We start from the raw sequence: 57,671 nt of genomic DNA, 5'->3' as shown, positions 1-57,671 counted from the left end.
ACCAATATATCTAGAATATTATCCTTATTAAAATCATGAACAACAATACCGTTTATTACAGAAAATTGAGCTTCGGCAGGAAGTTTTTTAATAGTAAATACGCCATTATTATTTTCTAAAATTACACTTGCAAATTCTTTAGCCTGCAATACATTTCCAGAACTTAAATTATCACCAACTATTTCTTTTATATCTGCCTTTGCAAATTCAGAATAACTTTTAAACTTTTTAGCAATTGTTGGCATTTGTTCAGAGGTGCATTGTAGTCCTCTTATTGGTACTTCTCTATTTTTATACTTTTTAGCTAAAAAAATGTCATTAGTCCCATTTTTATCAAAATCATTAGCGTAAACTAAAAAAGGATTTTTTGGGCTAGCCTTAAATTTATAATTTAGACCTAAGTTTCCTACAATAAAGTCTACATCTCCATCTTTATCATAATCTGAAGGAACAATTTTATTCCACCAACCATTTGTGTTTTCTAGGTTATAAGATTTGGTGACATTTGTAAATACTCCGTTGGTTATTTTAAAAATAGTAATAGGCATCCATTCTCCAACTAAGATAAGTTCATTAGTATTGTCGCCATCAATATCATTCCAAGTACCAGAAGTTACCATGCCAATTTTAGAGATTGTTGGTGCTACACTAGATGTTACATTTATAAATTTTCCGTTTTCATTTTTTAGCAAATAGCTATTGGGGGTAGAGGGGTAACTTTTAGGAATTAATCTACCACCAACAAATAAATCTAAATCGCCATCTTTATCATAGTCTAATGGAATTACAACAGAACCACTTTTATGTAATTTAGGGAGGCTTTTAGACTTAGAGAAAATACCTTCTCCGTTGTTAAGATATAGTCTGTCTTGTAACAGAGAATCATTTATAGCAAACTCATACCCACCGCTTACTACATATAAATCTTGATCATTATCACCATCTGCATCAAAGAAAACCGCGCCAACATCTTCTTTTTCTTTGTCTATTAAAAAAGAGTTTTGGTGTAACTTTTTAAAAGCTCCTTTTTTAGTTTGCGTATATATAGCTCCAGCTTGTCCGGAAGCGCCACCAATGTAAAAATCTTCTAGGCCATCATTATTAATATCAGTAACAGATAAACACGGACCGTTCTGCGATAATTTATGAGGCAATAATATTTGATCTTTAAAATCATTATACTCATTTTCTTTATGAATATAGGGTGGTGTTAGTAGATTTTTTGTTTTTTCTGATACTAGGGTAGTAGTAGAACCTATTTTTTTAGATGAAACTTTAGCATCTGTGTAATTAATACTTATTAGTTGATTGGTATTTATGTTTGAAATTACCTGATTTTTATTGTCATTCCATCTTACGTGGATACTATCTATTATTTTCTTTTTTCCAAGGCCAAAGTGTACTATAGGCTCTACAGAAGATAAATAACCACGTACAGTTTTAAATTCTTGAAATTGTATTTTATTATTATAGTATAAAGTTATTTTAGCACCCAAACCATTACTATTTTTTTTTGGGCCTTTTAGTTTTAGCTTTATAAAATTGTTATCTAATTTTTCTGCGTTGTTTTTATATATAAATGCTGGCTGATTGATGTTGTTTACAATGATGTCTAGATCTCCATCATTGTCTAAATCTGCAACGGCGGCACCATTAGAAAAGCTACTTTGATGTACACCCCATTCTTTAGTTTTTTTGGTGAATGTTAAATCTCCATTGTTTTTATAAATATAATTTGGAATTTTGTTTTCTTTAAATAGGTTAGTTATATGCCGTGCATTTTGTTCATTAGTATTTTTTCGTGCTTGTTGGCTTTGCATAAATTGCCTAAACGCTTTATTGGCGTCTTTATCCCATATATCCCTTTTAAAGCCATTCGTAATATAAAGATCTCTATAACCATCATTATCAAAATCGCTACCTAGGCAGGCCCAACTCCAATCTGTTTTAGCTACTCCTGATAGCTGTGAAATATCACTAAAAATACCATTGCCTCTATTAAGATGTAAATGGTTATGCATGTATTGGTAGTGAAACCCATTTGTGGTCATGTCATTAAAAAGCTTTGTATTCATAGAGGCCATGGTTGTTTTAGACCTCTCATAATCTTCAGGAGACATTTCTAATTGTATTATATCTTCAAAACCGTCATTATTAAAATCGACAACATCAACTCCCATGGCATAAAATGGAATATGGTTAAAATGAGAGGTTAATTTTTCTTTAAATTGTTTATTTCCTTGATTTATATATAAATAATCTTTCTCTAAATAATCGTTAGAAACAAAAATATCAGTATTTCCGTCACTATTAATGTCTGTAGTAGCTAAGCCTAACCCATACCCAAAATTATTTTTTATACCAGCGTTAATACTAACTTCTACATAGGTGCCATTTACATTTTCATATAATTTATCACGAAATAAATCTTCTTCTTTTTGTTTTCCTTGGAGGACTTGCTGATAGCCTAGAAAAAATTTATTTGGTCTGTTAGTTACATAAAGGTCTAAATCGTTATCCTTATCAAAATCAAAAAAAGAAGCCATTATGGAATACCCATTATCATTTATGCCATATTTTTTTGCCTCTTCTTTAAATGTAGTATCTCCTTGGTTTATGTAGAGTAGGTTTTCTCTATCCTCATCGGTATCATTGTAACCACCACGGCAAACATATATATCTTGTAAATTATCTCCATTTATATCGACCATTACAACACCATTATGCCACCCTTTATTATTACTAACTTTTGCACTTATAGAAATGTCTTCAAATTTAAAATCTCCTTTGTTTAAATAAAGTTTATTTGGCACTTCATTGCCTACAAAATAAATATCAGAAAGGCCATCATTATTAATATCTCCAACAGCAATTCCAGCACCATTATATACATAATTAAATATGGCAAAAAAGTTTTTAAAGTTTTCTTCTATATGGTTATTAAAAGTAACACCACTTTGTTCTGGAGATATAAGATAGAATAAGTTGTTTTCAAAAACTTCAGTTTTAGTTTCTATAGAGTTTTTAGTTCTTTTTTTACAGTTGAAGAATATAGTATTACAACTTATTAAAAGAGCAATTAAAAGTGAGTGTTTTTTCATTACAGTAATAAGTTATACAAGTAATTTAATAAAAAAGGTCTATTTGAAAATTCAAATAGACCTTATAATTTTTTAATATGTTTTATATTTAATCTATTCTGTATAAAGATACATCATCTATAAAAACCTGTACCCCATTAGCAGCTTCATTTGGCCTAAGAACGTGCCAGTAATTTCTGTTAAGATTTTCATCGCCAACGGTAGAGAATTCTAACGTATATTCTGTCCATTCTGTTGTTAATGTTTCATTAGCAGTATGTACATTAGACCAGTTTGGTGTTACCGATCTAAAATCTAAAGGAATACCATCTACAGATGCTTTTGCCCATATGCTTAATCTATACTCGCCCTCTTCTACAGCTTCATGACCTGTAGTATTAAGAATCCAGCCTGTTCCTGTACCGTCCATAGTTATTTGTAAACTATTATTTCCACTATGTTTGTCGGTATCTATAACAGCATATACTTCTGGGTTATTTGCAGTGCCATCCCAGTTACCCCAGCCAGTACCAGGAAAGCCACCTGGTCCATCAGATTCAAAACCAGGGTTTTTATCTTTTAATAGGTTAACTACATTATTTTCTATTGCCAAATCTACTATTGGCCCTAAAAGTTCTCCGCTAGCAGCAAAATCTCCACCCTCGTAATTTAGTGTAATTGTTTGGTTATCTACAGCAGGAGTTTCTAATATAATTTCATAAGTTATAGTATCATCTGACTTTACATTAACAGAAGAAATGTTTACTGCGGTATCATCTACCATAACTGTAAATTTTTCTGCATCTGTAGGCTGTAAATCTGCATCGTATGATAAAAATATTTTAGAACCTAACTCTGCTAATCTATTACTAGTAGAACCAATTACTTGTACATCTACAATTTTAATAAAATCTTCTTTTACGATTAAAGCTTTATCTTCTGGTGCGGAACGAAAAATTGCTAAAGCAACCGGATAATCTCCAGTAGTAGGGTATATTACCTTTGGGTTTTCTTCGGTACTAGTTTCTGGAATACCACCTGGGAAAGACCAAAAATATTGGTCTTTTTCTTGAGCATCTTCCCATTTAGATTCGGTGTATTCTGAAAGGTTAGTAAATGAGATTTCGGAACCCATTAATGCAGCATTTTTATCAGCACTAAACTCTGGTTTTATATGGTTATATACATCTACCTTAAACGAATTTTTTGTAATGGAACCATCTTCATGCGTTACCTCTAGTGTGGTTACATAGCCGACTGGGGTTCCTTCGTTAATTTCTGATGCTTCATCATAAGTAATTTCTATAATTTCCTCATCTGAAGTTTCTATATTACCTCCTTCAAAAGTCCAAATTCTTTTACTTACATTAAGGGAAGAATCTTGATATTTTATAGTTTCTCCTTCTGTAATTAAAGTGGTACTGGCTGTTGGTTTAAAGCTTATTTCTTTAATACCATCTTTAATATTAGATTCTGGCGTACAACTTATTGCTATTCCTAAAGGAATGGTTATAGCAAAAAGATACTTGCTGAATTTATTATTTATATAATTTTTCATTTTTTTGCGATTTTTTAGGTGAATTAATACCCTTCGTTTTGTTTTAAATTAGGATTTATTTCTAGTTCTGAACTAGGTATAGGCCATCTAATTTCAAAATCTTGATAATTTGGGCCTGGGTTTCCTGCTGTGCTCCAACCACCCTGATCAATAGCTAAAATAGTCTCCTTGTATTTTCCAAACCTAATAAGATCATTACGTCTCCAACCTTCAAAGCAAAGTTCTTTTCTACGTTCAGATAAAATTTCATCAGCATTTTGTTCTTGTGTTCCAAGAACCATATCTGGTACTGCAGTAGGAATATTTCTTACCCTTGATCTTATTCTATTTACGGTTTGATCTATGTCTATTTGTGTAAGTTTTCCTTGCCCATTTAAAGCTTCTGCATACATTAATAAAACATCCGAATATCTAATATAAGGATTGTCAAAAGGAGTATCATTAGCGTAAGCGTTTGGTTTTTCGGCATGTGTTTTCCAACCTCTCCAAGAAACTTTATTTGTTCCCCAATCATTAGGGTCAACTTCAACAGCTTCTTCTCTTGTCATGTTATTTGCATTGTGTACAGCTATATTATTTCTTAGTCTTAAATCATCTCTATCGTAAGAACTTTCAAATTCTTGGTTTATATAGCATGTACCCCATCCGCCACCATTAGATACGGCTCCATTTGGACCATAAAAAGTACTTAAATTTCCTCCTTCTTGTTGTCCTGGACCTTCCATAGGAAAAGCATAAACAATTTCATTGCTCTGCTCATAATCAAGTTTAAAAACATTAGCATAATTGTCTAACAAATTGTAAACTCCGCTTGCCATTACTTCTTCAAGCTCTTTTTCTGCAAGGGCAAATTTATCTGTTTGGTTTAAAGGAAAACCTGTCATTTGTAAATATACTTTTCCTAGTAAAGATTGTGCAGCTCCTTTTGTAGCTTTTGCACCACCTTGTTCTTCTGGTAAAATAGCTGAAGCAGCTTTTAAATCTGCAACAATAAAGTCATAAACTTCTTCTGGTGAAGATTGTGGTAAAATAGCATCTTCTACCGTTACAGTTTCATTTTTATGCAGTGGTATATTTTCAAAAGGAACTACTAAACCAAAATAAGCTGCAGCTCTACAAAATTTTGCTTCTGCAATCATTAATTCTTTTGCATCGTTACTTATTTGGTCTTCTGTCATAGCGCCAATTCTGTCAATAACACTATTAGCTATATTTACTGCGGTATATAACTCTTGCCATACATCAAGAACAGTATTGTTTGAAGGTGTTACTTGTTGTAAGAACATAAGTTTTCTGTCACCAGCCCAACCAGGAACAACTACTTCATCTGTAGCAATAGTTCCCCAATGAATTTGCCATGCAGCGTTAGTACCACCACCGCCAGAAGCTAAAGTATGTTGAATGGCACCATACGCTCCATTTAAATAAACTTGAGCACCTGCCTCAGTAGTTAATAAACCATCGGGAGTGATTTCAGAAGGTGGATTTTCCTCCACAAAACTTTCTGAACAAGATGATGCGGCTATAAGTGCCATCATCAAGAATACTATATTTTTTACTTTTTTCATTTTTCTAATTTTTTACGTTTTTAACTTAATAAGCTATCCTCTTTGTTAAAATCCAACATTAAGACCTAGGTTAAAAGTTCTTTCTCTAGGGTAAGCATCAGAATCTAATCCTGGAGTTAATTGGTTGTTTCCAACATTTACATCTGGATCAAAACCAGTATAATTAGTAAATAAGAATACATTATCAACAGACCCATAAAGTCTAACTTTTTTAATGCCAATTTTATCTACAACGTCTGAAGGTATTGTATACCCAATGGTAATATTTGATATTCTAAAGTAAGAACCGTCTTCTACATAAACAGATTTAGCGGCACTACCAAAACCACCATCTCCATATCCCCAAATACCAGGAATATCTGAATCATAGTTTTCAGGAGTCCATCTATCAGCGGCTACTGCATATTTGTTGCTGTATGGTACTGCTAAAGAATTACCTCTTACCCTATTTTTATTGTAGATATCATTACCGTAAACCCATTGCGTTACTATTCCTAAGTCGAAATTTTTGTATCTAAAGTTATTAGTGAAACCACCAAAATGCTTTGGAGCTGATCTTCCTAGAATAACTTGATCCTCATCATTTGCGGTTCCGTCTGCCTCATCTGGTATACCATCACCATTTGTATCTACAGTTAATTGATCTTTAAACTTAGGTAATCCTGGTCTGTAATTATTTACACCACCAGTTTTAACTACACCATCTTTAAGGGTATAAAAAATGTCAAAATAGGCATCTCCACTATCCGCAGAATCTTGTCTTAATTTAGCAGCTGCTTCAGTATTACTTAAACCATCAAATTCTACAAAATCACTATAATTATAAACACCGTCTTGTTCTATTCCGTAGTAAGTACCTAAAGATTCGCCTACTCTTACGATATAATCATTATTAACTTGGTTGTTACCAATTGCTCTTATTAAGAATTGATCTGCCCCTCCTAGATCTAGGATTTTGTTTTTATTGAAACTAATATTGAAGCTAGTGTTCCAACTAAAGTTTTCAGTATCAACATTCACTGTACTTAGTGCAAATTCATATCCTTTGTTTTCTAATGATCCAGTGTTTTTGAAAATAATATCAAACCCTGTACTATTAGGTATTGGAGTTCTTAATAATAAATCTGATGTTTGTTTGTTGTAATAATCGAATTCAAAATTTACTCTATTATTAAATAAACCTAAGTTAAAACCAGCATCTAATTGCGTTGTAGTTTCCCATGTTAAAGCAGGGTTAGGAATACGATTTACAGATACACCAGTTGCTAAATTTCCATCATAAAAATAATTTGCCAGTTCTCCAAAACCAAAAGATTGATAGGATGGAATATTTGCATTACCGGTTTCACCATAACTAACTTTAAATTTTAAGTTAGAAATTGTTTTTTGGTCTTTTAAAAAGTTTTCATTAGATGCTTTCCAAGCAAAACCTGCCGATGGGAAAAAGCCCCATTTTTCTCCTGGAGCAAACTTAGAAGATTCATCCCAACGTGCACTTGCATTAAAAACAAACCTATCATCAAAATCATATTGAATTCTTGAGATAGCAGATCTAATAGATGACTCCGATCTAAGTGTTCTGTTGTTTAAAGTCTCTGTAGCAGATTGTAATAAATCTACATTAAAACCAGGTAAGTTAAAACCAGTTGCACTAGATGTTAATTGTTCAAAATACCCTTCTTGTTGCTCATATACTGCTACAACATTTAAAGAGTGCTTGTTCCAATTATTGTTGTATGTGAAGTTTTGAGTTGTAGTAAGACCAGCAAATTCTGATTGGCCTACAAAAGCTCTACCATTTGCACTTTTACCCCATCCAAAGTTTTCGTTGAAGTAAGATTTATTCTTAGTCTTATTGTAATTACCAGAAATAGAGGTTCTAAAGGTTAGGTTTTTAGCTATTTCATAACTAAGATATGCACTACCTGTATAACCAAGCGTATTACCTGTATTTGTGTCACCTTCTAACCTTCTTACTGGGTTAGTAATATCCCCTGATCTTAAAGTAAGTAATAAACCGTTTTCATCGTATTCTGCATCATCATAACGTGTTAATCCTTGAACCGGGCTAAATAATAAAGCACTTGTTACAATACCACTTTGTCCATTGGAATCAGACCCAGCTGCAGAAACAATACCAGACCTATTACTTATACTAATGTTAGATGTAACCCCTGCTTTTACTTTTTTTCCTAAATTTTGAGTAACATTTAAGTTAATATTATACCTCTCAAAATCTGTATTTTTAACAATACCTTCTTTATCTAAATAGGATATAGAAGCCGAGTAAGAACTATTTTCTGATCCACCTCTTATTCCAAAATTGTAATTTTTAGTAATGGCAGTTCGCATAATTTCATCTTGCCAATCTGTTAAAATTACTCTTGAATCATTTAAATCAATAGGATTACCAAAACCATCTCTATAAGCACCAACAAATTGATCTGTAGGGTTGTTCTCATCCCAAGGAGTATATTCTAATCTATAATCAACAAACTCTTGAGCTGTCATTAAATCAATTCTATTTGCAAGAGTAGAGACAGAAGTATACATGTTAAAATCCATGTCGGTTCTACCTTTTCTACCTTTTTTGGTTGTTATTATAACTACACCATTTGCACCTCTAGAACCATATAAAGCTGTAGCAGAAGCATCTTTTAAGACTTCTATAGATTCTATATTTGCCGGATCTATTGTTGATAGGGGACTTGTATTAGAGTTTCCTAACCCAAGTGCAGTGGAACGAGAGTTACCTTCCAAAGCAAAACCATCTACAACATAAAGAGGATCTGTAGATGCGTTAACAGATGTACCTCCACGAACAAGGACTCTAAAACCAGCATCTGGTCCACCTTGTGAGGTTACTACTTGTACACCAGCCGCTTTTGCTGCTAAAGCTCCTTCAAAAGAAACGGTTTTAACTTTTTGCATATCTTCTGCCTTAATAGAAACAACAGATCCAGTTAAATCTTTTCTTTTTACAGAGCCATAACCGTATACTATTACTTCTTCTAGTGCGGCTACATCTTCTGCTAGGCGTACATTTAAAGTAGTATTATTACCTACTTTAAGCTCTTTTGTAGTATACCCAACGTAGCTAAAAACAAGAATATCTGATGATGATGCTTGAATACTATAGTTTCCATCAAAATCTGCAATTGCGCCTACATTTGTTCCTTTTACTACAATACTAACTCCAGGTAAAGGCGTGCCATCTGCACTGATGGTACCCGAAATCTTTTGTGTTTGAGCTTGTGAAATGCCAAAGCTTAGAAACCCTAAAAGGGTCATTAAGCAAAGCTTGGATTTCCAACTAAATTCAAAATGAAATTTCATAATATTTATTTAATTTAAGTTAGTTATAAGAACCTTAAAGTTCTGTTAAACAAATATGAAGGCATTAAGATTATTTTAAGGTTTCAGATGTACCAATTCGCAGAACAAATGTTCCGTTTTGTTTTTTTATTAAATTCAATAATAATGGATAATTTTATTTTAATTGTCTTATTTGTAGTACTTTAAGGGCGTTTTTGTAATAGTGCTATTTGGTTAAATAAGATGCTCTAATAATCATTTTTTAAACTTTTGAGAAAAAAACATTAATTGTAATTAAAGATTATAATCTGAAGTATGGATAATCCCTTTTTTCCAAAAATATTTTTAAAATCGTTTAATTTTCATATCATTACACAGTTATAATCTTCTCATTATGTCCCTAATTGAAAAAATTAAAAGCTTACAAGAAATTAATAGTTTATCTAAACATGAACAATTGGTACATGGTATTATAGAATCTATAGATTCTGGAATATTAGTTATTGGCGATAAGTTGCCATCTATTAATGTAATGGTAGGAGAGTTAGGGTATGCACGTAAAACTATTGTAAAAGCTTATGAGGAATTAAAAGAAAGAGGATTAATAGAATCTAAAAAATTAAAAGGGTATTTTATTATTAGTAATGAGACTAAGGTTACTTTAAAAATAGCTTTACTATTATTTTCTTTACAGCGTTTTCAAGAAGAATTTTATAATGCATTTAGGAAAGAATTAGGGAAAAGATACCAAATAGATGTCTTTTTTCATCATAATAATATATCTGTTTTTGAAGGTGTGTTAAGTACCATACGAGGAAAATATGGAATGTATGTAATTGCTCCAATACCTAATAATACACTAGTCCCGCATATAAAAACTATAGATCCCAAAAAATTATTAATAATAGATAGGTATATAAATCTTGGTAATGCATACTCTTATATTTCTCAAGAGTTTAAAGAGTCTACCTATAATAAGTTGGTAGATTTGCTACCTCAAATCTCTACGTATAAAAAGTTTATTTTATTTTATAAAGATGATGCAGATTATCCATTAGGTATTTTACAAGCATTTAATAAGTTTTGTCTAGACTATAATATTTCTGGAAAAGTAGAAGCTAAATATAAGCCTAGCTCAATTAAAAAAGGGAGTCTTTACTTTTTTATTAGTGATACGTTTTTATGGGAAGTTTTAAGAGATGCCAAAAACAATGAATATATGATTGGGAAAGATGTTGGTGTGCTCTCTCATAATGACCACGTTGTTAAAGAAATTGTTTTTGGAGGTATTACCACAATCTCTACAGATTTTAAAGAAATGGCTAAAGAAGCAGCCAATCATATTAAATTGCAAAAAACTACAAAAATAATTATGCCCTCTAATTTAATAAAGAGAAATTCTTTATAGAGCTAGGAAAACCCTGCTGTTACTACAATTGCAATAAACGTTAATTTTACATTTTTAGCATATAAATTTTAACATATATTTAATTTTAATATAGTTTTATTTTTATATGTGCAATTTTAATTTATATTTGCATAGTAGCATAGACTATCATAGTACTATTTTAAAGATTGATTTGCTGCACAACTAAACTAACTTATATTAAATAATCTATTAACAATTAATTCTTATGAACAGAAAAACACGCAAACAAATTATGGGTTTGGCAATGATGTTTCTCAGTTACATCACAATTGCGCAGACTGCACAAGTTTCGGGTACTGTATCGGACGTAGATGGTCCTTTGCCAGGTGTTAACATTGTAGTTAAAGGAACTACAAATGGTGTTACCACAGATTTTGATGGTAATTACACTATTGCAGATGTAGCCGAAGATGGAGTTCTAGTTTTTAGTTATATTGGGTATGCTACTCAAGAAATAACTCTAAACGGACAAACAACGTTAAATGTATCTTTAGAAGCAGATGCGCAGGCGTTAAATGAAGTAGTAATCGTAGGTTACGGTACTTCTAACAAAAGAGAACTAACAGGTTCTGTATCTACAATTAAAAAAGATGCTATTGTTAATGTAGTAGCAAGTAACCCAACTACTGCATTACAAGGAAAGTTAGCAGGTATTCAGGTAGAGAGCTTTGGAGGACAACCAGGTGGTAAAGCAAATGTATTTATTAGGGGGGTAAACTCTTTAAGTAATGCGGATCCTTTATTTATTGTAGATGGTCTTTTTGTGGATAATATGAATAATATTAATCCTAATGATATTCAAGATATTTCTGTATTAAAAGATGCAGCGGCTTCTGCTATTTATGGGGCTAGAGCAGCTAATGGTGTGGTATTGATTAAGACAAATCATGGTAGAAAAAATCAAGGAATAAAGGTAGAGCTAAATTTAAAAACAGGATTTGATACTGCAAGTAAAAAATTAGATTTTATTAATGGTCAACAATATACAGATTACTTAAATCAAAGATTTGAGAATGATGGTTCATCTACAAGAGTAACTTGGAATGGTGTAGATACGGATTGGCAAGATGAAAATATTAGTAATGCTATTATTAAAGATTATGGATTTAGCATTTCTGGAGGAGGAGAGCACTCAAGTCACTATGTTTCTGGAAATTATTTTTATCAAGATGGACTTTTAGTAGGTTCAGGGTTTGAACGTATTAACTTTAGGACTAATAATAAGTTTGATTATGGTAAGTTTCATGTAACACAATCTCTTGGTTTAACACAAGGGCAATTACAGGAAAATAGATGGTATGGTTTTGACGGGACAACAGCACCAACAGTAGCTTTAAGAAATGCAGCTAATGAAGGTGGTTTTGAGGCTCCAGATATTTCTCTTAATGTACAAGGCCCAGGAGGTACAAATCAGTATGCAAGAGCGCTTTTAGAAGACAATTTAACGACTACAAGAAACGTGTATGCTAGTGTAAAGTTTGATTATGATATTACAGATAGTTTTAAAGCTGGAATAAATTTTGGATTTGATTATTTAAATACACATATTTTTGAATTTACACCTACATTCTTTTTAAGTCCATCGGCAGAATCAGGAAGAAATATAAATCCTTTAAATGATTTAACAGATTTTAGACAAGAAGATATTAATTTATTAGTTGAGCCAACATTATCTTATAATAAGGAATTTGGAGAGCATAAAATAGGTGCAGTATTAGGATATACTTATTTTTTAGAAAGTCAAAATAGTGCAGGCCTTTATGGTCAAGGAACAGATTCTAACTCTATTCGTGTAGTTGGTGGTTTGGCGGCAGATTCGCAAACCATATTATTAGGGTCTGATAATAAAGCAGGTTTAGAATCTATTTTTGGACGATTAAATTATAATTATGGAGGTAAATATATCTTTTCTGCAACAGTAAGGAGAGATGCTTCTTCAAGATTTGCTAAAGAAAATCAGTCAGGTATTTTTCCATCTTTTTCAGGAGCATGGAATCTTAGTAGTGAACCATTTTGGGGAGAAGATAGTGTAGTTAATTATTTTAAATTACGTGCTTCTTATGGTGAATTAGGTTCCTATCCAGATGTGTTTTATCCAACACAGGCGGTGTTTCTTAGTAATCAATCTAATGCATTATTTGGAAACGAAACAGCAAACGGTTTAGCAAGAACAACATTGGCAGATCCTGATTTGGTTTGGGAAACAACGAAGACTATTGATGTAGGATTAGATATGTCTCTTTTTGATGGAAAAGTGAATTTTTCTGCGGATTATTATTCTAAAGATATTAGCGATGTATTAGTGCAAATTGCAGTGCCATCAACAACAGGTGTAAACCTTCCCGTAACAAGAAATGCTGGTGATTTAATTAATAACGGTTTAGAATTTGTTTTAGATTATAAGAAAAGAGAAGGAGATTTTACATATACGATAGGAGCAAATATTTCTTTTAATTTAAAGAGTGAAGCGGGTAACATACCAAGCCCAATATTAGGACCTCAGATAGATGAAAATCTAAATGTAGTAAACCGAACAATATCAGGTGAGCCAATTGGCGCATTCTATGGCTATATTGTAGAAGATAAAGTAGACCCAGTTACAGGAGATTTTGTAAGAGTAGATACAGATGGCGTTGATGGTATCACTGCTGCAGATCAGACAGTAATAGGGGATCCAACTCCGGATTTCACATACGGGCTTAATTTTAATGGGGCATATAAGAATTTTGACTTTGCATTAGGTTTTAATGGTGTACAGGGTAATGAGATTTATAATCTAGTAAAAGAGTTTAATATTTTTACTCCAGATGGTGGTAGATTAACAGATGTTCTTAACGCATGGACACCTACCAATACAGATACCAATATCCCAAAAGCTACTGTAGCAGATGGTGCAAATAATAAAGCGCCTTCATCTTTCTTTGTTGAAGATGGTTCTTATTTTAGATTAAAAACTTTAGAAGTTGGTTACAACTTTAAGGAAGGAATTTTAGGAGGAGATTTCATTAAAGATTTACGATTATCCCTTAATGTACAGAATGTATTTGTTCTTACAGATTATAGTGGTTATGATCCAGATGTATCTTCAACAGATGGTGGTAGAGCTAGTTTAAATTCAGGAGTTCCTGGAGTAAGAACCCCAGTAAATCCATTACTTTCTAGAGGTATAGACGCAAGAGCATACCCAAATGCAAGAACATTTACATTTGGTGTTAAAGCAACTTTTTAGTAATAAAAAAATATCAATTATGAAAAAAATATTAAATAAAAGACTATCTAAAAACGTTTTATCGTTTGCTGTAGTTTTTGCAATGGTTGTAGGCTGTTCTGATGATCTTTTAGAACAAACAAATAATAATGCAACTTCAAGTGCAAATTTTGGAACTTCTCCTACGCAAGTGAAAAAAGCTGTAAATGCAGCTTTTCACCCATTAACAACAGCATTTTCTTTTGGACGTGTTGTTCAATTAGGTGCGCATTTTAGATCAGACGAAACACTAACCATTGATAATGGAGGTAATACAGTAACAAATAGTTTACAAGGTGCGCCAGGTGCAAGATGGGCAGCTCAGGCTTGGCAAGAGTTTTATTTAACTATTGGTAGATCTAATACAGTAATTTTAGGTACATCAGAAGAAGGAATTCCTGATGACACTGTCAGAAATAATCTTGTTGGACAAGCATATTTCCTTAGAGCCTTTAGTTATTGGAATTTAGTATTATTATATGGTAATGTTCCTATAGTACTAGAAGAGCCAGATTTAAATGATGCATTTCCTTTTCAGTCAACACCAGCAGAAATTTGGCCAATAATAATTGCAGACTTAGAGAAAGCCGAAGAAATGTTGCCTGAATCTTGGTCAGGGGACGATTTAGGAAGACCAACTTCTGGAGCTGCAACAGCTTTAAAGGGAAAAAGTTATTTATATCTAAAAGATTGGGCTAATGCAGAGATTGCATTTAAAGAAGTTGTGAATAGTGGTACATATGCATTATTACCTACAGCACAATTTGAAGATAATTTTACAGAAACAAATGAGAATAACTCCGAGTCAATTTTTGAATTCCAATTTAAAGGAGTAGAAACTTTTTTATGGGGGCAAGATATTCCAGGTACAGGAACACAAGGGCATTTTGTTATAGAATATGCACCGCCTTCTGTAACGCCAGACACAGGATTTATTGTTCCAACATGGATTAAAGATTTATATGAGGCAAATGGAGATGTTGTTAGGCGTAATGCAACAATTGTGTATGATTATCCTGATGCAACGGGGTATGGAGGAATAGATTTTTTAACAGATTTTGCACCAGACATTCAGGTAGCAAATGATTTAGGAGTAGAACCAATTTTTGGAAAAAAATATGCAAGGTTTGAAATGACTAGAGCTGCTGCAGCTGCCGATAACTTAGGAGCGGCAAATGGAACTAATTTTAGAATTATAAGATATGCAGATGTTTTATTAATGTTAGCAGAAGCGTTAAATGAACAAACAGGTAAAACAGGAGAAGCAGAAGGTTATATAAATCAAGTTAGGGAAAGAGCGCAAATAGCACCTCATAACGGATTATCTCAGGAAGAAATGAGAACTGCAATTATAGATGAAAGACAAATGGAGTTGTTTATTGAAGGACACCGTTTCTTTGATTTAATTCGTTGGAATTTAGCGGAAACATATTTAGGTCAAAATTCGGTTCACCCAATCCATCCAAAATCTTTAGTCAACGGAAATGGTTTTTTTCAACCAGGTCAAGATGAGTTATTTTGGATTCCTACGGTAGAATTAAATTCTAACCCTAATTTAAAGCAAAACCCTGGGTACTAATACAATATTATAGTTTTGGTTTGTTGAGTTGATATAGCCAAGTAGGAATAACTAACTACTTGGCTTTATTGTCACAAACAATAAATTATTAAATAAAGAGAAGACACTGTTTATTTTTTAAAGTTAAAATAGCTACTTAATAATAGAATAGAATGATTATAACTACTAGTCATATAGAAGATTTGCGTATTAAAGGATTACAAAAATCTATGAACGGAACCTTAACTAAGGTGCAAGATGAAGAAGGTGTACTTATATACGATTTAGAAGTAAACTGTGATACAGAAGTATTTCCTAAACCAATATCTGTAGAATGGAAAATTCCAGGAGTTAATGTAAAAGGCGTTTGGAAGCCAACAACAGATTTTAATAAAAGAATTCAGGCAGATTGGGAACTAGACCATATGGAATCTAGAATTTCTATAGATGCTCCAATTATTAATTTATTTGGTAATGATGATAGTAATGTACTAACATTTGCATGTTCTAACGCAATTAATAAGTTAGAAATGAATGCACGATTAAGAGAAGAAGACAATTGTTTTTATTGTCATATTACTTTTTTTATGGAGCAACATTATGCATTAAAAAATTTTAAAACTCAAATACGATTAGATTCTAGAGCTATCCATTTTTCAGAAACTATAAGAGATGTTTCTAAATGGTGGGAAACTTTTGAAAACCTAAAACCAACACATGTGCCAGCAATAGCAAAAATGCCATTGTATTCTACATGGTACCAGTTTCATCAAGATTTAGATTGTAATTTATTATTAGAGGAATGCAAGCTAGCCTATGATTTAGGCTATAAAGCTGTAATTATTGATGATGGTTGGCAAACAAACGATAACAATAGAGGATACGATTATACTGGAGATTGGAAACCAGACCGTATTCCTAATATGAAAAAATATATAAGTGATATTCATAAAACAGGAATGAAAGCTGCTTTATGGTATTCGGTTCCTTTTTGCGGGAAAAAATCGGAAGCTTATAAAAAATTTAAAGGTAAATTTTTAACCGAAGACCACCGTTGGGCACCAGTTTTTGATCCACGTTATCCCGAGGTAAGAGAGTATCTAATAAATATTTATACAAATGCTTTAAAGGATTGGAATTTAGATGGATTTAAACTAGATTTTATTGATGATTTTAGATTGTATAAAGACACACCAATACAAAAAGAAAACGGTAGAGATTATGCTTCTATTAATGCAGCAGTAGATCGTTTGTTAACCGATGTTGCAAACGCTTTACAAGCTATAAATCCAAACGTTTTTATAGAGTTTCGTCAAAAATATACAGGACCGGCAATGCGTAAATATGGTAATATGTTTAGAGCTTTTGATTGTCCTGGAGATGCAACTATGAATAGAATAAGAATTGCAGATATTAAAATGCTATGTGGAAACACAGCGGTACATTCAGATATGGTTACTTGGCATAAAGACGAGCCGTTAGAGATTGCATCTTTACAGTTAATAAATACTTTTTTTGGTGTTCCGCAACTTTCAATCTTTTTATCTAAAGCATCAGTCGAAGAGAAAAAAATGATTGCTTTTTACACGAAGTATTGGAATGAAAATGCAGACATATTTATGAACGGTAATTTTATACCATCAAAACCGTTAGCTAATTATTCAACCAAAAGAATATCAAAAAATAGCAAAACAATTATTGGAGTGTATGATAATGTTGTTGCAACTATTGAAAAAGGCGATGCCGAAGTTCATTTATTAAATGCAAAAACGGAAAATCAACTAATAGTTAATAACAGTACTAACTTTGGAAGTTATAATTGTACTATTTTTAGTTGTCAAGGAGAAATAGTTCGTAATGAAGAAATTAATCTAGAAAAAGGAGTTCTTGCATTAAATGTGCCTTCTTGCGGTATTGTAAAACTAAGTAAAATAACCTCTTAAACCTTAATAATATGGGAATGTTGTCCATTTTTTCTTTTATAGGATTTACAGTTTTAGTAGCTGTGATAGCTTGGTATGCATCAAGAAAAACTAATGAAAAAACAGCGGATGGCTACTATTTAGGAGGTCGTAGTTTAGGAGCAATAACAATTGCAGGTTCTTTATTATTAACTAATTTATCTGCAGAACAAATTGTAGGCTTAAACGGTCAAGCTTTTACAGAAGGTATTTTGGTAATGGCTTGGGAAACCCTAGCGGCCATTGCAATGATTGCAACAGCAATATTCTTTTTGCCTAAATACATGAGAGCAGGTATTACTACAATACCAGAGTTTATAGAAAATAGGTTTGATAAAAGAACAAAGACAATAATGTCTGTTCTGTTTTTGGTAGCCTATGGTTTAGTACTATTGCCAACGGTACTGTATTCTGGTTCTTTAGCATTTAGTACCATGTTCGATTTGCCTACCTTGTTTGGGCTGTCGCAAGCCGCTACTATTTGGGTTTGTGTATGGAGCATAGGGCTTATAGGCTCTGTTTACGCAATTTTTGGAGGATTAAAAGCGGTTGCGGTTTCCGATTTAATAAACGCAATTGGTTTGTTAATAGGAGGTATTACTATTCCTATTTTTGGATTAATGGCAATAAGTGAAGATGGCGGTATACTTACAGGATTAAATACCTTATGGGAAACTAACCCTGAAAAATTTGATGTAACGGGGGATGTAGATTCTTCAATTCCTGTAGGTACAATTTTTACAGGAATGATGTTGGCACAAATATATTATTGGGGAACCAACCAAGCCATTATGCAACGTGTTTTTGGAGCAAAAAACTTAGCAGAAGGGCAAAAAGGAGTTATTCTTGCTGCTTTAGTAAAGTTCCTAATTCCTATTATTGTTGTTCTACCAGGAGTTATAGCGTGGCATTTATTTAAAGGAGATTTACCAAATGCAGATTTAGCGTATCCAACATTAGTAAAAACGGTGTTGCCGCCTGCATTTATGGGCTTTTTTGCCGCAGTTCTTTTTGGAGCAGTTTTAAGCTCATTTAATAGTTTACTAAATAGTAGTGTAACCTTATTTGGTTTTGATTTATATAAACAATTTTTCAATAAAGAAGCTTCGGAATTACAAACGGTAAAGGCAGGTAAAATATTCGGAATTATTTTGGCTTTTGTTTCTATGGTAATTGCACCATTTATTAGTAATGCTCCAGATGGTTTGTTTAACTACATTCAAGTTATGTTGGGTAGTTTAAGTGTTCCAATTTTTGCGGTAGTAATTGTTGGGTTATATACCAGAAAAGTTCCTGCATTGGGTGCTAAAATAGTACTTGTTTTTGGAGTTTTAATATACTTAATTAGCCAGTTTGTGTTAAGCCCTTATTTTATAGATGTAGCCTTAGTACAAGCAGGAATAGATGGTATAACGGACCCCAAAGCGTTAAGTATAATAAAGGCAGAAGCCTATCCGCATTTTTTGCATGTAATGGGAATTTTATTTGTGTTTAACATTATAGTATTACTAGTAGTAGGGAAAGTTTTCCCAAGAGATACAGATTTTATTTTAGAAGATTCTGGTAAAGTAAATATTAAGCCTTGGAAATATGCCATACTCGTTGGAGCTTTAATTACTATTTTAGTATTAAGCACCTATCTCATTTTTTAATCTCATATTAATTTAATTATGGAAAATTCTTATATCATTTCATTAGACCAAGGAACAACAAGTTCCAGAGCCTTATTGATAGATAAGAAAGGACAAATTATACAAATAGAGCAAGAAGAATTTGAACAAATTTATCCTAAATCTGGTTGGGTAGAGCATGACCCTAAACAAATACTAGAATCCCAATTGCGTGTTTTTCATACATTATTAGAGAACACCAAAATTTGTTTAGAGTATATAAAAGCAATAGGAATTACTAACCAAAGAGAAACAACTATTGTTTGGGATGCAGATACAGGGGAACCATTGTATAATGCTATAGTTTGGCAAGATAAAAGGACTAGTGATTATTGCGAGACTTTAAAAGAAAAAGGACTCACAAAATATATAAGAGAAAATACAGGCTTAGTGGTAGATTCTTATTTTTCTGGAACTAAAATTAAATGGATTTTAGAAAATGTAGAAGGTGCAAAAGAAAAATCACAAGAAGGAAAATTACGTTTTGGCACAGTAGATTCTTGGTTAATTTGGAATTTAACTAATGGTGAGCAGCATGTAACAGATTATACTAATGCCTCTAGAACTTTATTGTATAATATAAATACGCTTTCTTGGGATGCGAACCTCTTAGAGGAGTTACAAATTCCTAAAAGTATGCTTCCAGAAGTAAAACCTTCTTCTAGTATTTTTGGAGAATATGAAATTAAAGGAACTAAAATTCCTATAGCAAGTGTCTTAGGGGATCAGCAAGCGGCTTTATTTGGGCAGGCATGTTTAAAAAAAGGAGAAGCTAAAAATACATATGGCACAGGTTGTTTTTTATTAATGAATACAGGGAAAAAACCGCAGTATTCTAATAATGGACTGCTTACTACAATTGCATGGGGATTAGATGGTAAAGTAACCTATGCTTTAGAAGGTAGTATTTTTATTGCAGGAGCTGCAGTACAATGGCTTAGGGACGAAATGAAGTTAATAAAATCTGCTCAAGAAACGCAACAAATAGCAGAGGATTTAGAAGAAGAAAATCCTGTATATGTAGTACCTGCTTTTGCAGGATTAGGAGCCCCTTATTGGGATATGTATGCTAAAGGAGCCATTTTTGGATTAACAAGAGATACTGGTTCTAGACACATTACAAAAGCTACATTAGATAGCTTAGCCTACCAAACTAGAGATATTTTAGATGCTATGCAGGCCGATGCTGGCTTTAAATTAAAAAGGCTAAAAGTAGATGGAGGTGCTGCAGCAAATAATTATTTAATGCAGTTTCAATCTAACTTATTAAATAAAGAGGTTGTAAGGCCAAAGTCTATAGAATCTACTGCTTTAGGTGCAGCTTATATGGCAGGAATAACAATAGGTTTATGGACACAAGAAGATGTTTTGGAAAGTAAAACTATAGATCAAATTTTTGAGCCTGTATTTACAAAAACACAAAGAAAAAAAATGTACAAAGGCTGGAGAAAAGCTGTAAAACGTACAATGAAATGGGATACTAATTAAAAAAACAGCTTATCTAATAATTTAAAAAGATAAGTTCTACAGGTATGAAAAATATAAAATTTACAAGTCTTAATAGAGATAAAATAATATCGAAACTTAAAGAAGAGGAATACGATCTAGTTGTAATAGGAGGAGGAATAACAGGAGCAGGAATTCTTTTAGATGCTTCTTCTAGAGGAATGAAAGTTGCTTTGCTAGAAAAAGGAGATTTTGCTTCAGGAACTAGTAGTAAATCGTCAAAACTTATTCATGGCGGACTACGATATTTAAAGCAATTTGAACTTTCTTTAGTTAAAGAAGTGGGTACAGAGCGTGCTATTGTTCATAAATTGGCGCCACACTTAGTTATTCCAGAAAAAATGTTACTTCCTTTAATAGAAAATGGCTCTTATGGGGAGTGGATGACTTCTATTGGTTTAAAGGTTTATGACATTTTAGCCAATGTAGAAGGCGATGATAAGCGTAAGATGATGAATAAGGAAGAAACCTTAGAATTAGAACCTTTATTACCAGAAAAAATATTAAAAGGTTCTGGGTATTATGCGGAGTATAGAACAGATGATGCAAGGTTAACTTTAGAAAATATAAAAACAGCAATTAACTACGGTGGTACACCTTTAAATTATGCAAAAGTACAAGATTTTATATATGCAAATGAACAAATTAAAGGGGTAAAAGTTAAAGACGAATTGAACGGAGAGGAGTATACTATAAAAACAAAGTATGTAATAAATGCAGCTGGTCCATGGGTAGATGAGCTTAGAGAGGTAAATCATTCTAAAAAAGGCAAACAATTACATCTTACAAAAGGGGTGCATTTAGTATTTCCAAAAGATAAATTACCTTTAAAACAATCTGTGTATTTTGATATTCCAGATGGTCGTATGATGTTTGCTATTCCAAGAGGAAAAATTACATATGCAGGTACCACAGATACCAATTATACCCTAGATAAAAATGAGGTAAGAGCAACGGAAGAAGATGCGGATTATTTATTACATGCTATAAATAACATGTTTCCTGCTGTAAATTTAGAACGTAAAGATATTGCATCTTCTTGGGCAGGCTTACGACCTTTAATTCATGAAGAAGGTAAATCTCCTTCAGAACTTTCTAGAAAAGACGAGATATTTATTTCAGATACGGGTCTAATTAGTATGGCTGGCGGTAAACTTACTGGCTATAGAAAAATGGCAGAAAGAGTTGTGGATAAAGTTCAAAAAAAACTAGAAAAAGAAACTCAAGTAGATTACAAAGATGTATTTACAGATAAAATACCTTTAATCGGTGGGCCGTGGAAAAAGTATAAAGAAGTAAAAAAATATATAAAGACTCTTACAAAAGATGTAGAGAAATTAGGTTTAGATTCTTATACTGCGTGGTATTTAACTACAACTTATGGGAAGCAATCAGAGCAAATACTAACTATTTTTAAAACAAAAAAAGGAGAAAATGCGTTTGAAAATTTAATTTTAGCAGAATTAGACTTTTGTATAGAAAATGAAATGGTAGTAACACCAATGGATTTCTTTATTAGAAGAACCGGAAGGCTATATTTTGATATTGATAGTTTACAAAAATACCAAACTGTAATTTTAGCAGAGTTTAAAACTATTTTTAATTTAAATGAAGACAAAATACAAGAATATGCTGCCATATTAGCTAAAGAAATAGAAACGCATGCTATGAAAGCAGCAAAGATTTAATTTTCTTGATATATTTAGGTAATGATGAAGAGAATACTATTAAAAACCCTATGTTACAGTATTTTTTTGTTGCAGTTCTTAAATTGTACAACAAAAGAAGAGGTAAAGAGTGCTAAAATATTCGCTAGCCTAAATCATACAAAATCTAATATAAATTTTAAAAACACCCTTGTAGAAAATGATTCTTTAAATTACTTTACATACTCCTATTTGTATATGGGAGGTGGTGTTGCTGTTGGCGATATTAATAATGATGGTTTACAAGATATTTATTTTACAGGCAACCAAGTTGCAAACAAATTATATGTAAATAAAGGAAACCTAGAATTTAAAGATATAACTAAAGAGGCAGGGGTAGCTGGTGATAGTAGATGGTACACAGGAGTTACTATGGCAGATGTTAATAATGATGGCTTTTTAGATATCTATTGTTCTGTAGCAGGTAAATTTAATCCTAAAGAAAACCAGTTATTCATTAATAACCAAGATGGTACTTTTACAGAAAAAGCAAAAGAATACGGCTTAGCAGATATTGGTAATAGCGTGCAAGCTACTTTTTTTGATTACGATAAAGATGGCGATTTAGATGTATATGTAGCCAATTATCCAGAAACACCTTTTAATGCACCAACCTTTGTGTATACTCATAAAATGGCAAATGTTAGTGAAGTAGAAACAGACCATTTATATAGAAATGATAATAATACGTATTCTAATGTTACCAATGAAGCAAAATTAAAGAGTTTTGGACTCTCACTAAGTGCTACCGTAGGCGATATAAATAACGACTCCTGGCCAGATTTATATGTGTCTAATGATTTTAGTTCGCCAGATTACATGTACATTAATAACCAAGACGGTACTTTTAAAGAAGTAGTAAAAGAAAGTACAGCGCATACCGCTTTTTATGGAATGGGTGTAGATATTGCAGATTTTAATAATGATGGATATCTAGATATTTTCCAGGTAGACATGGATGCGAATAATAATAGGCGCCAAAAAGCAAATATGGCTAGTATGAACCCAACACTTTTTTGGGATGTTGTTAACGCAGGCTTTCATTATCAGTATATGCAAAATTGTTTTCAGGTAAATTCTGGTGTTTTTAAAAACGGAAACCCATACTTCTCAGACGTGTCTAGAATAACAGGAACATCTTCTACAGATTGGAGTTGGGGGCCTTTATTTGCAGATTTTGATAATGATGGCCTTAAAGATTTATTTGTAACAAACGGTACGCGTAGAGAAGTAAATAATAGAGATTACTTTACAAAAATAAAAAACACAAATATTGATGCTGCAAGTAAATTAGAATTAAGTTTAAAAATACCATCCGAAAAAATAGACAACTTTATGTATAGAAATAAAGGAAATCTAGATTTTGAACAGGTAAATGAACGCTGGGGAATTTCTTATAAAGGCTTTTCTAATGGGGTATCTTATGCAGATTTAGATAATGATGGCGATTTAGAACTTATTACTAATAATATAGATGATTATGCCTCTGTATTTGAGAATTCTAGCGCACAAAACACCAATTATTTAAAAATAACTTTTAATGGTATAGACGGTAATAAATTTGGTTTAGGAAATAGAGTATTTGTAAAGACAGCAAATAAGACGCAAATGCAAGAATTAACATTAACTAGAGGTTTTCAATCTTCAGTAGCTCCTGAACTACATTTTGGATTAGGTAAAGAGAATATTGTAGAAGAGCTAAAAGTTATTTGGACAGATGGTAAGGTCCAAACGCTAAAAAATGTTAAGGCTAATCAAAACCTTAAATTAAAATATGTAAACGCTACGCAAGAAAAAAGCACTATAGTAGAAAAAGAAAAATTATTTGTAACAGATACAACGAGTACCTTTCCTAGGTATACTCATGAAGAAAATATGTTTGATGATTTTAAGTATCAGGTACTCTTACCGCATAAAATGTCAAGTTTTGGACCTGCATTAGCAGTAGGAGATTTAAATAACGATAGTCTAGAAGATTATTTTGTTGGTGGGTCTTTTGGTAAAGTTGGTGCACTTTTTTATCAAAATAAAGAGGGCTTTATAAAACAAGAAACACAAGTATTTAATGAAGACAAGTTAAGTGAAGATGTTGGGGCATTAATTTTTGATGCCGATAGTGATGGAGATAATGATTTATATGTTACGAGTGGCGGTTATGAATTTTCACCAACTTCTAAAATGTTGCAAGATAGGTTGTATATAAATAATGGTAAAGGAGAATTTACAAAAGCAACCGAAGGTACATTACCTAAAATGATTACAAGCTCATCAAAAGTATATACAGCAGATTTTGATAAAGATGGTAAACAAGATTTATTAGTGTTAGGAAGACAAATACCAGGAAAATACCCAAGTCCGGCAAATACATATGTACTTAAAAACACAAGTGATAAGCAAGGGGTTAAGTTTAATTTTTTTCCAGAAAATATAACAGACAAATTTAAAAATTTGGGAATGGCTACCAGTGCTGTTATTACAGATTATAATAACGATAGTTGGTTAGATATAATATTAGTAGGAGAATGGATGTCTATTCGTGTTTTTAAAAATACACAAACTGGTTTTTTAGAAGTATCAGAAGATTTAGGTTTAACAAAAGATACTACAGGTTGGTGGTGGAGTATTAAAGAAGGAGATTTTGATGGAGATGGTGATATGGATTATATAGTAGGTAATAATGGTTTAAACTATAAGTATAAAGCAACAAATGAAGAGACCTTTGATATTTATGTAAATGATTTTGATAAGGACAACAAAGAAGACATTGTATTAAGTTATTATAACGAAGGAAAAAAATATCCAGTAAGAGGGCGCGAATGCTCTTCGCAACAAATACCAGGTATTAAAAAGAAATTTCAGAATTATGAGAGTTTTTCTAATGCCACTCTAGTAGATGTATACTCAGAAAAGTCATTAGCATCTTCTTTGCATTACCAAGTAAAATCATTTGCTAGTATTTATCTAGAAAATAAGGACAATAAATTTATAATACATGAACTTCCAAGAGAAGCCCAAGTTTCTAGCATTAATCAAATTTTGGTGGATGATTATGATAAAGATGGTTTTTTAGATGCCTTAATAGCAGGTAATTTATTTGTTTCTGAAGTAGAAACACCAAGAAATGATGCTGGTTACGGGCAGTTTCTTAAAGGTAACGGAAAAGGAGAATTCCAAGTTTTAAATGCTCACGAAACAGGTTTCTTTGTTCCTGGTGATGTAAAAGATATGAATAGTATAAAAGTAAATGAGCAGCAATATATTATTGCTGTAAGAAATAATGATTTTGTTGAAATAGTTAAGAAAAAGTAAAATTGTGTTATACAAAAAGAATAAAAATATAATTGCATGCATGTATAATAAATTTTCAGGATTATTTGCTTTATTGATTTTAGTCTTATCATGCTCTAAAAACAATGATGAGATGCTGCTTGAATTACAGTTAGATAAGCAAGAACTCCTTACGATTAATTATTTTAAAGAAATAGCATTAGGTTTTGAAATGGGTAATGCTTCTAATATTACTCGTAAATGGAATGCTCCAATGAAGATTTTTTTAGATGGAATTCCTTCGTCTTCATTAATTAATAAAGTAGAACAAACTGTAAGTGATATAAACGAGCTCGCAACAGACGGCTTTTTAATAGAGATTGTAAACAAACCTGACCTTGCTAATTGTTATATGTTCTTTGGCTCTGCATCAGAATTTATTGAAAAATTTCCAGATGCTGAAGGTCAAATAAGGTCAAATTTTGCACTTTTTAATGTTTGTTGGGATGATAATAATATTATAAATAAAGGAAGAATCTTCATCGATATAAATCGCCCAAATTTAACGCAACAAAAGAGTTTAATTTTAGAAGAAATTACACAAACATTGGGGCTAGGAAAAGATTCGCCAAGATATTTATATAGCATATTCTATGAGACATTTAGTAATGGTGGTTTTGCAACAGAATATTCAATTATTGATAAAGAATTAATAAGACTTTTATATCATCCAGATATGAAGGTTGGATTAGGTATAAATGAAGTTGATGAGTTATTAAGAAATATTTTGATTAATGAATAAATGTACTTAGAGCACAATTTAGCGTGTTGTATATTTCTAATATTTCTTTCATAAGAAATAGAAGGTTTATTTTTTATGGATTACGAAATATAATCAGATTCTCAGATAGAAGAGTTTCGAAAAACTATGTTGTCTGAAATAAAAAAACATTCAGAATTTTAATCCCACCATTTTTAAGTTTATTAAAGCTGCATTTATGCAGCTTTTTTTATATAAGAATAAGATGCTTGTTGAGCATAGCATTCATTTTTGTTAAGAGAAGATTATATTATTTCCTTTTTTTAATTAATAGTATTGAATTTCCTTTTTTTTGTTTTCATTTGCCAAAAAAATGCAACACTATTTTTTGTGTTTTTCTACACAAAATAAGAGTACTTTTAAAAGAATGTTTTTTAGATAAATTATTTTAAGAATAAAATTTATGGCAGTAAATAATTTAGGAATTATTGGTAGTGAAGAATGGTGTGTTTTTAATGATTTAGGAGTTCCTGCAATAAAAGCTAGGGTAGATTCTGGTGCAAAAACTTCGTCTATACAAGCCACAAATATTAAAGTTTATTCTAAAGGAGCAGAAGAATGGGTTAAGTTTGATATTAACCCACTTCAAGAAAATAGAAGCATAAGTATAGAATGCGATGCTAAATTAGTAGATCGTAGAATGGTAAAAAGTTCTTCTGGTATTTCTGAAGAGCGCTTAGTAATCAAAACAGCTGTTACTTTAGGAAAAGATGTTTTTGAAATAGAATTAACATTGGCTAACAGAGATACTATGGAGTTTAGAATGCTCTTAGGTAGAGAGGCAATTAACCAAAGGTTTATGGTAAATTCTGCGGAAAACTATTTAATCCAAGACTTTACAGAAAAAGAAATAGATGCAAAGTATAAACCATATTTTAAAGAAAAAACAGGATTAAAAATAGCGTTACTTGCAAGTAATCCAAAGTTATATAGTAATAAAAGAATTATAGAAGCTGCCGAAGCTAGAGGACATGAAATTATTTTTTTAAATGTAGAGCAGGCATATATGAAATTAGATGCCAAATCTCCAGAAATGAGATATAGGGGAGGTGCTATTTTAAATGATTTTGATGCCGTAATACCAAGAATAAAACCTGCAGTTACTTTTTATGGTTGTGCACTTATTCGTCAGTTCGATTTTTTAGGGGCATATTGCCAAAATTCTGCGGAGGCAATTACACAGTCTAGAGATAAACTATTTGCATCTCAATTATTTTCTAAAAACGATATACAAATACCAATAACTGGGTTTGCAAAATCTCCAATGGACACCAAAGACTTAATACGCATGGTAAACGGAGCGCCATTAATAATAAAGTTACTAGAAAGCACACAAGGTAAAGGTGTGGTTTTAGCAGAAACAAATAAAGCTGCAGAAAGTGTAATTAATGCTTTTAAAAGTGTACAAACAAACATCTTAGTCCAAGAGTTTATTAAAGAAGCAAATGGGCAAGATATTCGTTGTTTTGTGGTTAACGGTAAAGTAGTTGCCTCTATGCAACGACAAGCACAAAAAGGAGAGTTTAGAGCAAATATTCATCAAGGAGGAAAAGCATCTGTCGTAAAAATTACATTAGAAGAAAAAAAGCTAGCTATTAAAGCAGCAAAAGCGTTAAGACTTGCTGTTGCAGGGGTAGATATTATTAGGTCTAATAAAGGACCTTTATTACTAGAAGTTAACTCTTCTCCAGGTTTGGAAGGTATAGAAAATGCAACAGGAAAGGATATAGCTAATAGTATGATTGTTGCTATTGAAAACAAGCTTAAATTTTCGAGTAGTACTGTAAAATAAAATTTCTATAATAGCATAATTACTATATCTGCTCCTAAAATTTGTACCTTCGTAGTATGAGAAGCGTATTTATTTTAGGAGCTCTTTTTTTAGCTTTTTTTAGCTGTAACACTAAAGAAAAAGAAGTAAGTTCTACACAGGATCAAATAGTTAAAATAGAAACAAAAAAATGGCCTAAAAAGTTAACGGTAGCTGGTAAAGCGGGCACTATTTTAAGTGAGTGGCCAGAATTTAATGCTTTTGATTCTAGTTTTGACGCTATTTATGGTGTAGAAGGAAAAGAAGATTTAATTTTAATTATAGAAGATTTAATAGAAAAACAGAAGTTACTAGCAAAATCTAAATACCCAGAAGATTTTAATTTACCACAGGTAAAGAGTAGACAAAAAATAGCACTTACGTATCTATTAAAAACCAAAGGCGATTTAGAATATCAAATAAACGCAGAAGAATCTGTCATAGCATTTATAAATGCATATAATGCTATGCGTAATCAATTTAATGTGTTGCTTAATAATACATTAAATAATAAACTTATTCTAGATGAAGAATAATCTACTTTTTATCGTATTTTTTTTAGGTGTTTTTACTTCTTTTTCTCAAACCATAGAAAAACAACAAATAAATAAAGTTATAACAGAATGGCATAAAGCAGCTGCAGATGCAAATTTTGATGCTTATTTTGGAAAAATGACCAAGGATGCTGTTTTTATAGGAACAGATGCTTCTGAGAATTGGCAAAACAAGGATTTTAAAGAATATTGTAAACCTTATTTTGATAATGGAAAAGCATGGAGTTTTACCGCTATAGAGAGAAATGTATACAATAAAGATAAAGACATAGCTTGGTTTGATGAGCTTTTAGAAACGCAAATGGGAATTTGCAGGGGTTCTGGAATAGTAAAGAAAGTTAACGGTCAATGGAAAATTGCACATTATGTTTTGTCTATCACCATTCCTAATGAGAAAATTAAAGAAGTTATTGTATTAAAAAAAGAAGAGAAAATGACATTGAAAAATAAGTAAACAAAAAAGGGAAGAGCAGCGCTCTTCCCTTTTTTTTAGGCCTAAAAGTATTATTTTTCTTTTTCAGGAGTTTTTTCTTTTCTAGCTACCAAAGCTTGTTTACTTAAACTAGCTAAGTTAAATTTTGGGTCTATTGTAAGAGCTTGATCAATTAAAGCTATAGCGTCATCTACGTTAGTCATATCTGCTTTATAAATTGCTAAAGCTTTTAAATGTAAAAAAGCAGCTTTTAACGGCACCTCATAAGGCTGTTGGCGTTCATAGAAAGCATATTTCATATCCTCTTTTGCATTAGTAATACCATATTCTATATGGCTCTCAGCTCCAACTTTATCACCTGTTTGTATTTTTAAATCAGCAATTTCATAAGCCAAATAAACATTTGGAGTTCTTTTGTTTAAAACTTCAAATTGTTCTAATGCTCTTTTAGGTTGGTTTAAAGCTTTTAAAGAAATTCCTTTTACCTGTACAGCTAAATCAGAATCTGTATCTAATTTTTCTATTCCTATGGTATTTAATGCCTGTAAATGTTGATTGTCATTAGCATAAATAAAGGCTAAGGTGTCTTTTCTTTGTTTAGATGGCGCAATAACGTTTAAATGCGTAAGTGCATTTATAACACCAGTTACATCGCCCTGTAATCTCATTTCTTTATAAAAAGCTTCATAGTGCTTTTGTAATTCGGTTTTAGTTTGTGCAATAGCAGATACTCCTATAAGTACTATAAAGGCAAAAAATATTTTTTTCATTTTTAATAAAATTTAATGCACTAAACTATTAAATAATTTAGAGTATTCTGTTAATATTATCTTTAAAACACATTTTAATAAAAAAAGGGATACTTTGAGTATCCCTTTTTCATAATTTGAAGTGAATAATTTAAACGATACTTAGTTTTACTTCTTTTTTTGTAAAAGTTCTAAGTAAACTGGCATAAAAGGCCAAACTTTTTGTGTCCTTATCTATACAGGAGTTTAAAAAATCTTTTAAATTTTCAAAAAACAGATTTGTATAGATTGTACTTAGGTTTGTATTTATGGTTTTTGGATCATATTGTTTATCATCTACAATTATATTCATTGTAACACGGTTTCTATGATAATCTATAGAAACATCTGCTGCATTGTAATGCTTTTTTAATATGGCAACATGCAATTTATTAAACTTTGAACTACTTTTTTGAAAGGAGCTACTACGAGAAATTAGGTTTTCAACATCCAGTAAAATTCTCCTTTTTAAACTTGAATTTTTCATGGCTTTTATATTTAATAATTTAATATAAAGGTATGTATTTCGTCGATAACCTTCTGTTTTTCAGTTATATAATTAACACAAAAACACTCTTTTTGTTGTGAAAAACGTTCCTTTTGATGTGTCTTAACTATAAATTGAGGTGTGAAAATGGTATTTTTTAACATTTATAAGCCATGTAGAGTCCACTTTCTTGCTGTTTACTTCATTACAAGTTATATATTTTGGGGGTTTTATGCCCCTTAATAATGCTTCTTGGGCATAGTATTCTTTTTTGGTTGGGTGTAATGGGTGTACCGCGTTCATAGTAACATTCCACCAACCTTTACTAATACTAGTTTTAATAATAGAAATGCAATCCTGTACATGAATTAAATTAACAGGGGCATTTCCATTAGTTAAGTTCTCTTTACCTGAAAGCATTGTTACCGGATGCCTATCTGGACCAATTAAGCCACCAAATCTAATAATAGTTGTTTGTAATTCAGGGTCTTCTAAAAAAAGTTTTTCGCATACGAGTAATTGTTTTCCAGATTCTGTGTTTGGTTGGGTTTTACTTTCTTCGGTAACAGTTCCACTTACATTCCCGTAAACCGCAGTACTACTAATAAATATAATTTTAGAGCATTTTGTTTTTTTTATTTCTGCATGAAGGAGTGTCATTTTTTTTATAAAATTCTCTCTAATTTTCCCTCTTAATCTTGGTGGAATATTAATAATTACTATATCTAAGGGCTTTAGAAGGGTAATAATGTCCCCTTCAATTTTATCTTCAAAGAATATAATTTTGGAAGCTTTTATTCCATCATTTTCTAGTTTTTCAATTTTGCTCTGTGAGGTTGTTGAGCCATATACATTGTAAGCATCCTTTAAAAGTTCTTTTGCTAGTGGGTACCCTAGCCAACCGCAGCCTAATATTCCAATATTTTTCATATAGTTTGTAGTGCTATTTATTGTAAATATAAGCGGTAAAATATTTTTTTTGTTACGGTAGATGTATTAATTTTTTTAATACGAATTTTACATAAAAATCTTTTTAATGGTATTATTAATTCAATTAACATTAATATTTATTGCGTAATTCATATTTTTTCCTATCTTTAGTAATCAACCTTAAAAATAACGTATATGGGAATTAAAAGCTTTCAGGGAGTAAGGAAAAGTACAAAAAAGGAATTTGATGCTCCTTTTTTGGTTGAAGATTATATGACAAAAAAACTCCTTACGTTTAGTCCAGAACAATCTATTTTAGAGGTGATGGAGCTTTTTGCTAAAAACCATATCTCTGGTGGCCCTGTTATAGATTCTAACGGATTTCTTGTAGGTATTATATCTGAAGCGGATTGCATGAAACAAATATCTGAAAGCCGTTATTTTAACCAGCCTATACTAGATAAAAGTGTAGAAAAGTTTATGACTAAGAATGTAGAAACTATTGATAATGACATTAGTATTTTTGATGCTGCAGGTATATTTTATAACAACAATAGGCGTAGATTACCTGTAATGAAAAATGGTATTCTTGTAGGACAAATTAGTAGAAAAGATATTGTAATTGCAGCACTAAAATTAAGTGGGCAAAATTATAAATAAATTTACTCTCTTTTAACTATCATATAGTAATCATTATCTAAAGGCAAATAACCTAAATCATATATAAAGAAATAGGTTGTGCCTTTTTTTGTTGTATAGAGATTAGTAATAAAATCAAAATCAAAACCCTTATCTAATAGCCTAGTTCTGGTTGTATTTGTTTTACCGTCTTTTAATTTAAAGCTATCTAATATTCTATAATTTTTTCTAAGTCTATTATTTATATTTCTAATTAAATTTTTACTGTCTTTATTTACTTTGTTATTGTAAGCATTTCTACAATAGTCAGAACAATATTTTTTATCAATTCTTCCTATAATTTCGGTATTACATTCTAAGCATTTCTTTTTCATTAACTACAGTTTTTTGTAATTAAATTTTTCTTCTTTTTTAGTGCCATCTTCATGTGCTATTAAAACATATAAATTAATTTCATTAGCATTTAATTTTTCTATTGTAAAATCTTCAAAATATACTTTGTTTTCTTCTAGCTTAACAAGTTTAAAGTCTATAGTTTGTTCTTTTGTTTCCCAACCTTTTAAATTTTCTGTAAAATGTTTTAGTTGTAATATAAGGCTTTCTTCTTGCTCTTTAATATGTCCAATTTCATAGAATTGCACTTTCCCTTCGCTTACTAGTTTAAAAACAAACATCATAGAATTTCCTAAAGGCGGACTCCATATTTCTTCAGTAATGCCCCCAAAAGCCTCTCCTTTCCAATGGCCGGCAATCCAAGACACGTCTGCTAAACTTGCTTTTGGAGAATTTTGACCTTCTTTTAATTTTATGGTATTTTGGGCATAAATATTTAATGAAAAAAGTAAGAAAAGTATATATGTAAATTTCATTTTTAAATGGTTGTATTCATTACAAGGTACAAATTTCACTACTATTTAATTATTAAAAGTAAAATCTATTAAAAAAGTATTACACGTTTCAAATGTAACTCCTAGCATTTTACAGGTAGTAAAACTTACTTCTTTAAAAATTGTGTTTGTAATGTTTGTAGCGCTAAAATTGCATTTTATGAAAGTACATTCCATAAAATTTTGCCCATCTAACAAACCATTTTCAAAATTACATTCTTTAAAAATACAATTCTCATATTCGGCTCTTGGTAACCTGTTGGTTGTATAATCTTGTTTAGTATATGTTTTATCTAGTATAAAAGGAGCTTGCATAATTTACTTTTAAAAATTGTAATGTACTGGTAGTGTTGCACTTGTAAATGTTAAAAATATGTTAATATGTTAATTGTAGGAAAAAACTCCTAAAAATATTTTTACTTTCACCTCGTTCCTCAATTTTAATTAAAATTTTAATTATATGTTATATAATAAGAAGGTAATTTTAATATTAGTCGGAGTGTTTTTTTTAATTCTTGCGTCTTGTGAGAAAGAAAAAACAAAAGATTTTAAAGAGTCTAAGCAAGAGGTTTTTAGTACAGAAGCTACCGAAATAATTCCAGATTCTATATTACGGGCTGTTTTAGATGAAGAAGATAGTTTTAAAGAAGCTACTTTGGCAGGAAGGATTGTAGATATTTCAGGAATGGATGTTGTTAAAGATAATCCCAAAAAGGTATATGCGCATTATATGCCTTGGTTTCAAAGCTTAGATTTTGATGGGTATTGGGGGCAACACTGGACAATGGCTACTAAAAACCCAAATACTGTAGATGCTAATGGTAAAAGAGAAATTGCTTCGTATTACTATCCTATTATTGGCCCATACTCTTCTAATGACCCAGATTTACAAGAATACCATTTTTTAATGATGAAATTATCTGGTATAGACGGTGTTATTTTTGATTGGTATGGTAGTAAAGATGTATATGATTACCAACTTATTAAACAGTCTACAGAAACATTTATGAATAGATTGCAAGATTTGGGTATGGAATTTTCTATTATGTATGAAGATCGCGTTGCTCAAGATATTTATAACGCTGGGTTATCAACTAGTGTTGTAAATGCTGCTACGATGGATTTTAATTATATTAAAAACACCTATTTTACAAAGTCTAACTTTCTGAAACATAATTCTAAAGAACTTATGTTTGTTTTTGGCCCTGAAACTATAACAACAACCTCAGATTGGGATAGCATTTTTTCTGTATTTCCTCAAGATCAAGAGCCTTATTTTTTAACCTTATGGGCTGCACAAAATATGGTTGGCAATAATGCCTCTGGTGAATTTTTATGGGTAGCTGGCGATCACCTTTTAGCACATGAATATTACTACGATACTTATTTAACAAATAACTTGGTAACCGTTGGGAGTAGTTATCCTGGTTTTAATAGCTTTTATGAAGAAGGTGGTTGGGGATTAAACCATACTTGGAATATAAACCATGCAGATGGGGATACGTTTGTAGAGACATTAAATTACACCCACCATGAAGCTGCAGATTTTATTCAATTAGTTACATGGAATGATTTTGGAGAAGGAACCATGTTAGAGCCAACGGAAGAATATGGTTTTCTTAATTTACAATTACTTCAAGAATATACAGGAGTTTCTTATGTGCCCCAAGATTTACAAGTTGCATTAGATTTATATAAAGCAAGGAAAGAATTTAAAGGTAATGCTGCAGTAGAATACTATTTAAATAGAACGTACAAAAAAATTAAACAATCAGAATTAGGTAGGGCCCGTTTAATATTAAGAGCTGTAAATAGGTTATATGGTTCTAAGTAATTCTTAATAATATACTTAATGGTATGTGTTTTTAATATAATTTTTAAGAATATTTTATAAACCTTAATTCACGACTACTTTTCATTTATAGCTTTAATTGTCAGGCAATTAATTATGGTCTAATTGGTATATAAATTTATAATATACCAATTGGTACTATATTTTAGGTTTTTTTATCCCTAAAAATTATTTTTTAATAGTAAATGAAAAATGAAATTTTTAGTTGTGCTTTTCAGGACTAATTTGGATGTGAAAATGGAGGGGTTTGTATTAGTCTTAAGTGAATAGGATACTTTATTTGGTAGTATTAGCGTCAGCCATTTTACGCTCTAATTCTGCCTGAAATTCTTCCATAACAGGTTTAACAGTACTCTCTGGTAAATCTGCTATTTTAATATACATTAAACCATCTACAGAGTTATTAAAAAGCGGGTCTACATTAAATGCAATTACTTTAGCATTCTGTTTTATATATTTTTTAATAAGAACAGGTAACCTAAGATTACCTGGTTCTACCTCATCAATAAGTCTATCAAACTTATTTAAATCTGCCTGCGTTTCGTCAAAAACAAAATCTTTATCGGCATCTTTAAGTTTAACTTTAAACTCTTTTTTAGGACGTATATATTGCGCAACATAAGGATCCCAGTAATTAGATTTCATAAACTCAATCATTAAAGATTTAGAGAAATTAGAAAACTGGTTGCTTATGCTTACACCTCCTATTAAATATTTATGTTCTGGATGCCTTAAAGTAGTATGTACAATACCTTTCCATAATAAGAATAGCGGCATTGGTTTTTGTTGGTAATCTTTAACTATATAAGCTCTACCCATTTCAATAGAATTTTTCATCATTCCATATAATTCGGGTTCCACTCTAAATAAATCCTGTAAATAAAATCCATTTATACCATGTTCAGGGAATATTTCTGAGCCCATTCCCATTCTATAAGCACCAACAATACATTTTTCGGTATTATCCCATAGAAAAAGATGGTAGTAATAAGAGTCAAAAACATCTAAATCTATTGCATTATTTGTGCCTTCGCCAATAGCTCTAAAAGTTACTTCTCTTTGTCTTCCAATTTCCTTTAAAATAAAAGGCATGTCTTTTTCTTGTGCTAAGAAAACCTCATAATTTTTACTTTGTAAAAGACGACAATCTTTTTCTCGTAATTTTTCTATTTCGCCTTGCATTACCTCTGTTGGAATTGGAGAAGCAATTTTTTTTGGAGCTTTAGGTATTTTAAGGGTTGTAGGTATTTGGTCTATTAAGCGCTCTTTTTCGTAGGCGTTGGATAGTATGTAAGTTTTTCTTCGTAAAAGCTCTGTAAACTCTTTTAAGGAGCCTTGTTCTTTTTGTGTTTTTACAGAGATAGGTTGCCCTATACGAATTTTTATAGGACGGTTTTTTTGCGAATACACTTCTGAAGGTAATTTTGCAGTTCTAAAAACGTCACTTATTTTAGATAAACGATAAAATAATTTACTATTTTTTGCATGAAAGTATATTGGCACAACCGGCACTTCTGCTTTTCTAATAAGTTTTAATGCCGCATCTTCCCATGGTTTATCTATAATTAATTTTCCATCTTTATAGGTAGATACTTCTCCAGCAGGGAAAATACCAAGTGGATGACCATCATTTAAATGTTTCATTGCATTTTTAAAACCAGCAATACTACTTTTAGCACTTTTGTGATTCTCAAAAGGATTTACAGGTAAAATATATGGTTTTAATGGGGTTAACCTGTGTAATAAAAAGTTTGCAATAATTTTAAAATCGGTTCTATGCGCTAATATAAGTTTTAGTAATAATGCACCATCTATTCCACCTAATGGGTGGTTAGATATGGTAATATATGCGCCATTTTTAGGAAGTCTTTTAAAATCTTCTTCAGGTATCTCAAAATCTATGTCATAATGTTCTAATATAGCTTGTAGGAAAGCAACACCTTCTAAGTGCTTATAAGTATCATAGCATCTATTTATACTAGATATTCTGGTGATTTTCATTAGGATCCACCCAATAAAAGTACCAAAAAACCCATATTTTTTTAAATGAATAGCAGCTGCTACTTCCTTTGCGGTTACTAAACCCATAGAATTTAAAAAATTTCAGAACCGTAAATATAGCAAAAACCAGCGTTAAGCAATTCCTTTTTATATTTTGGAAGTTTTTATTTTACAACTAACTGCACAGTTTCTTTTGCACGTTGTTCTAATAAAACTTCATGCCCATTTTGTAAAGATGCTAAAGCCTCGGAATTAAAATGACGAATTGTATATAAAGAAACTCCTTCTTGATGCGCTACTTTAAAACGACTTTTTAAAGTGTTTAATAACTCTTCCAAACGACCAAACCTATTGTCTACACATACAGAAAAACTAATAGCAGAGTTTTGAATTAGGTCTACCTTCATTTTATACTCATGAAAAAGTTTAAATAACTCACTAATATTATCTTCTACAATAAATGAGAAATCTAAGGAAGAAAGTTTCATTAAAACTTGGTCTTTTTTAACAATAAAACAAGGTACTTTAGGCTCAATACCATTTCCTTTTCCTACGGTAGTTCCATCATTTTTTGGATTAATGAAAGATTTTACAAGTAGTGGTATTTCTTTACGTTGTAGTGGTTGTAATGTTTTTGGGTGTATTACAGAAGCACCGTAAAAGGCAAGTTCTATTGCTTCTTTATAAGATATTTTATTTAGTAATTGTGTTTCTTTAAAATATCTAGGGTCTGCATTTAAAACACCAGGTACATCTTTCCAAATAGTTACAGATTCTGCGTTTAAACAATAAGCAAGTATTGCAGCAGTATAATCAGAACCTTCGCGTCCCAAAGTAGTTGTAAAATTGTTGTCATCACTACCTAAAAATCCTTGGGTAATATTAAGAACTTTTTTATTTACAGTTTGGTTTATTTGCTCTTGCGTTTTTTCCCAATTAACAGTCGTGTCTCTGTATATGTTATTGGTCTTTATTAAGCTACGAACATCTAACCAGTTATTTTGCATGCCAATTTCATTTAAATAGGCACTTATGATACTGGTAGATATTAATTCACCATAACCTACAACTTGATCATATACAAAATTATAGTTTGGAGATTTATTCCAGGTTAAAAAGCCTTGAACTTCATCAAATAAAACTTTAACCCTTTTATAAACCTCATGTTCTTTATTTGGAAATAAATCATGTAAAATAACAGCATGATAATCTATAACTTCTTGTATATTAGAAGGTAAGTTGTTTTTGTCATTAAAATATGCCCCAACAATGGCTTCCATGCCATTGGTGGTTTTTCCCATAGCAGAAACAACTACTAGGGTATTCTTGTAACCTACTTCTTGTAATACTTTTACAACATTTTTTACACCATTGGCATCTTTTACAGATGCTCCTCCAAATTTAAAAACTCTCATTAAGCTTAATTTTATACCCCGAGTAGGGTTTATTTTAGTTATTATTTTTTAAATAGTCTTCTATTCCTTGCGCATCTAATTGTACTACATCCCAGTCTCTCATTACATTTGCCCCTTTAGACTCATAAAAAGATATTGCAGGTTCATTCCAATCAATTACTTCCCAACTAATTCTTTTTACATTTAATTTTTTACCATGTTTAACTACAGAGGTTAATAAGGAGGAACCTAATCCTGTTCCTCTGTATTCTTCAGTAACAATAAGGTCTTCTAAATGTATAACAGGACCTTTCCAAGTAGAATATCTTGAGTATACTAAGGCCATACCTACAATTTTAGAATCACTTTCTGCAACAAAACAATGAAATAGTGGGTTTTCTCCAAAACCATCTTTTTCTAATTGCTCTACAGTTACTTCTACAGCATCTTCCTCTTTTTCAAAAACAGCTAGTTCATTAATTAAACTTAAAACTTGAGGCATATCCTTTTTTTCGCTATTTCTAATAATAAAATCCATAGGTCATTTTTTTATTCCAAAAAACAATTTGGTTATAAATAAGGCGTTTAACCTTTATTTATTTAGAAGGAAAAACTATCATGTTACAAATATAACACATAGTTATAAATTTAAAAATCAAAAACATTCGAAAACGTTATAGTATCACAAAATATGCGATATTTGTAATCAAAATAAACACAATCATAATAATGCTTAAGAAAAACAAAACATTAGGAGAGTTTATTATTGAAAATCAATCCTCTTTTCAATACTCATCTGGAGAATTATCAAAACTTATTAATGCGCTTAGATTGGCAGCTAAAGTTGTTAATCATGAAGTTAATAAAGCCGGCTTAGTAGATATTCTTGGAGATGCAGGAGACACTAATATACAAGGGGAAAGTCAGCAAAAACTAGATGTCCTTGCAAATGAAAAATTTATTCAAACACTAAAGAATAGAGAAATTGTTTGTGGAATTGCGTCAGAAGAAGAAGACGATTTTATTTCTATAAATAGTAATGATAAGAATCATCAAAATAAATATGTAGTATTAATAGACCCTTTAGATGGGTCTTCCAATATAGATGTAAATGTATCTGTAGGTACTATTTTTTCAATATATAGAAGAGTAACTCCTGTTGGTACTCCAGTAGAAATGAAAGATTTTTTACAAAAAGGGAGTGAGCAAGTTGCTGCAGGATATATTGTTTACGGTACTTCTACAATGTTAGTATATAGCACTGGAGATGGAGTTAATGGGTTTACATTAAACCCTGCATTAGGTACTTTTTATCTTTCGCACCCTAATATGCAGTTCCCTGAAGATGGTAAAATATATTCTGTAAACGAAGGTAACTATGTTCATTTTTTGCAAGGCGTAAAAGATTATATAAAATATTGTCAAAAAGAAGAAGGGGATAGACCGTATACTTCAAGATATATAGGTTCTTTAGTTTCAGATTTTCATAGAAACATGATTAAAGGAGGTATTTACATGTATCCAAAAAGTAGTATTGCAGAGAATGGTAAACTACGTTTGTTGTATGAGTGTAACCCTATGGCATATTTAGCAGAACAAGCTAATGGTATTGCAAGTGATGGTTTTGGTAGAATATTAGAAATAGAACCTACAGAGCTGCACCAAAGAGTTCCTTTTTTCTGTGGAAGTAAAAACATGGTTGAAAAACTCCATGAGTTTATGGCAAAAAATGCATAATTAAAAAAGCGGTCTAAAATAGACCGCTTTTTTAATTATTACTATTAAGATAGTAATAATTATAGTGTTATTTTAATAAAGACTGGTAGTCTTCAAAATCTATTCTTCCGCTAAAAATTGCAATAGAACGCTCTATTAATTTATTAGCTTTTTCTGAAGAATAACCAAGACCAATAGCATACTTCTTTAATAGAACCATTTCTTCGTTATCTATAAAATGATCAGAGAATATTATTCTAAATAAATCATACAAACGCTCTAATCTTTTTTCAGAATTTACAGGAGGTTCAATAGGATACTTATTAGTAGGTTTCATAACCTCTTTGTATTCTTCTTCCGAAATATCAAGTTTATTAGCAAAACGATCTAATAAAGTTTTTTCTTGTTCAGAAATTACTCCGTCCGATGCAGCTAAAGTGGCCATAGCAGCAAAATGTGCTAAATTGCTTCTGTGTTCGCTATTACCGTATAAATCTTTAAATGACATATTTTTTTATTGTTTAAGAGCACAAATATAAATTTTTATAATAACTATTTATATTGCAATTATTTTTTAGTGTAAAAAAAAGAAGATTCCTTTTTGTACACCCTATAAGTAGAAGTTATATTTGTACAAATTTATACCGTTGACCTATTCTATTATTCAACAAGGTTTTGCACAGTCTCCGCAATCGCAGAAACTGCAAAAAACTATTGCCCAATCTCAAAAAAATATTGCATTAACAGGAACTACAGGCTCTGCATTATCTTTTATTTTAGCAGATGCTTTTAAGAAAGCAGAAAGTCCTTTCCTATTAATTTTTAATGATAAAGAAGAAGCTGCTTATTATTTAAATGACTTAGAACAGTTTGTTGGAGATAATGATGTTCTTTTTTACCCAGGAAGTTATCGTAGACCATACCAGATAGAAGAAACCGATAATGCAAATGTTCTTTTAAGAGCTGAAGTTTTAAACAGGATAAATTCCAGAAAAAAACCGGCGGTAATAGTTACCTACCCAGATGCTATTTTTGAAAAAGTAGTAACAAGAAAAGAGTTAGAAAAAAACACATTAAAAATAAAGGTTGATGATATACTGACCTTAGATTTTTTAAACGAGGTTTTGTTTGAATATAAATTTAAAAGAGTAGACTTTGTAACGGAACCTGGTGAGTTTTCTGTTCGTGGCGGAATTGTAGATGTATTTTCATTTTCTCACGACCGCCCCTATAGGATAGAATTTTTTGGAGATGAGGTAGATAGTATTAGAACGTTTGATGTGGAAACACAACTTTCTTTAGAAAAGATTTCTAAAATAACTATTATACCAAATGTAGAAAACAAACTATTAAATGAAACTAGAGAAAGTTTTTTAAAATATATAGCAAAGGATACTGTAGTATATATAAAAAACATAGATTTTGTATTAGATACATTAGATACTTTTTTTGCAAAAGCAATTACTGCATTTTCAAAATTGTCTGAGGATATAAAGCATGTGGAACCCTTAGAGCTTTTTGTTAATGCTACATTATTAAAAAAACAACTAGGAGCTTTTAGAATTATAACCTCCGGAAAAAATGCATCTGCTTTAGCAAAGGTTGCAACAATACCTACCGAGGAAATAGTGTATAAAACAAAACCGCAACCCTCATTTAATAAAAAGTTCGATTTATTAATTCAGGAATTAAACGAGAACAATACTAAAGGGTATACAAATTATATTTTTTGCGCTACAGACCAGCAAGCGCAACGTTTTCACGATATTTTTGATGAGGCGGAAGAGCAGGTTCATTATAAAACTATAGTTTTTTCTTTACACCAAGGGTTTATAAATGAGAACCTAAAAATTACATGTTATACAGACCACCAAATTTTTGAGCGTTACCATAAGTTTCATTTAAAAAATGGGTATGCAAAGAAACAGGCAATTACATTAAAAGAATTAACAAAGCTTGATGTTGGAGATTATGTAACCCATATAGATCATGGAATTGGAAAGTTTGGAGGATTACAAAAAATAGATGTAGAAGGAAAAAAACAAGAGGCTATAAAATTAATGTATGGGGAAAGAGACATACTTTATGTTAGTATACATTCTCTACATAAAATTTCTAAGTTTACAGGTAAAGACGGTACTCCTCCAAAGGTGTTTAAGTTGGGTTCTGCAGCTTGGAAAAAATTAAAGCAAAAAACTAAATCTAGAGTTAAGAAAATAGCTTTTGATCTTATTAAAGTATATGCAAAAAGAAGGTTAGAAAAAGGTTTTCAATATGCTCCAGATAGTTATTTACAACATGAGTTAGAAGCCTCTTTTATCTACGAAGACACCCCAGACCAAAGTAAAGCTACTGAAGATATTAAAAAAGACATGGAAAGCGAACGGCCAATGGATCGTTTGGTTTGTGGCGATGTTGGTTTTGGAAAAACGGAAGTAGCTATAAGAGCTGCTTTTAAAGCAGTAGATAATGGCAAACAAGTAGCAGTATTAGTGCCAACAACAATATTAGCTTTTCAGCATGCACGTTCCTTTTCAGAGCGTTTAAAAGAAATGCCGGTAACGGTAGATTATCTTAATAGGTTTAAAACCGCTAAAGAAAGAAAATTAACATTAGAAAATTTAGAAGCAGGTAGGGTAGATATTATTATTGGAACACACCAACTAGTAAATAAGAATGTAAAGTTTAAAGACTTAGGATTACTTATAGTAGATGAGGAGCAAAAGTTTGGTGTATCTGTAAAAGATAAATTAAAATCTATTAAAGAAAATGTAGATGTTTTAACCTTAACGGCAACGCCTATTCCAAGAACATTACAGTTTAGTTTAATGGCGGCAAGAGATCTATCACAAATAAATACAGCGCCACCAAACAGGTATCCTATAGAGAGTGAAGTAATTCGTTTTTCAGAAGAAACTATTAGAGATGCTATTTCTTATGAAATACAAAGAGGCGGGCAATCCTTTTTTATTCATAATAGGATAGAGAATATTAAAGAAGTAGCAGGTATGATTCAACGCTTAGTACCAGATGCTAAAATAGCAGTTGGGCATGGGCAAATGGATGGAAAAAAATTAGAAGCACTCATGATTTCTTTTATGAATGGTGAGTTTGATGTTTTAGTGTCTACTACTATTATAGAAAGTGGTTTAGATGTAACTAATGCAAATACCATTTTTATAAATAACGCGAATAATTTTGGATTGAGCGATTTACATCAAATGCGAGGGCGTGTTGGCCGTAGTAACAAAAAAGCCTTTTGTTATTTTATAACTCCGCCTTATGAAGTAATGACAAATGATGCTCGTAAAAGAATACAAGCCTTAGAGCAATTTACAGAATTAGGTAGCGGATTTAATATCGCTATGAAAGATTTAGAAATTCGTGGTGCAGGAGATATTCTTGGAGGGGAGCAGAGTGGCTTTATAAATGAAATTGGATTTGATGCGTATCAAAAAATTCTTTCTGAGGCTATTAGCGAGTTAAAAGAAAATGAATTTAAAGATTTATACGAAGAGGTAGAAGGTGCCCAAGAGAAAATATATGTAAAAGAAACGCAAATAGATTCGGATTTTGAGCTTCTTTTCCCAGATGATTATATAAACAATATTACAGAGCGTCTTACATTATATACTAATTTAAATACTCTTAAAGAGGAAGAAGAATTGGTGAAATTTGAGAAAGAATTGGTAGACCGTTTTGGAGAGTTGCCAACACCTGCGGTAGATTTATTAAATTCTGTTCGTATAAAATGGATTGCTAACCAAATAGGGTTAGAGAAAATTGTAATGAAACAGAAAAAACTTATTGGGTATTTTATTGCAGACCAACAGTCCGATTTTTACCAAAGTCCAGTGTTTACTGGAGTATTGCAGTTTGTACAAGCAAACTCAAAAGTATGTAAAATGAAAGAAAAACAAACAAGAAATGGACTCCGTCTATTGTTGGTTTTTGAGAATATAAATACGGTAGAAAAAGCATTAAAAGTTTTACAACCTTTAAAAATTAAATAGTATCATCTTTATGGTATCATTTTTGAAATATAATTAGCACCATATCCTGAAAAGAGTAATGTTATGAAAAAAATTATCCTAGGTTTATTATTATTTTTTAGTGCTTTTGTTTTTGCACAACATACTATTTCTGGAACCTTTATGCCAGCAAAAGACTATAGTTGGATAATTGCGTATAGATTAAAGCCTGGAACGCAAGTTTATGTGGCTGACACAGCAATTAAGAAAGGGGAATTTAGTTTAAACATTCCAGAAAATTCTCCAAAGGGAATGTACAGGTTAGTTTATGCTGTTCCACAAGAAGAGTTTTATTTTGATGTAGTTTATAATGGAGAAGAAGATATTAAACTACAATTTACAACAGAAAACGGAGTATCGTTTTTAGAATCTAAAGAGAATATTATTTTTAATAGTTACTTTAATGAGGTAAGTGCTATAGAGGCCAAGATAATTGAATTTTATTCCTCTGGAAGTACAATTGAAAAAAAATATAATACTCTTATAAAAAAATTAAAAAAGACCCAAACTGCTTTTGAAACTTCTTCTGAAGGGTTAATGGCAAATACGTTTATAAAAGCAAATAGGTTACACTTGCCTGAAAGTTATGTAGATGTTTTTGCTTTTATTTCTGAAAAGAAAAAAAATTACTTTAATGGTTTAGATTTTACAAATACTACATTACAAGCTTCGGGTTTTTTAACAGATAAGACTCTTAACTACGTGTTTACTGCTTTGCCTTTAGAACAAATGACAAAAGAGGGTACAGAAAAAATAATGCAAAATAATGTAGACAAAGTTAATTTAGAAACTAAAAATGTAGATTCTAATTATAGATTACATTTGTTTTATACAATATGGGCGCAAGCGGCTGCAAGCCAATTTAACGCTACTTCAGATTATGTATTTATTACCTATTTAAAAAAGTTAGCACAAGATTTAGGAAAAAAAGATATTGTTCAAGAGATCCAACTACATAATAGATTAAGAATAGGAGCTGTTGCACCAAAAATTAGTTGGAAAGAGGGAAATAACGTACAGACTTTAAATACACTAGAGGGTAGTAAAAATTATGTTTTAGTTTTTTGGAGTAGTACATGTTCGCATTGCATAAAGGAATTACCAGCATTGCATAAAGAACTTAAAAAGTATCCAGATATTACTGTAATTGCAGTTGGCATGGAAGAGGATACTATTAGTTGGGATGTGGAAAAAGCTAAGTTTCCTAATTTTAAACATGCTATTGCATTAGGTAAATGGGAAAGCGATTATGCAAAACTCTATGCAGTAAACCAAACTCCTACATACTTTATATTAGATAGTAATAAGAGGTTTATTGCCAAGCCAGAAGATGATAAGCAGGTTATAGAATACTTAAATAAATAACCTCGAGGGGGTTAGTCCACGAGGTATTTAAATAACAATTATCTAGAATTACTAGCTTATAAGGTTTTTAAATCTTTAATAGTTTTAAAGGCAATATCTACTTGGGCATCATCAACCAGAATAGTAAATTCATTAGTAGTAGATATTACTTCATACAAAACAATACCTTCCCATGCTAAACGCTGAAAAATAAAGTAATAAATACCAGGAACAGAAACATTTTCTGCAGGTAACTTTACTGTTATAGAAGATAAATCTTGTGCTTTTTGGGTACACTTTTCACCAACAAATAGGTTCTCAACTACGCTATCCATTAAATTGCTAATCACAATATTAATTTCGTTTACACCTCTAGAAGAAGTATAAAAAACATCTTGGTTAGCGTTAATCTCTTCTAAAAGTTTAGCTTGTTGCCTTAAAATTGTATCCGATGCTAAAAAAGTATAATCTGTTAATGAAGAACGTACCGTAATTTCACCTATATTTTTTAGGACTTTTATAATTTTATGGGTTGCTCTAAATTCTAAATCATCAGATAAACGTTTAAGTGCCATAACTATAGCTCCATTACGAATGTCTTTACCTAATTCTTCCTCAATTTCTGGTTTTACTATTCTAGAAAGGGAAGTTAAGTTAATAATACCTTGCGCTAGAGCGCTTTGTAAGAATGGTTTTTTCTTAATGTACTGTTCTACTACAGAAGAGATTGTTTTCATTTGGTCGTGGTGTTGTTGTGCAAATATAACAAACTGTTATAAATAAAACAAATTGTCAGAAATGATAATATGCATTTTCTATATGATTTATTAAATATTCCGTTTTATTCTTACGAATTGTAATAATATCAAACTGTACCTCTACATCTAAGTCTAAATCTGTAACATAATAATCTGCGGCAATTATTTGTAGTTGCATTTTCTTTTTGGTGACAGTATCTGCAATGTTTTCAATAAAGTTGGTACTTCTAGAGCGTACTTCTACAATAGCTAATATTTCTCCTTTTTGAGCAATAATATCTACCTCTGCTTTTAAATACCTGTAATTTTTTTCAAGGATAGAATACCCTTTTTTTAGTAAAAAATCTACAGCTAATTGCTCCCCCTTTTTACCAAATTCATTGTGTTTTGCCATAAAAACAAGCGTTAATTGCGTAGTTCATCGAAAATATAAGGAGTTCAACGTTTTTAATGATAAAACATTGTATTTTCGAAAATAATGTTCAAAAAAATGGATTGTAATACTATCCATGATTTTGCTGCGTTATTACAGAGCCCCAACTCTAAGAACTAAAATACTAATGCCTAAATCGCTATGGAATATTTCATTAATTGTAATACTTCTTCATTTGCTGTTTATACTGGTCCTATAGATTACCAAAAAGCAGCACACCTATATAGAAGACTTGGATTCAGCGCTTCTATAGATACTATTAATACTGCAACAACACAATCTGCAAGTAATTTGGTAGATGCACTAGTAGATCAAGCCCTTAATACGGCTCCTACTACAGCGCCAACTTGGGCAGATTGGAATAACAGTAACTACCCTGCAGATGATGATGCAGCTCGTCAATTACAAAATTCACAAAGACAAGAATGGAGATTAGCATATTCAAATGATATGCTAGATAATAATCTAAAAGAAAGAATGAGTTTCTTTTGGAGTAACCACTTTGTAACTGAGATTGATATATACGAATGTAATTCTTTCTTATACCATTATACAAATTGCTTGCAAAGAAATGCTTTGGGTAATTTTAAAACCTTTGTAGAAGAAATAGGGTTAACAAATGCTATGTTATATTACTTAGATGGTGTATTTAACAATGGTAATAATCCTAATGAGAATTATGCAAGAGAGCTTTATGAACTTTTTACTTTAGGAGAAGGTAATAATTATACAGAAGAAGATATTATTGAGACTGCTCGTGCACTAACAGGTTATGTAGAGAGAGGAGAGTTAGGTTGTGAACCTGTGCAATTTGATCCTACAAAACACGATGCTGGTACTAAAACTATTTTTGGACAAACAGATACATTTGATTACCAAGGTGTAATAGATAATCTTTTTGCACAACGCTCCAATGAAATAGCAGAATTTATTTGCAGAAAATTATACGAATTTTTTGTACACCCAGATTCTAGAGATGCGGCTAATAATGCCCAAACCATTATAGACGGTATGGCAACAGTTTTTATCACAAATAATTTTGAGATAGCTCCAGTATTGCGCCAGTTATTTAAAAGCCAACACTTTTTTGATGATGAGGCAGTAGGGGTAATTATTAAAAGCCCTTTTGATCTTTATTTTAACCTTTTTAAAGAAACAAATTTTACGATTACAGATACAAATGTAAGTGAGGCGGTTAATTATAGCTCTTTATTAGGGCAAACATTATTTGAGCCTTTTGATGTTGCTGGTTGGCAAAGAGACCGTTCTTGGATCAACACCAATTTTATGATTGGTCGTTGGTTAACTATAGAAACAATTCTTCTTGGATTTTATGATAGTAACCCAGAACAATTTAAGGAATTTGGAATACAAGCGGCAGATCCAGGGGGTATCACAACCAATGATCCCGCAGCGGTTGCTACTGCAATAGTAGATAAAATATTACCTAAAGGTCTTTTAACCCAAGCAGATTACGATACTGCGATAGGAATTTTTAGAGGGCCTTATGAAGATAATGGTGTTTATGAAGATAGTCCCGACCCTAACAACTTTGGTTGGAATATGAATTTAGAAAATACACCAACCCAAGTATATCTTTTATTACAACATCTAGGAAGGCAACCAGAATTTCAATTAAAATAAAACCTACAACTATGTGCGATACTCATGATAATTCTCCCCATAAAGGAAAAGAACATAAAGGACATAATGAAGAACATGCAACTTGGAGTCGCCGTTCTTTTTTACAAACACTAGGAATTGCGGGTTCTGGAAGTATGATGCTTGGTTCAAATCTTTTATCAGCATCCGCCCCATCTCGTTTAACAAATGCATTAGCAGATGTAGAAACCGATAATATTTTAATATTAATACGATTATCTGGCGGTAATGACGGACTTAGTACTGTTATACCAATAAATCAGTATGATGCTTATGCAAATGCGAGACCAAATATTTATATACCAGAAAGTAAAATATTAAAACTTACCGATGAGTTTGGTGTACCCTCTTATATGAGTTCTTTAGAGCCTATGTGGGGAGAAGGTCAATTTAAAGCAGTCCACGGTGTAGGGTATGAGGGGCAAAGCCTTTCTCATTTTACAGGGTCCGATATTTTTGCAAATACAGATTTAGCTACAACAGGTTTTAGTGGAACTAATACGGGCTGGCTAGGTAGGCATTTTGAAAATTTATATCCAGATTATTTATCAGACTTCGAAGGCAGTAGGCCAGATGGTCCTGCGGCAATACAAATTGGAAGTTATGGTAATTTAGTATTTGAAGGAGAAGAAACTAATTATGCTTTCGTAACTAATAATGTAGACCAATTACAACAAATTGCAGAAACAGGAGTGCAATATCCAGTAGATCAGGCACTTTTTGATGATTGTATGTATGGCGATCAGTTACGCTTTTTAAGAGGTGTTTCTAATGTTACCAATGAGTATGCTGGAACAATACATGAAGCGTATTTAAGAGGTCATGATTTACAATGTGTAGAATACCAAGATAATTCTTTTGCAAGGCAATTAGAGCTTTTAGCAAAACTAATAAAAGGAAACTTAGGAACTAAAGTTTATATGATTTCTATGGGTGGTTTTGATACCCATGGGAACCAACCATTAGCACATGAAAGATTAATGACCAACCTATCGGTTGCCGTTAATAATTTTTATGAAGATTTAAAATGTACAGGCCAAGATGAAAAAGTTTTAAGTATGACTTTTTCTGAATTTGGAAGAAGAATTTTTGAGAATGGCTCTAATGGTACTGATCATGGTAAAGCAGCTCCAACCTTATTCTTTGGTTCTGGTTTAAAGGGTAGTGCTTTTGTAGGGGAACACCCAACGTTAGAGAACCCAGATGGCAGAGGTAATTTAGAATATACTATGGATTTTAGAGATTTATACGGGACAGTTCTTGCAGAATGGTTATGTGTAGATCCTACAACCGTAAATCAGCACCTGAATCCTACCAATGTGCCAGGATATAATTATACTCCGGTAGATTTAGGTTTTCAATGCCATTCAGAAACCGTATTTCCAGATATAGCTATGGATGATAGTGAGCCAACGATACCAACGCAATCAGGTTCAGAAGAGGATCCAGAATATAGTCCAGAACTTTTAAATGCAATTGTTCATGAACCTTATTACCCAACACAAGGATCTCCTTTTATTCATATAGAAATGCCTTTTTCTGCAGTTGTAGATATTAAGTTATATAATATAATGGGGCAAAATGTTGGAACGGTTTATAGTGAAAGAATGTCTGAAGGTTCTACAGAGATAAACATTAGAGAAATGTTGCCAAATTACCTAGCAACCGGAAAATATATTTATAGAATAAATGTACAGAATAAAAAAATGAGCAAGTCCGTTATGGTTGCTTAAAAATATCCCCACTATGTACTTAGCCTTCTGTGTACCTCGGTATTTAGAAGGCTTTTTTATGCCAACTTAGATTTGTTATTTTTTGTAGAAAAAGTAAGCTCTTTTTTAATTTTGTGGCTCTTGTCTTTATGAACTCTAGTTATGTTAGAGTCAGTTTTTTCATTTTCCTTTGCTATATCTTTAGCAAGGGTAAACTTTTTAGGGTTTCCAATACTCATGTTTAAGTTTTTGTAAGATTTATCTTATAATTTAACATAAATATTTTAAATTTCGTATACTTTTTCGATGAGTGACGCATTTTGGTTTACTACTCCTATGGTTTTCTAATTTCATTTACTGTAGAATGCTAACAACTAGCCTCAAAATCTGTATTTTTGTTGCTTAATTAAATTTTTACATGTCTACACAGCAAAATAAACCTTCCAGATATACAATTACAGCAGCATTACCATATACTAACGGGCCAATACACATTGGACATTTGGCAGGAGTATATGTTCCAGCAGATATTTATGCGCGTTATTTAAGATTAACAAATAATGATGTGGCTTTTGTGTGTGGTAGTGATGAGCATGGAGTTGCTATATCTATGAAAGCAAAAAAAGAAGGTATTACTCCAAAAGATGTTATTGATACGTATAATGGTATTATAAAAAAGTCGTTCCAAGATTTTGGGATTACTTTTGATAATTACTCCAGAACATCGGCAGATATTCATCATAAAACTGCTTCTGAGTTTTTTAAAACTTTAGATGAAAAAGGAGAGTTTATAGAAGAAACTACGGCACAATTATATGATGAAGAAGCAAAGCAATTTTTAGCAGACCGTTTTGTTATTGGTACTTGCCCTAAATGTGGTCATGAAGAAGCCTATGGAGACCAGTGCGAAAATTGTGGTTCGTCTTTAAATGCAACCGATTTAATAAATCCTAAATCTACCATAACAGGAGCAGTACCAACTTTAAAAGAAACCAAACATTGGTTTTTACCATTAGATAAGCATGAAGATTTTTTAAAAGAGTGGATTTTAGAAGGTCACAAAAAAGATTGGAAGCCTAATGTGTACGGACAATGTAAAAGTTGGATAGATGATGGTTTAAAACCAAGAGCGGTTACTAGAGATTTAGATTGGGGTATACCAGTACCAGTAGAAGGGGGAGAAGGAAAAGTGCTTTATGTTTGGTTTGATGCTCCTATTGGATATATTTCCTCCACTAAAGAATGGGCCGCACGTGAAGGTAAAGATTGGGAACCGTATTGGAAATCTGACGATACCAAAATGGTACATTTTATAGGAAAGGATAATATTGTTTTTCATTGTATAATCTTCCCAGCAATTTTAAGAGCGCATGGCGGTTATATTTTACCAGAAAACGTTCCTGCAAATGAGTTTTTAAATTTAGAAGGGAATAAACTTTCCACTTCTAAAAATTGGGCAGTTTGGTTGCATGAGTATTTAGAAGAGTTTCCAAACATGCAAGATGTTTTGCGTTATACATTAACCGCAAATGCACCAGAAACTAAGGATAATGATTTTACTTGGAAAGACTTTCAGGCACGTAATAATAATGAATTGGTAGCCATTTTCGGAAATTTTGTAAACCGTGTAGCTGTACTAACACATAAATATTATGATGGTGTAATTCCTGAGCCAGCAGAATTTACAGAAGTAGATTTAGCTGCTTTAGCAGAAGTAAAAAAATATCCAGAAATTATTTCTAGTTCTATAGAAAGGTATCGTTTTAGAGAAGCAGGGCAAGAGCTTATGAGCTTGGCACGTTTGGGTAATAAATACTTAGCAGATGAAGAACCTTGGAAACGTATTAAAACCGATGAGGAACGTGTAAAAACAATAATGTACGTTGCCTTACAAATAGCAGCAGGGTTAGCGGTACTAAGTGAACCATTTTTACCATTTACATCTACCAAACTAAAAGGAATTTTACAATTAGATGCTTTAAGTTGGAATGATATAGCAGATAAAGAAGTGCTTTTAGTTTCTAACCATAAAATAAATAAAGCAGAATTACTCTTTAGAAAAATAGAAGATAAAGAAGTACAAGCACAATTAGATAAGTTAGAGGCAACAAAGAAAGCTAATGAAAACGCAAACAAAGAAGTAGTACCACAAAAAGACACTATAACTTTTGAAGATTTTTCTAAGTTAGATATGCGTGTTGGGACTATTATAGAGGCAGAAAAAATGCCAAAAGCTAAAAAGTTGCTAGTTTTAAAGGTTGATACAGGTTTAGATACTAGAACCATTGTTTCTGGTATTGCAGAGAGTTTTAAACCAGAAGAAATAGTTGGCAAAAAAGTTACGGTATTGGTTAACTTAGCTCCAAGGGCACTACGTGGAGTAGAAAGTGAGGGAATGATATTAATGACCGAAAATACAGAGGGAAAATTAGTTTTTGTAAATCCGGATGAAGAGGGCGTTACTAATGGAGAAACAATAAATTAAAATTGTAATTTTATAAAAAAGAAAAGATATGTTATCCAAAAAAATAGAAAAAGCATTAAATGCACAAATAAAAATAGAAGCAGAATCTTCCCAAATATATTTAGCAATGGCTTGTTGGGCTGAGGTTAAAGGATTAGAAGGTGTTGCAGGGTTTATGTATGATCAATCGCAAGAAGAACGTGATCATATGCTCAAATTAGTAAAATTTGTAAATGAAAGAGGAGGGCATGCGCAGATTTCAGAATTAGCGGCACCAAACGTTACATTTACTTCTTTTAAAGAAATGTTTGAAAAATTATTTGAACACGAAGTTTTTGTTTCTAGCAGTATTAATGATTTGGTGCATATTACTTTAGAAGAAAGAGATTATGCTACACATAACTTTTTACAATGGTATGTTTCGGAACAAATAGAAGAAGAGGCGATGGCACGTACTGTTTTAGATAAAATAAATCTTATTGGGGATGATAAAGGTGGTTTGTATTTGTTTGATAGAGATATAGAGCAAATAACAGTTACCTCTGCATCTATGGATACTCCAGAATAATTTTTTACAATTACTTATTTAGATTAAATTAAAATAATATATATTTGTTATCAGCAAATAATAATGTTGTTTTGGGAAAAAATAAAAAAGCAATAAAAAGATTAGCAAAAACGGTTTCTATGAAACCAAACAAGCTAAAGAGTAAATGTTGCAATAAGTACAAGAAATCAGAAAGCAAGCGTTGCGGTAAATGCCCTTGTTTTGATTTGCTTAAAAAAGTAGCTTAAAATTACTCAATAAAAAAGAATTTCTGCAGGTATTTAAAAACATTAAATTTCAATGTCCTTAATTTTAGAGGAAATTCTTACAATACAATTTTAATTTATACGTTTTGGATACGTCTAAACAATTTATTCTCACGTATATATTAAAAAAAATGAAACATATATTAATTCTTTTATTTTCGATAAGTTTAATTTCTTGTGGAACCTCTAAAACAGTGAGGCTTTCTCATAAAGTAATCAAAGGAAATTGGAATTTAAACCAAGTTACATATAGCGAACCAGGCATTTATAATGTAACACTTTTAAACGATGCCGATAAGGATTGTTTTGAAGGAAGTTCTTGGCAATTTATTCCAAATAATAATACTGGAGTATATACAATATCTAAGTCTAACTGTGCTGTCGGAAATCGTAATTTTATATTTACAATTAAAGAAATTGATGAAGCTACTGGCTTGTATAATTTTCTTTTAAAACCAACAGATTCTAAAAATAAAAGTCAGAATAATGTAGGTTTTAGATTAAATCTTGCACAATTGACAGAGTCTGATATGGTTTGGACGCAAACACTAACAGTAGATGGTAAGCCATTTACAATTAGTATGATTTTTTCAAAAAAATAACCCCCATAATTAAAATCTATGAAAATTAATAAAATAGTTACCCTAGGATTAGCATTGGTATTATCGATTAGTTTTACAAATTGTAAATCGGTGCAAAATGCAAATAACAAACAAAAAGGAGCTGTAATTGGAGCTACCGGAGGCGCAATCATTGGCGCAATCTTGGGTAATAATATAGGCAAAGGAGGAAACGGAGAATTAGGAGCAGTCATTGGAGGTGTTGTTGGAGGAGGAGCCGGAGTTCTTATAGGAAACAAAATGGATAAACAAGCTAAAAAAATAGAAGAGGAAATACCAGGGGCACAAGTAGAGCGAGTAGATAATGGTATTGTTATTACTTTTGATGAAAACAGTGGTGTCTTTTTTAATACTAATATGTTTAATATTAATACAGCCTCACAAAATTCTTTAGATAAATTAGCAGGTGTTTTTAAGGAATATCAAGACACAAAAATATTAGTGGTAGGGCATACGGATAGTGCTGGTTCTGATGAGTATAATATGACACTGTCCAAAAATAGAGCAAATGCAGTAACAAAGTATTTAATAGGGAAAGGATTATTGAGTAGTAGATTTACAACCCAATGGTTTGGAGAAACCCAACCAACCAATGATAATACTACTTCAGAAGGAAGGGCAAAAAATAGAAGAGTAAATGTTGCTATATTGCCAAATGAAAAGATGATAGAAGAAGCTAAGAATCAATCTCACGAAAATTAATTATTAATACTTAAAAAAATTCGATTAACTCAAAAGAGTTAAATATATTAGAAGCCTTATAAAAATTTTATAAGGCTTTTTTTATGATAAATTATATACGTAAACACACCAATCTTCCTGAAAAAGGAATTAAAAATACTATAGAGCTATTAAAAGAAGATTGTACAGTTCCTTTTATCTCTAGATATAGAAAAGAGCGTACAGGTAATCTAGATGAGGTTCAAATAGGGCAAATAGTTACTTTTAAAGCACAATTTGAAGCTTTAGAGAAACGAAAAAAAGCGATACTTAAAGCGTTAGAGGAGCAAGAGGTACTAACCTTAGACCTTAGAGAAAAAGTTACCAAAGCACCAGATTTAACAATTCTGGAAGATATTTATTTACCTTATAAGAAAAACAAAAAAACAAAAGCAGAAACTGCGCGTAAGAATGGGTTAGAGCCTTTGGCAAAAATAATCATGGCGCAACGTAATAATGAAATAGAATTTGAGGCTAGTAAGTTTTTAAATAATACTATTAAAAATGAGGACGAAGCTTTAGAAGGAGCAAGACATATTATTGCAGAGTGGATAAATGAGCGTTCAGACATTAGAAGTCAAATAAGACATCAGTTAGAAAAATTTGCGCAAATAACAACTAAAGTAATAGGAACTAAAAAAGACGATGAAAAAGCGCAAAAGTTTCGCGATTATTTTGATTGGAGTGAGTCTTTGGGAAGGTGTCCTTCTCATAGATTATTAGCAATTTTAAGAGCTGAAAACGAAGGTTTTATTCGTGTAAAAATAGAGATAGATGCGGAAAGAGCTTTGTCTAAAATTGAAGACCGTATTATTAAGAGCAATAATGCTTGTAGCTCCCAAATTTCAATAGCAATAAAAGACGCTTATAAAAGATTGTTGTATCCTTCGTTGTCCAATGAGAGACTAAAACTTGCTAAAGAAAAAGCAGACGATGGTGCGATAACTGTTTTTTCTAAAAACCTTAAGCAGCTATTGTTAGGCTCTCCGTTAGGTGAAAAAAGAATATTAGCTATAGATCCGGGGTTTAGGACAGGATGCAAGGTAGTGTGTTTAAGTGCGCAAGGAGATTTAGAACATAATGAAACTATTTATCCGCATGCGCCGCAAAATGATAGTGCAGGCGCTATAAAAAAAATTAGTTCCCTAGCAGATGCCTACAAAATAGAAGCAATTGCAATAGGAAATGGAACAGCATCTAGAGAAACAGAACATTTAGTTAAAAGAGTTCATTTTAAAAACGATATAGAAGTTTTTGTGGTTAGTGAAGCAGGAGCATCTATTTATTCTGCTTCAAAAATAGCAAGGGAAGAATTTCCTAATTATGATGTTACCGTAAGAGGAGCTGTATCTATTGGTAGAAGGCTAGCAGACCCCTTGGCAGAGCTAGTAAAGATTGATGCAAAGTCTATTGGTGTTGGGCAATACCAGCATGATGTAGACCAAGCAAAATTGCAAAACTCTTTAGATACTGTAGTAGAAAGCTGTGTAAATTTTGTTGGGGTAAATATAAATACTGCAAGCACCTCTTTATTAAGTTACGTTTCTGGTATAGGTCCTAAATTGGCAGAAAATATTGTAACTTATAGAAATGAAAATGGTCCTTTTAAAAGTAGAATAGCCATTAAAAAGGTTCCAAGATTAGGTGGTAAGGCTTTTGAGCAAGGAGCGGCTTTTTTAAGAATAAAAAATGCTAAAAATCCATTAGATGATTCTGCCATACATCCTGAAAGTTATGCAATTGCCGAAAAAATGGCAAAAGATAGAGGAGTTGCCATAGAAAAACTTATTGGAGATAAAAAAGAGTTAGATGCTATTGATCTTAGTAAATATACATCAGATAGTGTAGGTGTATTAACTTTAAAAGATATTGTTAAGGAATTAGAAAAACCGGGATTAGATTTACGAGAAAAGGCAAAGGTTTTTACATTTAATCAAAATATAAAATCTATAACAGATTTAAGAGAGGGGCAACTTTTGCCTGGAATAGTAAATAATATTACAAATTTTGGTTGTTTTGTAGATGTTGGAATAAAAGAAAGTGGATTAATACATGTTTCTAATTTAGCAGATACTTTTGTAAAAGATGTGAATGAACATGTAAGTTTACAGCAACAAATTATTGTAAAAGTTTTGGAGGTTGATGTGCCAAGAAAACGTATTCAATTAGCTTTACATAACTAAATATATATATGAAATATAAAACAACCAATACTTTGTTTTCATGTAGCCTATCAAAAATAGTACTATTTTTCCTTTTATTTTTTTCGGCGACTTCTTTTGCACAGGATACAACAATAAAAATGCCAGAAACCAGATGGAAAATGTTAAGCTATGACATGGGAAATGTATTTAAAGGAGTGGGATACTCCTATACAAGGCCGTTACATTGGCAAGGTAAACAATGGGCAACATTAGGGTATACTATGGCAGGTACAGGTTTAATTTATTTAGTAGACGAGCCAGTATCCGATTATTTTATTGGAATAAAAGAGGATATTCCAAAAGGAGTTAGCAATTATGGTTTTAGTGTTGGTAGCCCTACTAATAATTATATGATTACAGGAGCAGTTTATTTAACAGGTTTAGCTTTAAAGGACGAAAAATTAAGAAGAACAGGAGTATTATTAATTGCGTCTGCTACTTCAGCTGGGCTTTTACAACAAGTATTAAAATCGGCAGTAGGTAGAGCAAGACCTTTAAGCGGAAAATCTAGCGATACTTTTAGACCTTTCTGGGCAGGGAATAAAGAGTATCATTCTTTTCCTTCTGGACATACTATTTTGGCAATGACAAATGCTCATGCAATTGCAAAACAATTTAAAAGTCCTTGGGTAAAAACTGGGGTTTATGCAGTAGGTTCAATACCAGCAATTTCTAGATTATGGGAAGGAAAACATTGGCTTTCAGATGTTGCTTTAGGTGTAGCAATAAGTATT

42 protein-coding genes (2 of these 42 only partly in view) are annotated in these 57,671 nt (G+C 31.5%); 25 read left to right on the top strand and 17 right to left on the bottom strand.

Going from position 1 to position 57,671, the window contains the following annotated elements; all coding sequences use genetic code 11:
* The 4 genes from Q0820_RS03015 to Q0820_RS03000 all read right to left on the bottom strand — a co-directional run.
* Positions 1-3,101 carry the 5' portion of a VCBS repeat-containing protein gene (locus Q0820_RS03015; RefSeq protein WP_298484964.1) on the bottom strand. It extends 232 nt beyond the left edge of the window, so the window shows 3,101 of its 3,333 coding nt (coding positions 1-3,101); the start codon lies at positions 3,099-3,101; its stop codon lies beyond the left edge, outside the window.
* Positions 3,102-3,189: 88 nt separating this feature from the next.
* Positions 3,190-4,638 (bottom strand): carbohydrate binding domain-containing protein, encoded by a 1,449-nt coding sequence (locus Q0820_RS03010; protein WP_298484962.1) that lies wholly within the window; start codon positions 4,636-4,638, stop codon positions 3,190-3,192.
* 23 nt (positions 4,639-4,661) lie between these two features.
* Complete coding sequence (locus Q0820_RS03005; RefSeq protein ID WP_298484961.1) at positions 4,662-6,206, bottom strand: RagB/SusD family nutrient uptake outer membrane protein; 1,545 nt, start codon at positions 6,204-6,206, stop codon at positions 4,662-4,664.
* 45 nt (positions 6,207-6,251) lie between these two features.
* Positions 6,252-9,542 (bottom strand): TonB-dependent receptor, encoded by a 3,291-nt coding sequence (locus Q0820_RS03000; protein ID WP_298484959.1) that lies wholly within the window; start codon positions 9,540-9,542, stop codon positions 6,252-6,254.
* 373 nt (positions 9,543-9,915) lie between these two features.
* Here Q0820_RS03000 and Q0820_RS02995 point away from each other — a divergent pair, with 373 nt between their 5' ends.
* From Q0820_RS02995 to Q0820_RS02940, 12 genes are all read left to right on the top strand, one after another.
* Positions 9,916-10,929 carry a GntR family transcriptional regulator gene (locus tag Q0820_RS02995; protein WP_298484957.1) on the top strand — a complete coding sequence of 338 codons (1,014 nt, stop codon included), beginning with the start codon at positions 9,916-9,918 and terminating at the stop codon, positions 10,927-10,929.
* A gap of 226 nt (positions 10,930-11,155) precedes the next feature.
* Complete coding sequence (locus Q0820_RS02990; protein WP_298484956.1) at positions 11,156-14,179, top strand: TonB-dependent receptor; 3,024 nt, start codon at positions 11,156-11,158, stop codon at positions 14,177-14,179.
* Between the two features lie 19 nt (positions 14,180-14,198).
* On the top strand, positions 14,199-15,776 hold the full coding sequence (locus Q0820_RS02985) for a RagB/SusD family nutrient uptake outer membrane protein (protein ID WP_298484954.1): 1,578 nt from the start codon (positions 14,199-14,201) through the stop codon (positions 15,774-15,776).
* Positions 15,777-15,928: 152 nt separating this feature from the next.
* Positions 15,929-17,698 carry a glycoside hydrolase family 36 protein gene (locus tag Q0820_RS02980; RefSeq protein ID WP_298484952.1) on the top strand — a complete coding sequence of 590 codons (1,770 nt, stop codon included), beginning with the start codon at positions 15,929-15,931 and terminating at the stop codon, positions 17,696-17,698.
* A 17-nt stretch (positions 17,699-17,715) separates the two neighbouring features.
* Positions 17,716-19,368: a solute:sodium symporter family transporter gene (locus tag Q0820_RS02975; RefSeq protein ID WP_298484951.1), complete on the top strand. Its 1,653-nt coding sequence runs from the start codon at positions 17,716-17,718 to the stop codon at positions 19,366-19,368.
* Positions 19,369-19,386: 18 nt separating this feature from the next.
* A complete protein-coding gene (gene glpK, locus Q0820_RS02970; protein ID WP_298484949.1) occupies positions 19,387-20,874 on the top strand; it encodes a glycerol kinase GlpK in 1,488 nt (495 codons plus the stop codon).
* A 44-nt stretch (positions 20,875-20,918) separates the two neighbouring features.
* Positions 20,919-22,580: a glycerol-3-phosphate dehydrogenase/oxidase gene (locus Q0820_RS02965; protein WP_298484947.1), complete on the top strand. Its 1,662-nt coding sequence runs from the start codon at positions 20,919-20,921 to the stop codon at positions 22,578-22,580.
* 21 nt (positions 22,581-22,601) lie between these two features.
* The gene (locus tag Q0820_RS02960; protein ID WP_298484945.1) at positions 22,602-25,907 is read left to right on the top strand and encodes a VCBS repeat-containing protein; all 3,306 of its coding nucleotides are present in this window, start codon (positions 22,602-22,604) and stop codon (positions 25,905-25,907) included.
* 112 nt (positions 25,908-26,019) lie between these two features.
* The gene (locus Q0820_RS02955; RefSeq protein ID WP_298484944.1) at positions 26,020-26,667 is read left to right on the top strand and encodes a DUF2927 domain-containing protein; all 648 of its coding nucleotides are present in this window, start codon (positions 26,020-26,022) and stop codon (positions 26,665-26,667) included.
* Between the two features lie 421 nt (positions 26,668-27,088).
* Positions 27,089-28,477, top strand: coding sequence for a 30S ribosomal protein S6--L-glutamate ligase (rimK, locus tag Q0820_RS02950; protein ID WP_298484942.1), 1,389 nt, complete (start codon positions 27,089-27,091; stop codon positions 28,475-28,477).
* Between the two features lie 56 nt (positions 28,478-28,533).
* On the top strand, positions 28,534-29,031 hold the full coding sequence (locus tag Q0820_RS02945) for a hypothetical protein (protein WP_298484940.1): 498 nt from the start codon (positions 28,534-28,536) through the stop codon (positions 29,029-29,031).
* A complete protein-coding gene (locus tag Q0820_RS02940) occupies positions 29,021-29,503 on the top strand; it encodes a nuclear transport factor 2 family protein (protein ID WP_298484939.1) in 483 nt (160 codons plus the stop codon). The genes Q0820_RS02945 and Q0820_RS02940 overlap by 11 nt, the downstream gene beginning before the upstream one ends.
* Positions 29,504-29,553: 50 nt before the next feature.
* Here the strand turns inward: Q0820_RS02940 and Q0820_RS02935 are convergent, their stop codons facing one another.
* From Q0820_RS02935 to Q0820_RS02925, 3 genes are all read right to left on the bottom strand, one after another.
* A complete protein-coding gene (locus Q0820_RS02935; RefSeq protein ID WP_298484937.1) occupies positions 29,554-30,252 on the bottom strand; it encodes a hypothetical protein in 699 nt (232 codons plus the stop codon).
* A gap of 130 nt (positions 30,253-30,382) precedes the next feature.
* The gene (locus Q0820_RS02930) at positions 30,383-30,757 is read right to left on the bottom strand and encodes a hypothetical protein (protein ID WP_298484936.1); all 375 of its coding nucleotides are present in this window, start codon (positions 30,755-30,757) and stop codon (positions 30,383-30,385) included.
* A 123-nt stretch (positions 30,758-30,880) separates the two neighbouring features.
* A complete protein-coding gene (locus Q0820_RS02925; protein WP_298484934.1) occupies positions 30,881-31,687 on the bottom strand; it encodes an NAD-dependent epimerase/dehydratase family protein in 807 nt (268 codons plus the stop codon).
* 195 nt (positions 31,688-31,882) lie between these two features.
* Here Q0820_RS02925 and Q0820_RS02920 point away from each other — a divergent pair, with 195 nt between their 5' ends.
* Positions 31,883-32,347, top strand: coding sequence for a CBS domain-containing protein (locus Q0820_RS02920; RefSeq protein WP_298484933.1), 465 nt, complete (start codon positions 31,883-31,885; stop codon positions 32,345-32,347).
* Between the two features lie 2 nt (positions 32,348-32,349).
* Here the strand turns inward: Q0820_RS02920 and Q0820_RS02915 are convergent, their stop codons facing one another.
* The 3 genes from Q0820_RS02915 to Q0820_RS02905 are packed head-to-tail and all read right to left on the bottom strand — an operon-like array spanning position 32,350 to position 33,528.
* Positions 32,350-32,700, bottom strand: a complete 351-nt coding sequence (locus Q0820_RS02915) for a hypothetical protein (RefSeq protein ID WP_298484931.1) — start codon at positions 32,698-32,700, stop codon at positions 32,350-32,352.
* 3 nt (positions 32,701-32,703) lie between these two features.
* Positions 32,704-33,195 carry a DUF6265 family protein gene (locus tag Q0820_RS02910; RefSeq protein WP_298484929.1) on the bottom strand — a complete coding sequence of 164 codons (492 nt, stop codon included), beginning with the start codon at positions 33,193-33,195 and terminating at the stop codon, positions 32,704-32,706.
* A gap of 45 nt (positions 33,196-33,240) precedes the next feature.
* A complete protein-coding gene (locus tag Q0820_RS02905) occupies positions 33,241-33,528 on the bottom strand; it encodes a pentapeptide repeat-containing protein (protein ID WP_298484927.1) in 288 nt (95 codons plus the stop codon).
* Positions 33,529-33,673: 145 nt separating this feature from the next.
* Between Q0820_RS02905 and Q0820_RS02900 the strand changes: the two genes are divergently transcribed.
* Positions 33,674-35,047 (top strand): glycoside hydrolase family 71/99-like protein, encoded by a 1,374-nt coding sequence (locus Q0820_RS02900; protein ID WP_298484926.1) that lies wholly within the window; start codon positions 33,674-33,676, stop codon positions 35,045-35,047.
* Positions 35,048-35,341: 294 nt separating this feature from the next.
* Here the strand turns inward: Q0820_RS02900 and Q0820_RS02895 are convergent, their stop codons facing one another.
* From Q0820_RS02895 to Q0820_RS02885, 3 genes are all read right to left on the bottom strand, one after another.
* On the bottom strand, positions 35,342-37,153 hold the full coding sequence (locus tag Q0820_RS02895; RefSeq protein ID WP_298484924.1) for a lysophospholipid acyltransferase family protein: 1,812 nt from the start codon (positions 37,151-37,153) through the stop codon (positions 35,342-35,344).
* Between the two features lie 77 nt (positions 37,154-37,230).
* Positions 37,231-38,481, bottom strand: a complete 1,251-nt coding sequence (locus Q0820_RS02890) for an aspartate kinase (RefSeq protein ID WP_298484922.1) — start codon at positions 38,479-38,481, stop codon at positions 37,231-37,233.
* Between the two features lie 34 nt (positions 38,482-38,515).
* Positions 38,516-38,998 (bottom strand): GNAT family N-acetyltransferase, encoded by a 483-nt coding sequence (locus Q0820_RS02885; protein ID WP_298484921.1) that lies wholly within the window; start codon positions 38,996-38,998, stop codon positions 38,516-38,518.
* Positions 38,999-39,189: 191 nt separating this feature from the next.
* Here Q0820_RS02885 and fbp point away from each other — a divergent pair, with 191 nt between their 5' ends.
* Positions 39,190-40,197: a class 1 fructose-bisphosphatase gene (gene fbp, locus Q0820_RS02880; protein WP_298484919.1), complete on the top strand. Its 1,008-nt coding sequence runs from the start codon at positions 39,190-39,192 to the stop codon at positions 40,195-40,197.
* A gap of 67 nt (positions 40,198-40,264) precedes the next feature.
* On the opposite strand, the gene Q0820_RS02875 is transcribed toward fbp, so the two are convergent.
* The gene (locus Q0820_RS02875) at positions 40,265-40,684 is read right to left on the bottom strand and encodes a TerB family tellurite resistance protein (protein WP_298484917.1); all 420 of its coding nucleotides are present in this window, start codon (positions 40,682-40,684) and stop codon (positions 40,265-40,267) included.
* A gap of 139 nt (positions 40,685-40,823) precedes the next feature.
* Between Q0820_RS02875 and mfd the strand changes: the two genes are divergently transcribed.
* Entirely contained in the window at positions 40,824-44,189 is a 3,366-nt protein-coding gene (gene mfd / locus Q0820_RS02870) for a transcription-repair coupling factor (protein WP_298484915.1), read from the top strand.
* Between the two features lie 63 nt (positions 44,190-44,252).
* Positions 44,253-45,572: a TlpA disulfide reductase family protein gene (locus Q0820_RS02865; RefSeq protein ID WP_298484913.1), complete on the top strand. Its 1,320-nt coding sequence runs from the start codon at positions 44,253-44,255 to the stop codon at positions 45,570-45,572.
* 56 nt (positions 45,573-45,628) lie between these two features.
* Here Q0820_RS02865 and Q0820_RS02860 read toward each other — a convergent pair whose 3' ends face one another.
* Positions 45,629-46,288, bottom strand: a complete 660-nt coding sequence (locus tag Q0820_RS02860; RefSeq protein WP_298484911.1) for an aspartate kinase — start codon at positions 46,286-46,288, stop codon at positions 45,629-45,631.
* 55 nt (positions 46,289-46,343) lie between these two features.
* Positions 46,344-46,703: a YraN family protein gene (locus Q0820_RS02855; protein WP_298484910.1), complete on the bottom strand. Its 360-nt coding sequence runs from the start codon at positions 46,701-46,703 to the stop codon at positions 46,344-46,346.
* Between the two features lie 180 nt (positions 46,704-46,883).
* Here Q0820_RS02855 and Q0820_RS02850 point away from each other — a divergent pair, with 180 nt between their 5' ends.
* Together Q0820_RS02850 and Q0820_RS02845 are read left to right on the top strand one after the other, a co-directional pair.
* Positions 46,884-48,386 (top strand): DUF1800 domain-containing protein, encoded by a 1,503-nt coding sequence (locus Q0820_RS02850; protein WP_298484908.1) that lies wholly within the window; start codon positions 46,884-46,886, stop codon positions 48,384-48,386.
* 11 nt (positions 48,387-48,397) lie between these two features.
* The gene (locus Q0820_RS02845) at positions 48,398-50,137 is read left to right on the top strand and encodes a DUF1501 domain-containing protein (protein ID WP_298484906.1); all 1,740 of its coding nucleotides are present in this window, start codon (positions 48,398-48,400) and stop codon (positions 50,135-50,137) included.
* 56 nt (positions 50,138-50,193) lie between these two features.
* Here Q0820_RS02845 and Q0820_RS02840 read toward each other — a convergent pair whose 3' ends face one another.
* Positions 50,194-50,355 carry a hypothetical protein gene (locus Q0820_RS02840; protein WP_298484904.1) on the bottom strand — a complete coding sequence of 54 codons (162 nt, stop codon included), beginning with the start codon at positions 50,353-50,355 and terminating at the stop codon, positions 50,194-50,196.
* 179 nt (positions 50,356-50,534) lie between these two features.
* Here Q0820_RS02840 and metG point away from each other — a divergent pair, with 179 nt between their 5' ends.
* The 6 genes from metG to Q0820_RS02810 all read left to right on the top strand — a co-directional run.
* Entirely contained in the window at positions 50,535-52,601 is a 2,067-nt protein-coding gene (gene metG, locus Q0820_RS02835; protein WP_298484902.1) for a methionine--tRNA ligase, read from the top strand.
* A 28-nt stretch (positions 52,602-52,629) separates the two neighbouring features.
* Positions 52,630-53,148 (top strand): ferritin, encoded by a 519-nt coding sequence (locus Q0820_RS02830; RefSeq protein ID WP_298484900.1) that lies wholly within the window; start codon positions 52,630-52,632, stop codon positions 53,146-53,148.
* A gap of 376 nt (positions 53,149-53,524) precedes the next feature.
* Positions 53,525-53,995, top strand: coding sequence for a lipocalin family protein (locus Q0820_RS02825; protein ID WP_298484898.1), 471 nt, complete (start codon positions 53,525-53,527; stop codon positions 53,993-53,995).
* A gap of 18 nt (positions 53,996-54,013) precedes the next feature.
* Positions 54,014-54,715, top strand: a complete 702-nt coding sequence (locus tag Q0820_RS02820) for an OmpA family protein (protein WP_298484896.1) — start codon at positions 54,014-54,016, stop codon at positions 54,713-54,715.
* A gap of 83 nt (positions 54,716-54,798) precedes the next feature.
* On the top strand, positions 54,799-56,916 hold the full coding sequence (locus Q0820_RS02815) for a Tex family protein (RefSeq protein ID WP_298484894.1): 2,118 nt from the start codon (positions 54,799-54,801) through the stop codon (positions 56,914-56,916).
* Between the two features lie 8 nt (positions 56,917-56,924).
* A protein-coding gene (locus Q0820_RS02810) for a phosphatase PAP2 family protein (protein ID WP_298484892.1) crosses the window boundary here: on the top strand, positions 56,925-57,671 show its 5' portion. It continues 129 nt past the right edge of the window; the window shows 747 of its 876 coding nt (coding positions 1-747); the start codon lies at positions 56,925-56,927; the stop codon falls past the right edge of the window.

It is taken from the genome of uncultured Maribacter sp. (genome assembly GCF_947495965.1).
Taxonomy (GTDB): Bacteria; Bacteroidota; Bacteroidia; order Flavobacteriales; family Flavobacteriaceae; genus Maribacter_B.
The sequence above is the reverse complement of the archived record's forward strand: the minus strand, read 5'-3'. Positions and strand labels throughout refer to the sequence as shown.

Excerpts from the sequence above, each read along its gene's own strand:
- Q0820_RS02890 (WP_298484922.1), bottom strand. The coding sequence starts at position 38,481 with ATGAGAGTTTTTAAATTTGGAGGAGCATCTGTAAAAGATGCCAATGGT.
- Q0820_RS02815 (WP_298484894.1), top strand. The coding sequence starts at position 54,799 with ATGATAAATTATATACGTAAACACACCAATCTTCCTGAAAAAGGAATT.
- Q0820_RS02865 (WP_298484913.1), top strand. The coding sequence starts at position 44,253 with ATGAAAAAAATTATCCTAGGTTTATTATTATTTTTTAGTGCTTTTGTT.
- Q0820_RS03005 (WP_298484961.1), bottom strand. The coding sequence starts at position 6,206 with ATGAAAAAAGTAAAAAATATAGTATTCTTGATGATGGCACTTATAGCC.
- Q0820_RS02960 (WP_298484945.1), top strand. The coding sequence starts at position 22,602 with ATGATGAAGAGAATACTATTAAAAACCCTATGTTACAGTATTTTTTTG.
- Q0820_RS02990 (WP_298484956.1), top strand. The coding sequence starts at position 11,156 with ATGAACAGAAAAACACGCAAACAAATTATGGGTTTGGCAATGATGTTT.
- Q0820_RS02920 (WP_298484933.1), top strand. The coding sequence starts at position 31,883 with ATGGGAATTAAAAGCTTTCAGGGAGTAAGGAAAAGTACAAAAAAGGAA.
- Q0820_RS02885 (WP_298484921.1), bottom strand. The coding sequence starts at position 38,998 with ATGGATTTTATTATTAGAAATAGCGAAAAAAAGGATATGCCTCAAGTT.
- Q0820_RS02845 (WP_298484906.1), top strand. The coding sequence starts at position 48,398 with ATGTGCGATACTCATGATAATTCTCCCCATAAAGGAAAAGAACATAAA.
- Q0820_RS02955 (WP_298484944.1), top strand. The coding sequence starts at position 26,020 with ATGCTGCTTGAATTACAGTTAGATAAGCAAGAACTCCTTACGATTAAT.
- Q0820_RS02820 (WP_298484896.1), top strand. The coding sequence starts at position 54,014 with ATGAAAATTAATAAAATAGTTACCCTAGGATTAGCATTGGTATTATCG.
- Q0820_RS02875 (WP_298484917.1), bottom strand. The coding sequence starts at position 40,684 with ATGTCATTTAAAGATTTATACGGTAATAGCGAACACAGAAGCAATTTA.
- Q0820_RS02910 (WP_298484929.1), bottom strand. The coding sequence starts at position 33,195 with ATGAAATTTACATATATACTTTTCTTACTTTTTTCATTAAATATTTAT.
- glpK (WP_298484949.1), top strand. The coding sequence starts at position 19,387 with ATGGAAAATTCTTATATCATTTCATTAGACCAAGGAACAACAAGTTCC.
- fbp (WP_298484919.1), top strand. The coding sequence starts at position 39,190 with ATGCTTAAGAAAAACAAAACATTAGGAGAGTTTATTATTGAAAATCAA.
- Q0820_RS02850 (WP_298484908.1), top strand. The coding sequence starts at position 46,884 with ATGGAATATTTCATTAATTGTAATACTTCTTCATTTGCTGTTTATACT.
- metG (WP_298484902.1), top strand. The coding sequence starts at position 50,535 with ATGTCTACACAGCAAAATAAACCTTCCAGATATACAATTACAGCAGCA.
- Q0820_RS02915 (WP_298484931.1), bottom strand. The coding sequence starts at position 32,700 with ATGAAAAAGAAATGCTTAGAATGTAATACCGAAATTATAGGAAGAATT.
- Q0820_RS02840 (WP_298484904.1), bottom strand. The coding sequence starts at position 50,355 with ATGAGTATTGGAAACCCTAAAAAGTTTACCCTTGCTAAAGATATAGCA.
- Q0820_RS02945 (WP_298484940.1), top strand. The coding sequence starts at position 28,534 with ATGAGAAGCGTATTTATTTTAGGAGCTCTTTTTTTAGCTTTTTTTAGC.
- Q0820_RS02900 (WP_298484926.1), top strand. The coding sequence starts at position 33,674 with ATGTTATATAATAAGAAGGTAATTTTAATATTAGTCGGAGTGTTTTTT.
- Q0820_RS03000 (WP_298484959.1), bottom strand. The coding sequence starts at position 9,542 with ATGAAATTTCATTTTGAATTTAGTTGGAAATCCAAGCTTTGCTTAATG.
- Q0820_RS02830 (WP_298484900.1), top strand. The coding sequence starts at position 52,630 with ATGTTATCCAAAAAAATAGAAAAAGCATTAAATGCACAAATAAAAATA.
- Q0820_RS02855 (WP_298484910.1), bottom strand. The coding sequence starts at position 46,703 with ATGGCAAAACACAATGAATTTGGTAAAAAGGGGGAGCAATTAGCTGTA.
- Q0820_RS02930 (WP_298484936.1), bottom strand. The coding sequence starts at position 30,757 with ATGAAAAATTCAAGTTTAAAAAGGAGAATTTTACTGGATGTTGAAAAC.
- Q0820_RS02985 (WP_298484954.1), top strand. The coding sequence starts at position 14,199 with ATGAAAAAAATATTAAATAAAAGACTATCTAAAAACGTTTTATCGTTT.
- Q0820_RS02925 (WP_298484934.1), bottom strand. The coding sequence starts at position 31,687 with ATGAAAAATATTGGAATATTAGGCTGCGGTTGGCTAGGGTACCCACTA.
- Q0820_RS02965 (WP_298484947.1), top strand. The coding sequence starts at position 20,919 with ATGAAAAATATAAAATTTACAAGTCTTAATAGAGATAAAATAATATCG.
- rimK (WP_298484942.1), top strand. The coding sequence starts at position 27,089 with ATGGCAGTAAATAATTTAGGAATTATTGGTAGTGAAGAATGGTGTGTT.
- Q0820_RS03010 (WP_298484962.1), bottom strand. The coding sequence starts at position 4,638 with ATGAAAAATTATATAAATAATAAATTCAGCAAGTATCTTTTTGCTATA.
- Q0820_RS02895 (WP_298484924.1), bottom strand. The coding sequence starts at position 37,153 with ATGGGTTTAGTAACCGCAAAGGAAGTAGCAGCTGCTATTCATTTAAAA.
- Q0820_RS02905 (WP_298484927.1), bottom strand. The coding sequence starts at position 33,528 with ATGCAAGCTCCTTTTATACTAGATAAAACATATACTAAACAAGATTAT.
- Q0820_RS02995 (WP_298484957.1), top strand. The coding sequence starts at position 9,916 with ATGTCCCTAATTGAAAAAATTAAAAGCTTACAAGAAATTAATAGTTTA.
- Q0820_RS02860 (WP_298484911.1), bottom strand. The coding sequence starts at position 46,288 with ATGAAAACAATCTCTTCTGTAGTAGAACAGTACATTAAGAAAAAACCA.
- Q0820_RS02935 (WP_298484937.1), bottom strand. The coding sequence starts at position 30,252 with ATGAAAAAAATATTTTTTGCCTTTATAGTACTTATAGGAGTATCTGCT.
- Q0820_RS02980 (WP_298484952.1), top strand. The coding sequence starts at position 15,929 with ATGATTATAACTACTAGTCATATAGAAGATTTGCGTATTAAAGGATTA.
- Q0820_RS02975 (WP_298484951.1), top strand. The coding sequence starts at position 17,716 with ATGTTGTCCATTTTTTCTTTTATAGGATTTACAGTTTTAGTAGCTGTG.
- Q0820_RS02940 (WP_298484939.1), top strand. The coding sequence starts at position 29,021 with ATGAAGAATAATCTACTTTTTATCGTATTTTTTTTAGGTGTTTTTACT.
- Q0820_RS02825 (WP_298484898.1), top strand. The coding sequence starts at position 53,525 with ATGAAACATATATTAATTCTTTTATTTTCGATAAGTTTAATTTCTTGT.